This window comes from Enterobacter sp. B79-1 (assembly GCF_057444735.1).
In genome coordinates, this window is sequence record NZ_JBYAZJ010000002.1 from 401,788 (window position 1) to 458,445 (window position 56,658).

At 56.0% G+C, this 56,658-nt stretch carries 54 protein-coding genes (2 of these 54 cut by a window edge); 32 read left to right on the top strand and 22 right to left on the bottom strand.

Annotated features, from left to right (window positions below):
- From AC2T6E_RS09715 to cheZ, 7 genes are all read left to right on the top strand, one after another.
- Positions 1–430: the 3' portion of a Csu type fimbrial protein gene (locus AC2T6E_RS09715; RefSeq protein ID WP_312959592.1), read on the top strand. The gene continues 533 nt to the left of window position 1, outside the view; only the last 430 of its 963 coding nucleotides appear in the window; its start codon lies beyond the left edge, outside the window; it ends in the stop codon at positions 428–430.
- A gap of 84 nt (positions 431–514) precedes the next feature.
- Positions 515–2,182, top strand: coding sequence for a methyl-accepting chemotaxis protein II (tar, locus tag AC2T6E_RS09720; RefSeq protein ID WP_174339749.1), 1,668 nt, complete (start codon positions 515–517; stop codon positions 2,180–2,182).
- 44 nt (positions 2,183–2,226) lie between these two features.
- On the top strand, positions 2,227–3,828 hold the full coding sequence (tap, locus tag AC2T6E_RS09725) for a methyl-accepting chemotaxis protein IV (protein WP_126816302.1): 1,602 nt from the start codon (positions 2,227–2,229) through the stop codon (positions 3,826–3,828).
- Positions 3,829–3,847: 19 nt separating this feature from the next.
- A complete protein-coding gene (gene cheR, locus AC2T6E_RS09730) occupies positions 3,848–4,714 on the top strand; it encodes a protein-glutamate O-methyltransferase CheR (protein ID WP_100166014.1) in 867 nt (288 codons plus the stop codon).
- On the top strand, positions 4,711–5,760 hold the full coding sequence (locus AC2T6E_RS09735; RefSeq protein ID WP_120157981.1) for a protein-glutamate methylesterase/protein-glutamine glutaminase: 1,050 nt from the start codon (positions 4,711–4,713) through the stop codon (positions 5,758–5,760). Before cheR ends, AC2T6E_RS09735 begins: the two co-directional genes overlap by 4 nt.
- Before the next feature lie 16 nt (positions 5,761–5,776).
- The gene (gene cheY / locus AC2T6E_RS09740) at positions 5,777–6,166 is read left to right on the top strand and encodes a chemotaxis response regulator CheY (protein ID WP_010432528.1); all 390 of its coding nucleotides are present in this window, start codon (positions 5,777–5,779) and stop codon (positions 6,164–6,166) included.
- Positions 6,167–6,176: 10 nt separating this feature from the next.
- Entirely contained in the window at positions 6,177–6,821 is a 645-nt protein-coding gene (cheZ, locus tag AC2T6E_RS09745) for a protein phosphatase CheZ (protein ID WP_029485121.1), read from the top strand.
- 47 nt (positions 6,822–6,868) lie between these two features.
- On the opposite strand, the gene AC2T6E_RS09750 is transcribed toward cheZ, so the two are convergent.
- The 4 genes from AC2T6E_RS09750 to AC2T6E_RS09765 all read right to left on the bottom strand — a co-directional run bounded on the left by AC2T6E_RS09750 (position 6,869) and on the right by AC2T6E_RS09765 (position 11,994).
- A complete protein-coding gene (locus AC2T6E_RS09750) occupies positions 6,869–8,035 on the bottom strand; it encodes a fimbrial protein (protein WP_473208969.1) in 1,167 nt (388 codons plus the stop codon).
- Between the two features lie 2 nt (positions 8,036–8,037).
- Positions 8,038–10,494 (bottom strand): fimbria/pilus outer membrane usher protein, encoded by a 2,457-nt coding sequence (locus AC2T6E_RS09755; RefSeq protein ID WP_458667224.1) that lies wholly within the window; start codon positions 10,492–10,494, stop codon positions 8,038–8,040.
- Between the two features lie 93 nt (positions 10,495–10,587).
- Positions 10,588–11,280: a fimbrial biogenesis chaperone gene (locus AC2T6E_RS09760; RefSeq protein WP_427353154.1), complete on the bottom strand. Its 693-nt coding sequence runs from the start codon at positions 11,278–11,280 to the stop codon at positions 10,588–10,590.
- Between the two features lie 138 nt (positions 11,281–11,418).
- Positions 11,419–11,994 (bottom strand): fimbrial protein, encoded by a 576-nt coding sequence (locus tag AC2T6E_RS09765; RefSeq protein WP_108417576.1) that lies wholly within the window; start codon positions 11,992–11,994, stop codon positions 11,419–11,421.
- 506 nt (positions 11,995–12,500) lie between these two features.
- On the opposite strand from AC2T6E_RS09765, the gene flhB reads away from it, so the two are divergent.
- The 5 genes from flhB to bglB all read left to right on the top strand — a co-directional run bounded on the left by flhB (position 12,501) and on the right by bglB (position 19,101).
- Complete coding sequence (gene flhB, locus AC2T6E_RS09770; RefSeq protein WP_010432535.1) at positions 12,501–13,649, top strand: flagellar biosynthesis protein FlhB; 1,149 nt, start codon at positions 12,501–12,503, stop codon at positions 13,647–13,649.
- Entirely contained in the window at positions 13,642–15,720 is a 2,079-nt protein-coding gene (flhA, locus tag AC2T6E_RS09775) for a flagellar biosynthesis protein FlhA (protein ID WP_089598182.1), read from the top strand. Before flhB ends, flhA begins: the two co-directional genes overlap by 8 nt.
- Positions 15,720–16,112, top strand: a complete 393-nt coding sequence (gene flhE / locus AC2T6E_RS09780; RefSeq protein ID WP_390890104.1) for a flagellar protein FlhE — start codon at positions 15,720–15,722, stop codon at positions 16,110–16,112. Before flhA ends, flhE begins: the two co-directional genes overlap by 1 nt.
- Before the next feature lie 261 nt (positions 16,113–16,373).
- Positions 16,374–17,957, top strand: a complete 1,584-nt coding sequence (locus AC2T6E_RS09785) for an MFS transporter (RefSeq protein WP_278435799.1) — start codon at positions 16,374–16,376, stop codon at positions 17,955–17,957.
- A 4-nt stretch (positions 17,958–17,961) separates the two neighbouring features.
- On the top strand, positions 17,962–19,101 hold the full coding sequence (gene bglB / locus AC2T6E_RS09790) for a beta-galactosidase BglB (protein WP_126816354.1): 1,140 nt from the start codon (positions 17,962–17,964) through the stop codon (positions 19,099–19,101).
- 75 nt (positions 19,102–19,176) lie between these two features.
- Here the strand turns inward: bglB and argS are convergent, their stop codons facing one another.
- A complete protein-coding gene (argS, locus tag AC2T6E_RS09795) occupies positions 19,177–20,910 on the bottom strand; it encodes an arginine--tRNA ligase (protein WP_010432547.1) in 1,734 nt (577 codons plus the stop codon).
- 239 nt (positions 20,911–21,149) lie between these two features.
- Here argS and AC2T6E_RS09800 point away from each other — a divergent pair, with 239 nt between their 5' ends.
- Both AC2T6E_RS09800 and cutC read left to right on the top strand, forming a co-directional pair.
- The gene (locus AC2T6E_RS09800; RefSeq protein WP_108417578.1) at positions 21,150–21,710 is read left to right on the top strand and encodes a VOC family protein; all 561 of its coding nucleotides are present in this window, start codon (positions 21,150–21,152) and stop codon (positions 21,708–21,710) included.
- A gap of 78 nt (positions 21,711–21,788) precedes the next feature.
- Positions 21,789–22,532 carry a copper homeostasis protein CutC gene (gene cutC, locus AC2T6E_RS09805; protein ID WP_182400790.1) on the top strand — a complete coding sequence of 248 codons (744 nt, stop codon included), beginning with the start codon at positions 21,789–21,791 and terminating at the stop codon, positions 22,530–22,532.
- 175 nt (positions 22,533–22,707) lie between these two features.
- Here cutC and cmoB read toward each other — a convergent pair whose 3' ends face one another.
- The 5 genes from cmoB to AC2T6E_RS09830 are packed head-to-tail and all read right to left on the bottom strand — an operon-like array spanning position 22,708 to position 26,289.
- The gene (gene cmoB / locus AC2T6E_RS09810) at positions 22,708–23,679 is read right to left on the bottom strand and encodes a tRNA 5-methoxyuridine(34)/uridine 5-oxyacetic acid(34) synthase CmoB (RefSeq protein ID WP_108417580.1); all 972 of its coding nucleotides are present in this window, start codon (positions 23,677–23,679) and stop codon (positions 22,708–22,710) included.
- On the bottom strand, positions 23,676–24,419 hold the full coding sequence (gene cmoA / locus AC2T6E_RS09815) for a carboxy-S-adenosyl-L-methionine synthase CmoA (protein ID WP_010432559.1): 744 nt from the start codon (positions 24,417–24,419) through the stop codon (positions 23,676–23,678). Before cmoA ends, cmoB begins: the two co-directional genes overlap by 4 nt.
- A gap of 40 nt (positions 24,420–24,459) precedes the next feature.
- A complete protein-coding gene (locus AC2T6E_RS09820) occupies positions 24,460–24,855 on the bottom strand; it encodes an MAPEG family protein (RefSeq protein WP_010432562.1) in 396 nt (131 codons plus the stop codon).
- Between the two features lie 52 nt (positions 24,856–24,907).
- Positions 24,908–25,726 carry a DUF72 domain-containing protein gene (locus AC2T6E_RS09825; RefSeq protein ID WP_089598187.1) on the bottom strand — a complete coding sequence of 273 codons (819 nt, stop codon included), beginning with the start codon at positions 25,724–25,726 and terminating at the stop codon, positions 24,908–24,910.
- A complete protein-coding gene (locus AC2T6E_RS09830) occupies positions 25,723–26,289 on the bottom strand; it encodes a hydrolase (RefSeq protein ID WP_100166021.1) in 567 nt (188 codons plus the stop codon). Before AC2T6E_RS09830 ends, AC2T6E_RS09825 begins: the two co-directional genes overlap by 4 nt.
- 264 nt (positions 26,290–26,553) lie before the next feature.
- Between AC2T6E_RS09830 and aspS the strand changes: the two genes are divergently transcribed.
- The 6 genes from aspS (at position 26,554) to ruvB (ending at position 31,810) form a co-directional block, all read left to right on the top strand.
- Complete coding sequence (gene aspS / locus AC2T6E_RS09835) at positions 26,554–28,326, top strand: aspartate--tRNA ligase (RefSeq protein WP_010432570.1); 1,773 nt, start codon at positions 26,554–26,556, stop codon at positions 28,324–28,326.
- A 1-nt stretch (position 28,327) separates the two neighbouring features.
- A complete protein-coding gene (nudB, locus tag AC2T6E_RS09840; protein ID WP_120157991.1) occupies positions 28,328–28,771 on the top strand; it encodes a dihydroneopterin triphosphate diphosphatase in 444 nt (147 codons plus the stop codon).
- 27 nt (positions 28,772–28,798) lie between these two features.
- Complete coding sequence (locus tag AC2T6E_RS09845) at positions 28,799–29,539, top strand: YebC/PmpR family DNA-binding transcriptional regulator (RefSeq protein WP_010432574.1); 741 nt, start codon at positions 28,799–28,801, stop codon at positions 29,537–29,539.
- 34 nt (positions 29,540–29,573) lie between these two features.
- Complete coding sequence (ruvC, locus tag AC2T6E_RS09850; RefSeq protein ID WP_003859749.1) at positions 29,574–30,095, top strand: crossover junction endodeoxyribonuclease RuvC; 522 nt, start codon at positions 29,574–29,576, stop codon at positions 30,093–30,095.
- A gap of 81 nt (positions 30,096–30,176) precedes the next feature.
- On the top strand, positions 30,177–30,791 hold the full coding sequence (ruvA, locus tag AC2T6E_RS09855) for a Holliday junction branch migration protein RuvA (RefSeq protein ID WP_010432577.1): 615 nt from the start codon (positions 30,177–30,179) through the stop codon (positions 30,789–30,791).
- Between the two features lie 8 nt (positions 30,792–30,799).
- Positions 30,800–31,810 carry a Holliday junction branch migration DNA helicase RuvB gene (gene ruvB / locus AC2T6E_RS09860; RefSeq protein ID WP_010432579.1) on the top strand — a complete coding sequence of 337 codons (1,011 nt, stop codon included), beginning with the start codon at positions 30,800–30,802 and terminating at the stop codon, positions 31,808–31,810.
- Positions 31,811–31,894: 84 nt separating this feature from the next.
- Here the strand turns inward: ruvB and znuB are convergent, their stop codons facing one another.
- Positions 31,895–32,680 (bottom strand): zinc ABC transporter permease subunit ZnuB, encoded by a 786-nt coding sequence (znuB, locus tag AC2T6E_RS09865; protein ID WP_108417582.1) that lies wholly within the window; start codon positions 32,678–32,680, stop codon positions 31,895–31,897.
- On the bottom strand, positions 32,677–33,432 hold the full coding sequence (gene znuC / locus AC2T6E_RS09870) for a zinc ABC transporter ATP-binding protein ZnuC (protein WP_089598190.1): 756 nt from the start codon (positions 33,430–33,432) through the stop codon (positions 32,677–32,679). Before znuC ends, znuB begins: the two co-directional genes overlap by 4 nt.
- A gap of 77 nt (positions 33,433–33,509) precedes the next feature.
- Here znuC and znuA point away from each other — a divergent pair, with 77 nt between their 5' ends.
- From znuA to lpxM, 3 genes are all read left to right on the top strand, one after another.
- Positions 33,510–34,454, top strand: coding sequence for a zinc ABC transporter substrate-binding protein ZnuA (gene znuA / locus AC2T6E_RS09875; protein ID WP_348572897.1), 945 nt, complete (start codon positions 33,510–33,512; stop codon positions 34,452–34,454).
- A 15-nt stretch (positions 34,455–34,469) separates the two neighbouring features.
- Positions 34,470–35,789 (top strand): murein DD-endopeptidase MepM, encoded by a 1,320-nt coding sequence (mepM, locus tag AC2T6E_RS09880; protein WP_010432589.1) that lies wholly within the window; start codon positions 34,470–34,472, stop codon positions 35,787–35,789.
- 119 nt (positions 35,790–35,908) lie between these two features.
- A complete protein-coding gene (gene lpxM / locus AC2T6E_RS09885) occupies positions 35,909–36,880 on the top strand; it encodes a lauroyl-Kdo(2)-lipid IV(A) myristoyltransferase (protein WP_089598192.1) in 972 nt (323 codons plus the stop codon).
- Between the two features lie 53 nt (positions 36,881–36,933).
- On the opposite strand, the gene pyk is transcribed toward lpxM, so the two are convergent.
- Together pyk and AC2T6E_RS09895 are read right to left on the bottom strand one after the other, a co-directional pair.
- Positions 36,934–38,376, bottom strand: coding sequence for a pyruvate kinase (gene pyk / locus AC2T6E_RS09890; RefSeq protein WP_010432595.1), 1,443 nt, complete (start codon positions 38,374–38,376; stop codon positions 36,934–36,936).
- 114 nt (positions 38,377–38,490) lie between these two features.
- Entirely contained in the window at positions 38,491–39,360 is an 870-nt protein-coding gene (locus tag AC2T6E_RS09895) for a MurR/RpiR family transcriptional regulator (protein WP_010432597.1), read from the bottom strand.
- Between the two features lie 357 nt (positions 39,361–39,717).
- On the opposite strand from AC2T6E_RS09895, the gene zwf reads away from it, so the two are divergent.
- The 3 genes from zwf to kdgA all read left to right on the top strand — a co-directional run bounded on the left by zwf (position 39,718) and on the right by kdgA (position 43,920).
- Complete coding sequence (zwf, locus tag AC2T6E_RS09900) at positions 39,718–41,193, top strand: glucose-6-phosphate dehydrogenase (RefSeq protein WP_089598193.1); 1,476 nt, start codon at positions 39,718–39,720, stop codon at positions 41,191–41,193.
- Positions 41,194–41,427: 234 nt separating this feature from the next.
- Positions 41,428–43,239 (top strand): phosphogluconate dehydratase, encoded by a 1,812-nt coding sequence (gene edd, locus AC2T6E_RS09905; protein ID WP_089598194.1) that lies wholly within the window; start codon positions 41,428–41,430, stop codon positions 43,237–43,239.
- Positions 43,240–43,278: 39 nt separating this feature from the next.
- Positions 43,279–43,920 carry a bifunctional 4-hydroxy-2-oxoglutarate aldolase/2-dehydro-3-deoxy-phosphogluconate aldolase gene (kdgA, locus tag AC2T6E_RS09910; protein WP_006811025.1) on the top strand — a complete coding sequence of 214 codons (642 nt, stop codon included), beginning with the start codon at positions 43,279–43,281 and terminating at the stop codon, positions 43,918–43,920.
- A gap of 41 nt (positions 43,921–43,961) precedes the next feature.
- On the opposite strand, the gene purT is transcribed toward kdgA, so the two are convergent.
- Positions 43,962–45,140 (bottom strand): formate-dependent phosphoribosylglycinamide formyltransferase, encoded by a 1,179-nt coding sequence (gene purT, locus AC2T6E_RS09915; protein WP_486691514.1) that lies wholly within the window; start codon positions 45,138–45,140, stop codon positions 43,962–43,964.
- Positions 45,141–45,311: 171 nt separating this feature from the next.
- On the opposite strand from purT, the gene AC2T6E_RS09920 reads away from it, so the two are divergent.
- A complete protein-coding gene (locus AC2T6E_RS09920; protein ID WP_486691516.1) occupies positions 45,312–45,965 on the top strand; it encodes a tellurite resistance TerB family protein in 654 nt (217 codons plus the stop codon).
- Between the two features lie 83 nt (positions 45,966–46,048).
- A complete protein-coding gene (gene ptrB / locus AC2T6E_RS09925) occupies positions 46,049–48,109 on the top strand; it encodes an oligopeptidase B (protein ID WP_100166028.1) in 2,061 nt (686 codons plus the stop codon).
- On the opposite strand, the gene exoX is transcribed toward ptrB, so the two are convergent.
- The 3 genes from exoX to AC2T6E_RS09940 form a co-directional block, all read right to left on the bottom strand.
- Positions 48,106–48,768 carry an exodeoxyribonuclease X gene (exoX, locus tag AC2T6E_RS09930; protein WP_010432611.1) on the bottom strand — a complete coding sequence of 221 codons (663 nt, stop codon included), beginning with the start codon at positions 48,766–48,768 and terminating at the stop codon, positions 48,106–48,108. The two genes, ptrB and exoX, sit on opposite strands and share 4 nt — an antisense overlap.
- Before the next feature lie 24 nt (positions 48,769–48,792).
- Positions 48,793–49,443 carry a carbon-nitrogen hydrolase family protein gene (locus tag AC2T6E_RS09935; protein ID WP_010432614.1) on the bottom strand — a complete coding sequence of 217 codons (651 nt, stop codon included), beginning with the start codon at positions 49,441–49,443 and terminating at the stop codon, positions 48,793–48,795.
- 110 nt (positions 49,444–49,553) lie between these two features.
- On the bottom strand, positions 49,554–49,784 hold the full coding sequence (locus AC2T6E_RS09940) for a DNA polymerase III subunit theta (protein ID WP_010432616.1): 231 nt from the start codon (positions 49,782–49,784) through the stop codon (positions 49,554–49,556).
- Between the two features lie 137 nt (positions 49,785–49,921).
- Here AC2T6E_RS09940 and yobA point away from each other — a divergent pair, with 137 nt between their 5' ends.
- The 3 genes from yobA to AC2T6E_RS09955 are packed head-to-tail and all read left to right on the top strand — an operon-like array spanning position 49,922 to position 51,519.
- Positions 49,922–50,293: a CopC domain-containing protein YobA gene (yobA, locus tag AC2T6E_RS09945; RefSeq protein WP_010432619.1), complete on the top strand. Its 372-nt coding sequence runs from the start codon at positions 49,922–49,924 to the stop codon at positions 50,291–50,293.
- Between the two features lies 1 nt (position 50,294).
- Positions 50,295–51,164 carry a copper homeostasis membrane protein CopD gene (gene copD / locus AC2T6E_RS09950; RefSeq protein ID WP_447854163.1) on the top strand — a complete coding sequence of 290 codons (870 nt, stop codon included), beginning with the start codon at positions 50,295–50,297 and terminating at the stop codon, positions 51,162–51,164.
- Positions 51,165–51,180: 16 nt separating this feature from the next.
- Positions 51,181–51,519: a YebY family protein gene (locus tag AC2T6E_RS09955; protein WP_010432621.1), complete on the top strand. Its 339-nt coding sequence runs from the start codon at positions 51,181–51,183 to the stop codon at positions 51,517–51,519.
- 366 nt (positions 51,520–51,885) lie between these two features.
- On the opposite strand, the gene AC2T6E_RS09960 is transcribed toward AC2T6E_RS09955, so the two are convergent.
- Positions 51,886–52,866, bottom strand: a complete 981-nt coding sequence (locus AC2T6E_RS09960; protein WP_215229985.1) for a VirK/YbjX family protein — start codon at positions 52,864–52,866, stop codon at positions 51,886–51,888.
- A gap of 166 nt (positions 52,867–53,032) precedes the next feature.
- Between AC2T6E_RS09960 and pphA the strand changes: the two genes are divergently transcribed.
- Entirely contained in the window at positions 53,033–53,671 is a 639-nt protein-coding gene (gene pphA / locus AC2T6E_RS09965; RefSeq protein ID WP_262181770.1) for a protein-serine/threonine phosphatase, read from the top strand.
- A gap of 34 nt (positions 53,672–53,705) precedes the next feature.
- Here pphA and AC2T6E_RS09970 read toward each other — a convergent pair whose 3' ends face one another.
- The 3 genes from AC2T6E_RS09970 to AC2T6E_RS09980 form a co-directional block, all read right to left on the bottom strand.
- Positions 53,706–53,945, bottom strand: coding sequence for a YebV family protein (locus tag AC2T6E_RS09970; RefSeq protein WP_042717979.1), 240 nt, complete (start codon positions 53,943–53,945; stop codon positions 53,706–53,708).
- A gap of 104 nt (positions 53,946–54,049) precedes the next feature.
- A complete protein-coding gene (rsmF, locus tag AC2T6E_RS09975) occupies positions 54,050–55,513 on the bottom strand; it encodes a 16S rRNA (cytosine(1407)-C(5))-methyltransferase RsmF (protein ID WP_486691523.1) in 1,464 nt (487 codons plus the stop codon).
- Positions 55,514–55,569: 56 nt separating this feature from the next.
- Positions 55,570–56,658, bottom strand: partial view of a PqiB family protein gene (locus tag AC2T6E_RS09980; protein WP_159077893.1) — the final stretch only. 1,545 nt of this gene lie beyond the right edge of the window; 1,089 of the gene's 2,634 nt are visible here — the last part of the coding sequence; its start codon lies off the right edge, out of view; its stop codon occupies positions 55,570–55,572.

Genomic DNA, 56,658 nt, shown 5'->3' on the forward strand with positions numbered 1-56,658 from the left:
TACCACAACGACCAGCATTCTGCTTAACATGACCGTCACCAACGACTGCAGCGCCATGACCACGCCGGACGTGAACTTCAACAGCGCACCGCTGGTACAAAGTTTCCCTACCGTCTCGCAGGCCATTGCCGTCACCTGCACCAAAGGCAGCACCTACACTATCGGCATTAATAATGGTGCCAACGCCCTCAATAATGTCCGCCGGATGGTCAGCGGCAGTAACACCATGAGCTACGACATCTATAAGGAAGCCTCCGGAAACCGCTGGGGCAGCAGCGGCAGCGAGCGCTGGACCAGCGCGACATCGTCGCAGGTCAGCACCGACGGTTTACTGCGTACCTATAACTACACCGCAAAAGTCCTGACCAGCCAGGCCACGCCTCCCGCCGGAACCTACACCGACACGCTGATTGTCGACGTGGCGTTTTAACCCCGCGCTTTTCCCTTTCGCAAATGTAAAGTTCCTGTGGCCTGTGCCGATAACACCGTTAATAAATCTATGAGAAGGTGTTGTATGTTGAACCGTATCCGCGTTGTCACAATGCTCATGATGGTGCTGGTCATTTTCGCACTTCTTCAGCTTATTTCCGGTAGCCTCTTTTTTTCGTCGTTAAAACAGAACCAGGACAGCTTCGTGGCCTCGAACGATCTGCGGCTGCAGCAGAGTGAACTGACCACGACGTGGGATCTGATGCTGCAAACGCGTATCAACCTGAGCCGTTCGTCCGCGCGCATGATGATGGATCCCAACAATCAGCAGAGCAGCGCGAAAACGGACCTGTTGAAAAACGCGCGTGCGACGCTTGCCGACGCGGCAAAACATTACGACGCCTTCAAAAAGATTGCCCCGCAGCCTGCGATGGAGCAGGCGAGCGCCAATATTGATGAGAAATACAACGCCTACTTTGCCGGGCTGACGGAGCTGATCCAGTTCCTGGAGAGCGGCAACATGGATGCCTATTTCGCTCAGCCGACGCAGGGGATGCAAAACGCACTCGGTGCGGCGCTGGGTGAATATGCCAAAGCCAGCAGCGACTTGTACCACTCCGCATTTACTGAAAGCCAGAACGATTACCGTTTCGCTAAATGGCAGATGGCCGTGCTGGCGCTGGCGCTGGTCATCGTGCTGGTGGCCGTCTGGTACGGCATTCGTCACATCCTTCTCAACCCGCTGGGCCGCGTGATTGCGCATATCCGCGACATCGCCTCAGGCGATCTGACCAAAACGCTGACCGTGTCCGGGCGCAACGAGATCACCGAACTGGCAAACAGCGTTGACCATATGCAGCGCTCGCTGGTGGAGACCGTCACCAACGTGCGTAACGGATCCGAGGCAATCTATACCGGCACCAGCGAAATTGCGATGGGGAATAACGACCTTTCTTCCCGTACGGAACAGCAGGCGTCTGCGCTGGAAGAGACCGCAGCCAGCATGGAAGAACTGACGGCCACCGTGAAGCAGAACGCCGATAACGCCCGTCAGGCGTCTCAGCTGGCAGAAAGCGCCTCTGAGACGGCGCAGCGCGGCGGTCGCGTGGTGGATGGCGTGGTGAAAACCATGCACGAAATCGCCGACAGCTCGAAGAAAATCGCCGACATCATCAGCGTCATCGACGGCATTGCCTTCCAGACCAACATCCTGGCGCTGAACGCCGCCGTTGAGGCCGCTCGTGCCGGTGAACAGGGTCGCGGGTTTGCGGTGGTGGCCGGGGAAGTGCGTAACCTCGCCAGCCGCAGCGCCAATGCGGCGAAAGAGATCAAAGCCCTGATTGAAGATTCCGTCTCCCGCGTGGATACCGGCTCCGTGCTGGTAGAAAGCGCAGGGGAGACCATGAATGACATCGTGAATGCCGTTACCCGCGTAACGGACATCATGGGTGAAATCGCCTCTGCGTCTGATGAGCAGAGTCGTGGTATCGACCAGGTCGCCCTGGCGGTATCGGAAATGGATCGCGTGACACAACAAAACGCCGCGCTGGTGCAGGAGTCCGCTGCGGCGGCCGCTGCGCTGGAAGACCAGGCGAGCCGTCTGAAGATGGCCGTCTCGGCGTTTCGTCTCGCTTCACTCGCAGCAAAAACGGTCGATTCACATACGATGTATCGTGCGCCCGCCGCAGCAACGGCAGCAACACCTGCGCGTACCGCGACGACCGGACAAGAAGAAAACTGGGAAACATTTTGACTGACAATTAAACCGCGGCTGCTTGCCGCTTGATGGGAGCGTGGATGTTAAATCGTATTCGTATCTCGACCACACTGTTTTTGATTCTGATCCTTTGCGGTGTGTTGCAGGTTGGCAGTAACGGGTTGTCTTTTTGGGCGTTTCGCGATGGTTATCAGAATTTGCAGGAAGTCGAGACGAGTAATCAGCAGCGCTCCGCACTGGCACAAACCCGTGCCGTGCTGTTGCAGGCAAGCACTGCGCTGAACAAGGCGGGAACCTTGACCGCGCTGAGCTATCCGCCGGATGACATCAAGGCGCTGATGGCGACCGCGCGCGACAGCCTGAAGCAGGCTGACGCACAGTTTAAAGCCTTTACGGCGCAGGCCACCGACAGCGAGAAAGAGAAAGCGCTGAAAGCGGCCATGAAAAAGAATTTTGAACAGTGGTACAGCGATCTGGACCACCAGGCGACCTGGCTTGAAAACAACCAGCTTTCGGATTTCATGACCGCGCCGGTACAGGCGTCTCAGGCGGCGTTTGACGGTAGCTTTAACGCGTGGCAGCAGGATATTAACCAGTCTGTTCAGCGTGCCGGTGAAGCGAGCCGTACCAGCTATCACATGTCGGGCGTCATCTTTGCCGTGGTCGTGATTCTGGCGGGGTTGCTGACCGGCGGCGCGTTGTTCTGGGCGCGCAGGATGATTGTGCAACCGCTGGCGATTATCAGCAGCCACTTCGACAGCATTGCAAAAGGCAACCTTGCGCGTCCGGTGGCGGTGTACGGGAAGAACGAAATTTCGGCCATCTTTGCCAGCCTGAAGGCGATGCAGGGATCGCTGCGGGAAACGGTGAGCGACGTGCGGCAGGGCAGTTATGCCATGCACACCGGGATCTCAGAGATTGCAGCTGGCAATAACGATCTCTCATCCCGCACCGAACAGCAGGCGGCCTCGCTGGCGCAGACGGCGGCCAGTATGGAACAGCTGACCGCGACGGTAAGCCAGAACGCCGACAACGCGCGTCAGGCGTCGGATCTGTCAAAACAGGCGGCGATGACGGCGAAGCGAGGGGGCGACCAGGCCTCTCACGTGGCCAGCACCATGCAGGATATCGCCGCCAGTTCGCAGAAAATTGGCGACATCATCAGCGTGATTGACGGTATCGCGTTCCAGACCAATATTCTGGCGCTCAACGCCGCCGTTGAAGCGGCGCGTGCGGGCGAGCAGGGGCGCGGGTTTGCGGTCGTTGCGGGCGAAGTGCGCAACCTGGCGAGCCGCAGCGCCAACGCGGCGAAAGAGATTAAAGGGCTGATAGAAGAGTCGGTCTCCCGTGTGCAGCAGGGTTCTGCCCTGGTCGATACGGCGGCGAAAACCATGACCGAAATTGTCACTTCCGTCACCCGGGTTAACGACATTATGGGTGAAATCGCCTCGGCGTCGGATGAGCAACGCCGTGGGATCGAGCAGGTGGCCCAGGCCGTCAGCCAGATGGATCAGGTCACGCAGCAGAACGCGTCGTTAGTGGAAGAGGCGGCAGCCGCGACCGATCAGCTGGCAAACCAGGCCGACCATCTTACCGGGCTGGTCGCGGTGTTTAATGTCAAAGAGCACGTTGAAGCAGTAACAGAAGTCGGGCGGTCGCAGGCCGTGCCAGTTGTATCCTGAATGTGATTAAGAAGGCGCTATGACATCACCCACGCCCTCAGGGCAAACGTCATTATTGTTACAGATGACACAGCGCCTCGCGCTGTCCGACGCGCATTTTCGTCGGATATGTCAGTTAATCTACCAGCGTGCGGGGATCGTGCTTGCGGATCATAAGCGAGACATGGTCTACAACCGGCTGGTGCGGCGCTTGCGCACGCTTGGGCTGGATGATTTTGGTCGCTATTTGAGCATGCTTGAAGCGAACCAGAACAGCGCCGAATGGCAGGCTTTTATTAACTCATTAACCACCAACCTGACGGCGTTTTTCCGTGAAGCTCACCACTTCCCGGTGCTGGCGGACCACGCGCGTCGACGCAGCGGCGAGTATCGCGTCTGGAGTGCGGCCGCCTCGACGGGGGAAGAGCCGTACTCACTGGCGATCACCCTTGCAGACACGCTGGGCATGGCGCCCGGACGCTGGAAAGTCTACGCCAGCGATATCGACACCGAGGTGCTGGAGAAGGCGCGTAACGGTGTGTATCGCCAGGATGAACTGAAAACGCTGTCGCCTCAGCAGCTGCAGCGTTACTTCATGCGCGGCACTGGCCCGCATGAAGGCCTGGTACGCGTACGCCAGGAGCTGGCGAACTGCGTCGAATTCGCGCCCGTTAACCTGCTGGATAAGCAGTACAACGTGCCGGGTCCGTTCGACGCCATTTTTTGCCGTAACGTCATGATCTATTTTGATAAAACGACGCAGCAGGACATTTTGCGTCGCTTTGTTCCGTTGCTCAAGCCTGACGGTTTACTGTTTGCCGGGCACTCGGAAAACTTCAGCAACCTCGTGCGTGAGTTTAGCCTGCGTGGGCAAACGGTATATGCGCTGAGTAAGGAAAAAGCATGAGTAAAATCAGGGTATTGTCTGTCGATGATTCGGCGCTGATGCGCCAGATCATGACTGAAATCATCAATAGCCACAGCGATATGGAGATGGTGGCGACTGCCCCCGATCCTCTGGTAGCGCGGGATTTAATTAAAAAATATAACCCCGACGTACTGACGCTGGATGTCGAAATGCCGCGCATGGATGGCATCGATTTCCTTGAAAAATTAATGCGCCTGCGCCCGATGCCGGTGGTGATGGTCTCCTCCCTGACCGGGAAGGGTTCGGAAATCACCCTGCGCGCGCTCGAACTGGGGGCAGTGGACTTTGTCACCAAGCCTCAGCTCGGCATCCGCGAAGGGATGCTGGCCTACAGCGAGATGATTGCCGAGAAGATCCGCACTGCGTCCCGGGCGAAGCTTGCGGCGCACAAACCGCTGTCGGCACCGGCAACGCTGAAGGCCGGTCCGTTACTCAGCTCGGAAAAACTGCTGGTGATTGGGGCGTCAACCGGAGGAACAGAGGCAATTCGTCATGTACTCCAGCCATTGCCGCTATCAAGTCCGGGTATTCTCATTACGCAGCATATGCCGCCGGGATTTACCCGCTCGTTCGCTGAACGTCTGAACAAACTGTGTCAGATCAGCGTGAAAGAGGCGGAAGACGGCGAGCGCGTGCTTCCGGGACACGCGTACATCGCGCCGGGCGATAAGCATATGGAGCTGTCGCGCAGCGGCGCGAACTATCAAATCAAAATTCATGACGGACCGCCGGTTAACCGGCACCGTCCGTCGGTGGATGTGCTGTTTCATTCGGTGGCGAAACATGCGGGGCGCAACGCCGTGGGGGTGATCCTGACGGGGATGGGCAACGACGGTGCCGCCGGAATGCTTGCGATGCACCAGGCTGGCGCCTGGACTATTGCGCAGAATGAAGCAAGTTGTGTGGTGTTCGGCATGCCGCGCGAGGCCATCAATATGGGTGGCGTGAGCGAAGTGGTCGATCTTAGCCAGGTAAGCCAGCAGATGCTGGCGAAAATCAGTGCCGGACAGGCAATACGTATTTAAAGAGGAGTGTAGTTTTATGGCGGACAAAGAGCTCAGATTTTTGGTTGTGGATGACTTTTCCACCATGCGTCGCATCGTGCGTAACCTGCTGAAAGAGCTGGGCTTCAACAACGTTGAAGAAGCAGAAGACGGCGTTGATGCGCTGAACAAACTGCAGGCGGGTGGCTTTGGTTTTGTGATTTCCGACTGGAACATGCCGAACATGGATGGTCTGGAACTGTTGAAAACCATTCGTGCCGATGCCGGTATGGCGTCACTGCCGGTGCTGATGGTGACCGCAGAAGCGAAAAAAGAGAACATCATTGCAGCAGCCCAGGCGGGCGCAAGCGGCTATGTAGTGAAGCCATTCACTGCAGCAACCCTGGAAGAGAAGCTCGGCAAGATCTTCGAGAAACTCGGCATGTGAGGTGATGGATATGTTGCAACCTGCTATGAAACCCGTTGAAGAACATTCACCGAGCGACATTATCGCCCGCATTGGTAGCCTGACGCGCATGCTGCGCGACAGCCTGCGTGAACTGGGACTGGATCAGGCTATCGCCGAAGCAGCAGAAGCGATTCCTGATGCACGTGACCGTCTGGACTACGTTGTGCAGATGACCGCGCAGGCCGCTGAACGTGCGCTGAACAGCGTTGAAGCGTCACAGCCGCATCAGGACGCGATGGAGAAGGGCGCGAAAGCGCTCACCCAACGCTGGGACGAGTGGTTTGAAAACCCTATCGAGCTGGCTGACGCGCGCGAGCTGGTGACCGATACCCGCCAGTTCCTGGGCGATGTGCCGGGCCACACCAGTTTCACCAACGCACAGCTGCTGGACATCATGATGGCGCAGGATTTCCAGGACCTCACCGGTCAGGTTATCAAGCGCATGATGGATGTGATTCAGGAGATTGAACGTCAGCTGCTGATGGTGCTGCTGGAGAACATCCCGGAACCGGCTGCCCGTCCGAAACGCGAGAACGAAAGCCTGCTCAATGGCCCACAGCTCGACGCCACCAAAGCGGGCGTTGTGGCAAGCCAGGACCAGGTGGACGACCTGCTGGACAGCCTCGGCTTCTGATTGAACGGATAACCCTCAGGTGCTGTTTCAACCTGAGGGTTATTCTGCTAGCGAAGATCCATCTTCACCGTCACGTTACCCTCAAAGCGGCCCGGTTCAGGCTCGGCATTTGTGGTGCTCACTGGCGCCGCCTGAATGTTGACCACGCCGTTTCCCTGCTCGTCCATCGTCACCGGAAACTCATAGGTGCCATCCAGCGCGACGTTCTCGCTGTTTTCATCGTACACCCGCACGCCGAGATCGTCTCTTTCCAGAAGCTTCGCAATGTACGGCGTACTGCTATCTGCCACGCCCTGGTCTGCTGAGAGCGTGAGCTTTATCCGGTCCGTATTCCCGACGGCGTTATCGTCGCAGTGGTAAGCAATCTCGACATTTTTGAGGGCATAGCCTTTAGGAGGCTGCCCCTTACTGATGAATTGCTTGCTGACAATGCTGCCGAATTCAACCTTAATGGTGCTCCCCGCGTTGATGGTGCAGCTTAGCGGCGCCGATAGCGTGCCGCTAAACCAGATATCTGAGACATGTTCCGCCTCTGCGGGATCGCAGCTTGCCCCCGTGCCGAAATAAAGGCAGGCGTAGTTTTGCGCGACGATCGTTGGCGGGATCGCCTCTTGTCCCAGGATGGGTTTTTTTACGTGCAGCACGATCGCCACGACGTTCCATCGGAAATTGCGCTTTACCGCGGCAGCGCCGGTCGGCCGGGTGTCACTGCTGCAGACGCTGGCATCACCCTCGGTTTTGGATAGTGAGCTTTCGGTAACGCTATGCATGCTACCCCTGGGTGTCGGGTAATCATTGATAGTTAGCGGAGTCAAAAAACTGCCGTCTGGAGAGTTGATGGCGTCGGCGTAGCCGGTGATATCGGCATCAATTTTATCGGTCAAATAGCCATAGCCGTTTGTTCCCGGACTCAGCGGGCTGCCAGCCAGCGTTTTTTCATAGATTGTGCTGGAAGAAAAGAGATTTCCCGGGCAACTGCAGTTGGCCACACTGTCCGGGCCATTGCCGACCAGATGGTCGGGCACATCGTAATCATGATTGGCAATATTATCGCTGGACGAAAATTCATGGTCGAACGAGGTGGTGTAGGTTTGCGGCGCCCCGAAGCAGTTGTGGAGTAACGTCACCGCGCCCTGGCACGGGGTGGTCGCAGCCAGGCTTAATGCCGTAGTCAGTAAGGCCCGGACGGCCTGTTTCATGAAGATAGTTGCCATATTTATTCCTGCTGACAAAGTGCGCTAACCGAACGAATACCGTTAGGGCTTTCAGTTTGACTGGCTGACGATGGGGTAATGCTGGCGCGGCACTGCTGGCCTGCGGCATGACCCCATTTCACCGTGAGTTCTACAGCCTCCCCAATACCGGCCAGATAGACGGTGCCGGTATCATCGACAATGCCGCTCATCACTGGGGCGTTGCTGGTCGCGATGGCACCGAACGGGACGAGCACTCCGTTTGGACGCTTCAGGGTGATCAGCATCCGATAGCCTGTGTGAGCGTCGAATCTGGCCAGCACCGCTGCGTTGCGCGAGGGAATGACGGTGATGGCGGTATTGCTGCTGTCCACGTTTTCCGGCAGGCTCGAGGTATCAATACGAATATTGTTTTCCTGGTATGGGGTAAGCGACGGAATGACGGCGTTGCCCTGCCAGTCGGTCTGTATGCCTCGCTGGTTCTGGAAGCGGACGCCGGAAGCGTCGTTGGCGCTCACGATGGCAAACTGGCTGCCTAAAGGCTGAGCCAGCGTGACGCCCTGAGGATGGGCAACAATGCCGCCGCTAATGCCGTAGTTAAGCTGCTGAGAGGTATCACTGGAAGCGTAATAACCGGCGGTCAGGTTGGCGTATTGCGAGCGGTAGCTGCCGTATACACTGCTGGTATCTTCTCCGTCGTGGTTGGAGTGGCTCTGCTGCAGCGAGTAGCTCAGGCGCTCGTCATCCAGCAGCGTGCCGCTGAAGCCAAGGTTTTGCCGCGTATAGCCGTCTTTGGTGTTGCTGATGTTATAGCTGCTCCAGGCGCGGGGCAGCCATCTGGCGAGAGGAATGCTGAACCCGAAAGAGATCATTCTGTCGGACTCTTCGCCGTTGGTTTTGCTGTAGGTATAGGCCAGATGGTAACTCGTCCCGGCAATAACGGTATTCATGCCAACCGACAGACTGCGCTCCTTATTTGAGGTGCCCCAATAATCCTGCTGATAGCCGTTAAGATAAAGGCTGAGCCCTGCCAGGGTCTGGCTGACGCTGGCCTGAATGCGGTTGCGCTTATTGTAACGAAACAGCAGATCGTCTTCGTGGCCGTCAAGCTTTTGGTTAGCATCGGCAAAACTGTAGTATCCGCGGCTGGAGTAGCGATAGCTGCCCAGGCTGAAGTTGGTATTGGTCGAATCCAGTTTGCCGGTATAAAGCAGACGCCATGACTGGCCCGTATGCTGACTGTCATCGTCGAGCCGGGTATCGGCCACGGTGACGTCAGCCGACAGCGAGCCCAGTTGCCCAAGCGCCAGGCCGACGCCAGCATTGGCGGCGCTATAGTCTTGCGATAGCGTCAGCCCCCCAAACCCGGTGAGCAGGTTGTTTACACCGTAAATCATGCTTCCCTGGAGAAAGTCGGGCTCCTTTTGATCGCTCCCGCTGTCAGCGCGGTAACGGCCCGCCGTCAGTTCGTACTTCATACGTCCCGGGCGCAGCATGACCGCGATGCTGGAGTAGGGCTGCGTGAAGTGGTGCTCGGTGCCGTCGGCCTCTTTCACCGTAACGTCCAGATCGCCGCTGTTGGTGGTGGAATAGAGGTCATTGATCTCGAACGCCCCCGGCGCGACATTTTGCTGGTAGATAAGATAGCCATTCTGACGCACCGAGACTTCCGCGTTCGAGCTGGCGATGCCGCGTATGACAGGGGCGTACCCTCGCTGGCTGTAGGGCAGCATCTCTTCATCCGACGCAAGGTTGACGCCGCGGAACTGTAAGCTATCGAAAACCTCGCCCCGCGTGTTGCTCTCTCCGGCGGTGAACTGCGCCCTAAGGGCATCGACGTCATGCTGAAGGAAGGTATTGATGGTCTCCCACTGGTTTTCACTGTCCGAATGGCTCCACGTCGAATAGTTGCGCACTCGCCAGCCGCCCAGATTGGCGCCGGTGCGCAAATTCAGGTACTGATTGGTAATGCTGTTGTTCTCGCTGTCCTTATTTGTTGACCCTGAGAACGCATAGTCACTGAACATGACGGGCACCCCGTCGTCCCAGCGCGAGGGATCGATGTAATCACGGCCGGACCCGTTTAACGCGGCCTGAGGAATGCTCAGCGCTAATGTCATGGTCGAGAAATCAAGCTGCGCGGACGCCAGGGGTATGTAGCTGCCGAGCGTGTTGGGCAGGGGCTCACTGGCTGGCAGCGCCTGCAATTCGGGATAACGATCGACAGCGATCCCCCAGGCGCGCAGCATATCTGGCGTGAGCTGTGGTATCAGTGCCCCTTGCGGAGAGCTGACGTAGGTGACAGTGGCGTCCATCAGTCGCCGGTCATTCACCTCAATTCTTGAAGACCATGTGCCGGGAAGCTGAGCGTTCGACTTTGAAAAAAGTGACAGGTCGATATCCTGTTGGGACAGCATATCCCCTTCGAGCGATGAAGGAGAGAAGCGATACTCACGGGCCTGCGACGAGCAGCTCGCCATAAGCAAGACGCCGCCAAGGCAGCGCAAAAGCGGATTCAGTCTAAAGCTCCGCCCGTGTGACAAATAATTACGTCCTGTAATCATTGCGGTCTTTTAATCCTGCGCCAGGGGGGAAGTGTATTTTTCGGAAGCGTTGCCGTAATCGGTGATGCAGCGCCAGGTGACGCTCGTACCCTGCGCGCCGTTTGGAAGCGGAATGGCAACGCTGGATTTAGGGCCAACCATGTCGGCTTTCTCGACTTTTTGCGCGCCGAGCGCAAGTGAATCAAAGACGCTATAGAACGCCCCGTCGTTGATGGCAGTGAGCTGCTGTCCGCGACGAACAAAACGCAGGTTTTTACAGGATTCGGAGGGGGTGCCGCTCAGCCCGACCGGACGCCAGAACAGTTTCAGGCGCGTTTTATAAATGAGACGCAGGACGTTTTTGTCTTCCTCATCCGCCGCCGTGGCGGGGACGGTTCGCACGTTCAGATAGAACAGCGACTCTTTATCGCCCGGTAAGGACATGCCGTTCCAGGTAATGCGCAGGCTTTGCTCTTTTTGCGGATCGAGGCGAAAGAGGGGCGGTGTTACAATAAAAGGCCCGTGCGTTTTTCCATCACCTGTATCCGTCCAGGACTGTATAAGCCAGGGCAGTTCGCGATCGTTATTTTGTAAAGGCAGGGCAACTTCCTTTTTTGCGGCATCGTAAATTATGCGTGTGCGACCTATCTGAACGCCTGTTGCGTGGCAAAGGGTACTCGCAATAACAGGAATGCATAATAAGAGCTTGAGGGGAATGCGCATGGTGAAACCTTTAATAAAGGAGGTTGAGAAAAATGATAATAGTCCGAATCCGGACCCGGACTATTATCAGAGCATGACTCCTTAAACGTCATGACGCTGAGAAATATATATATCCTCTGAATGTCAAAAAGACGATTATTAGCGGTAAAGAATATTTACCGTCATATCCGCGTCTGCCGGACCGGCGGTGACCTCGGCAGCAAAGGATTTATAACGGGCATTAAAATCCGCCTGAATAGTGTCTGACGATTTTGTTGCCAGTTCGATATAGACCTGGCCTTCCGCACCGTCCATGGTAATCAGTTGATCATCTTTACCCGCCGGGCTAACGGCAACGCCGATCCCGGTTGCTGCGGTGTCGCCCGTGGTGGTGATTTTACTGACGTCGAGCAGCGTATTGGTCCCGGTCAGCGTCGTTGGGCCGTTGAAGGTTAGCTGCACTGCCGGGAGGCCGTCGCTTTTTAACGGACAGTTTGCCAGCGTAATGGTGAACGGCATATACGTGGTTTCTTTCCCAACCTCGGTAAACACTGATTTGGGATAGGTGCCCAGGGGAATAGTGCTGTCCGTGCCATTGTCACCCTCGATCGTACAGCTTGGTTCAATAATCTCACCCGTGAAGTGAATGGTGCCCGCATTCATTTCTGCGGCGAAACTATTCATCGATACGGCGGCGAGCGCTATGCCCGCAAAAATATTATTTTTTAAGTCCATCTAACATTTTCCTTAAAGTGAACGCTATATTTGGCATGCCCTTTACGTCTTCGCGACGTCAAATCATGCCGCGCGAAATTATAGCGTTTAATTTTCCTCAGGTAAGGGTGTTTCAGGATTAATATTATATAGTCTAATGCAGTGTGGGTGGTTTGTAGAATAATAACAGGTAGGGGTTCAATTACTATTCATTATCGAATTCACATATTTATATCATTCATGCAAAATCAAACGGTGAGAATGGCGGTATATGTTAATTTTCCTCTCGATATTTTTTTGTCATCGACGTTCATTAAAGCTGTGCTTAATTCATTTTGTAATATAAAACACATCAAAAAAAACTGGACTTTGTTTGTTCGTTTATTATTTGCACTATCCACGCTCGGGTGAAGGGCAGGGCGTGAGCGTAAACTGGATAAAAAGACCCGGTTATAGGGTTTTTTCAGCCCATTGATGAAAGGCGGTGCTGGCATGATACCCGTGACGTAATGGGCTGAGCATGCACTGTGGCAGAAGAGAACGACGACAAAACGGAAGCCCCCACACCCCACCGACTTGAAAAAGCGCGTGAGGAAGGGCAGATCCCCCGATCCCGAGAACTGACATCCCTGCTGATCCTTATCGTAGGCGTGTGCATTATCTGGCTGGGTGGGGAGTCGCTCGCCCGTAAACTGGCGGGGATGCTCTCTTCTGGGTTACGTTTTGACCACAGCATGGTCAACGATCCCAATCTCATTCTGGGTCAAATCATTATTCTGATTAAAGGCGCAATGATCGCCTTACTGCCGCTGATTACCGGCGTGGTGCTGGTGGCGATAGTGTCGCCGATCATGCTGGGTGGTCTGGTGTTCAGTGGCAAATCACTGCAGCCCAAGTTTTCTAAACTCAACCCGTTTCCCGGTATAGCACGTATGTTTTCGGCCCAGACCGGGGCTGAGCTGGTTAAAGCCATCCTCAAATCGACCCTGATGGGCAGCGCTGCCGGGTTTTATCTGTGGCATAACTGGCCTGACATGATGCGCCTGATCAGCGAATCGCCGCTCAGCGCCATGCGCAACGCCATGAACCTCATCGGGCTTTGCTCGCTGCTGGTGGTGCTGAGCATCATCCCGATGGTGGGCTTCGACGTCATCTTCCAGCTCTATAGCCACTTCAAGAAGCTGCGCATGTCGCGTCAGGATATTCGTGACGAATATAAGCAGATGGAAGGTGACCCGCACGTGAAAGGGCGTATCCGCCAGATGCAGCGTGCGGCTGCTCGTCGACGCATGATGGAAGACGTGCCTAAAGCCGATGTGATCGTCACCAACCCGACCCACTATTCCGTTGCGCTGCAGTATGACGAAAACAAAATGAGTGCGCCAAAAGTGGTGGCAAAGGGGGCTGGGCTTATCGCGCTGCGTATCCGTGAAATCGCGACGGAGAACCGCGTCCCCATTCTTGAAGCGCCACCGCTGGCGCGTGCCTTATATCGCCATGCGGAAATTGGGCAGCAGATCCCAGGTCAACTTTATGCCGCCGTGGCGGAAGTGCTGGCCTGGGTATGGCAATTAAAACGCTGGCGTCTGGCTGGCGGTCAACGACCTGTGAAACCTGAAAACCTTCCGGTGCCTGACGCGCTGGATTTTTTGAACGAGAAGGACACTGATGGCTAATCTGGTGGCAATGTTGCGCCTGCCCGGCAACCTGAAATCGACCCAATGGCAGATCCTTGCCGGGCCGATTCTCATCCTGCTAATTCTGTCGATGATGGTACTGCCGCTCCCGGCATTCATTCTCGATCTGCTTTTCACATTCAACATTGCGTTGTCCATCATGGTGCTGCTGGTGGCAATGTTCACCCAGCGCACCCTGGAATTTGCGGCGTTCCCGACCATTCTGCTGTTTACCACGCTCCTGCGACTGGCGCTGAACGTGGCGTCTACCCGTATCATTCTGATGGAAGGCCATACCGGCGCGGCGGCGGCGGGTAAAGTGGTTGAGGCGTTTGGCCACTTCCTCGTGGGCGGTAACTTTGCCATCGGTATCGTGGTGTTTGTCATCCTCGTGATCATCAACTTTATGGTTATCACCAAAGGTGCGGGGCGTATCGCGGAAGTCGGCGCGCGCTTCGTGCTGGACGGGATGCCGGGCAAGCAGATGGCGATCGACGCCGACCTGAACGCCGGGCTTATCGCAGAAGATGAAGCGAAAAAGCGCCGCGCGGAGGTGACGCAGGAAGCGGACTTCTACGGTTCGATGGACGGTGCGAGTAAGTTTGTGCGCGGTGATGCCATCGCGGGCATCCTGATCATGGTCATCAACGTGGTCGGGGGGCTGCTGGTCGGCGTTCTTCAGCACGGGATGGACATGGGGCATGCAGCGGAAAGCTATACGCTGCTGACCATCGGTGACGGTCTGGTCGCCCAGATCCCGGCGCTGGTTATCTCTACCGCAGCAGGCGTTATCGTCACCCGCGTGAGTACCGATCAGGACGTGGGTGAGCAGATGGTGGGGCAGCTGTTCAGCAACCCCCGCGTGATGCTGCTGTCGGCGGCGGTGCTGGGCCTGCTCGGCATGGTGCCGGGGATGCCAAATCTGGTGTTCCTGCTGTTCACCGCGGGTCTGCTGGGCCTGGCCTGGTGGATGCGCGGACGTGAAATGAAACCGGCGGCAGAGCCCGCGCCGGTGAAAATGCCGGAAAATACCCAGGCCGTGGAGGCCACCTGGAACGACGTGCAGCTGGAAGATTCACTGGGGATGGAAGTGGGCTATCGCCTGATCCCGATGGTGGACTTCCAGCAGGATGGCGAACTGCTGGGGCGTATCCGCAGCATCCGTAAAAAATTCGCCCAGGATATGGGTTTCCTGCCGCCGGTTGTTCACATTCGCGACAATATGGATCTGCCGCCCGCGCGCTACCGCATTCTGATGAAAGGTGTCGAAATTGGCAGCGGTGATGCCTATCCGGGCCGCTGGCTGGCGATTAACCCCGGCACTGCCGCGGGCACGCTGCCGGGCGAGCAAACCATCGATCCGGCCTTTGGCCTGGCGGCTATCTGGATTGAGAGCGCCCTGAAAGAGCAGGCGCAGATTCAGGGCTATACCGTTGTTGAAGCCAGTACCGTGGTAGCGACCCACCTCAACCACCTGATTGGGCAGTTCTCCGCCGAGCTGTTTGGCCGTCAGGAAGCGCAGCAGCTGCTTGACCGCGTGACGCAGGAGATGCCGAAGCTGACGGAAGATCTGGTTCCGGGCGTGCTGACGTTGACCACGCTGCATAAGGTGCTGCAAAACCTGCTTGATGAGAAGGTGCCGATCCGCGATATGCGCACCATCCTGGAAACACTGGCCGAGCACGCGCCGCTGCAAAGCGATCCGCACGAGCTGACGGCGGTGGTACGCGTGGCGCTGGGCCGTGCGATCACCCAGCAGTGGTTCCCTGGCACCGGAGAAGTGCAGGTGATTGGACTCGATACGCCGCTTGAGCGTCTGCTGCTGCAGGCATTGCAGGGTGGTGGTGGCCTTGAGCCAGGTCTGGCCGACCGCTTGCTGGCGCAGACGCAGGAGGCGCTGGCGCGTCAGGAGATGCTGGGTGCGCCGCCGGTTCTGCTGGTGAATCATGCACTGAGGCCGCTGCTTTCACGCTTCCTGCGCCGTAGCCTGAACCAGCTGGTGGTGCTGTCGAATATGGAGCTGTCGGACAATCGCCACATTCGTATGACGGCGACCATTGGAGGAAAATAATGCGGAAGTGGCTATGGGTACTCTTTTTCCCGCTGGTGGTGCAGGCCGCAGGTGAGGGAACGTGGCAGGCCAGCAGCATGGGCGTCACGCTAAGCAATCGCGGGGTGGCAATGTCTTCGCGTCCGCTGTCGCCGCCGGAACCGGCTTCTGGCCTCATGACGCTGGTGGTCTGGAACTATACGCTGATTGGTCCAACGCCCGCCGGGCTGCGGGTGCGTCTCTGCTCTCAGACGCGCTGTACCGAAATAGACGGTGAAAGCGGAACGACCCAGGCGTTCAACGGTGTGCCCGCCGTCGAGCCTTTACGCTTTATCTGGGAGGTGCCGGGTGGCGGTCGCCTGATCCCGGCGCTGAAGGTTCAGCGCAATTCCGTCATCGTCAACTACCGTTAACTGCCTGCCTTTTCGCCAGCCTTCAGGCAAATCTGATGGCTGGCTCGCAAAATTGACCTCGCCTTTTGATGCAATAGAAACGCTGTTTTATAAATCAGTGACACGCGTGACGACACTCTTTGCATTTTTGCCATTCACCCCTGTGCGATGGCAGAAACAGAAAGGTATCAACAAGTCGATACTTTTACTGTAGCCGTGTAAAAACTCCCGGACGAGGTTTGCTTACAGGGAGTCTCCCAAAACTGATTAGGGTTGACGGCAATGAAAACACGTAAAATTGGACTCGCAAATTATCTTGCTTACGGGTCAGGCGATTTCCTCGGCGCGGGTACCACCGCGCTGACGGCGGCCTGGCTTTTGTATTTTTATACCACCTTCTGTGGACTCACACCGATTGAAGCAACGTTCATCTTTGCCGCCGCAAGGGTGCTGGATGCCGTTGTCAGCCCGCTGATGGGCTTTTTGACCGATAACTTTGGTACAACCTGGCTCGGTAAGCGCTTTGGTCGCCGTAAGTTCTTTATCCTGCTGGGTATTCCGTGCGTGTTCAGCTACTCGCTGATGTGGGTAGGGGACATGAGCTTCTGGTACTACCTGCTGACCTATCTGGTGTTTGATATTGTCTACACCATGATTCTGGTGCCGTACGAAACGCTGGTACCGGAAATGACCGATGACTTTAAACAGAAAACCAAGTTCTCCGGGGCGCGTATCTCTATGGCGCAGATGTCCGCCATTCTGGCCTCCTTCCTGCCGGGGATCCTGCTGACCCACTTCGGGAAAGACAATGCGGTTTCCTTCTTCTACGCAAGCCTGGTTTTCTCCGTGCTTTGCGCGCTGATGCTGACCTTCGTTTGGTTCTTTACCTGGGAGCGCCCGCGTGAGGAGTGGTCTGAAGCGGCGCTGCGTGCCGAAGAGGAGAAGAAGAAGCTGACGCTGGGGCAGAGCCTGAACCGTCTGTTCGTGGAGTTAAGCTCGACGCTGCGTATCAAGATTTTCCGCCAGCATCTGGGTATGTACCTCGGTGGGTACATCGCGCAGGACGTCTTTAACGCGGTGTTCACCTACTACGTGGTGTTCGTACTGATGCAGGAAGCCTCTATGGCGTCCAACCTGCTGGGCACGATGGCCATCTTCCAGTTCCTGGCCGTAATCGGGATGATCCCGCTGTGCATTCGCTTCGGGCCTGCGCCGTCTTACCGCATGGTGGTGGTGCTGTTTGGTCTGGCATCCATTTCTTACGCCGTGCTCTACTACGCGGGTCTGAGCGACATTTACTCTCTGCTGTTGCTGATCTCTGCGGTGGCGGGCCTCGGTCGCGGCGGTATCAACTACGTACCGTGGAACACCTACACCTACATTGCCGACGTGGATGAAGTGATCACCGGCCAGCGCCGCGAGGGGATCTTCGCGGGCATCATGACCCTGACCCGTAAGGCGTCACAGGCCGGTGCGGTGATGCTGGTGGGCATCGTGATGCAGATGTCCGGCTTTGTCAGCGGTCAGAAAGTGCAGCCTGCGGAAGTGAGCCACACCATCCTGATGATCCTGAGCGTGGGCACCATTCTGGTGCTGTTCTGCGGCTTCCTCGTTTCCCTGCGCTTCAAGCTCAATTTGCAGACCCACAGCACGCTGCGCGAAGAGACCGCCAAAATGCGCGAGTCCGGCCGGGCGATGCCAGAAGCCGCTACGCCGCAGGCCCGCGAGACAGTGGAAATGCTGGCCGGCATACCTTACGAGTCACTGTGGGGCAATAACAACATTGGTTATCTGAATCGTAATAAACCGGCGGCACCTTCGCTGAAGGATCGCGCGGTACTGAATTCGACATACAACAGAGGTTAAGATGATGAAAGTTTGGCCTGTCAAACATAGCCCGTTACTGCGTCAACCCGAGCGCTTTATCGCCCGGGACGAGCTGAAGTCGCTGATTCAAAAGGTGACGCATAACTTGGTCAATATCCACGACAAAACGGGGCAATTTTTGCTGCGGCTGGACGACGGGCGCGTAATCGACACCAAAGGCTGGGCCGGATGGGAATGGACGCACGGCGTCGGCCTGTATGGGATCTGGCAGTACTACTGCCAGACCGGCGATGAAGGTATGCGTGAGATTATCGACGGCTGGTTTGCCGACCGTTTTGCGGAAGGCGCAACCACCAAAAACGTCAATACCATGTCGCCGTTCCTGACGCTGGCCTATCGCTACGAAGAGACGAAAAACCCGGCCTGGCTGCCGTGGCTGGAAAGCTGGGCGGAATGGGCGATGAATGAGATGCCGCGCACCGAACACGGTGGCATGCAGCACATCACCCTCGCGGAAGAGAACCATCAGCAGATGTGGGACGACACGCTGATGATGACGGTCCTGCCGCTGGCGAAAATCGGCAAGCTGCTCAATAAGCCGGAGTACGTTGAAGAGGCGGTCTATCAGTTCCTGCTGCACGTGCAAAACCTGATGGATCGGGAGACCGGCCTGTGGTTCCACGGCTGGAGCTACGACGGCAACCATAACTTCGCCAATGCCCGCTGGGCACGCGGCAACAGCTGGCTCACTATCGTGATCCCGGACTTCCTCGAGCTGGTGGATCTGCCGGAAAACAACGCCGTGCGCCGCTATCTGGTGCAGGTGCTGAACGCGCAGGTTGCGGCGCTGGCGAAATGTCAGGATGAGAGTGGGCTGTGGCATACGCTGCTCGACGATCCGAATTCGTATCTTGAAGCATCGGCTACCGCCGGGTTTGCTTACGGCATTCTGAAGGCGGTGCGCAAGCGTTACGTTGGCGCGGAGTATGCCGAAGTGGCAGAAAAAGCGATTCGCGGTATCGTGAAAAATATCTCGCCGGAAGGGGAACTGCTGCAAACGTCATTCGGTACGGGGATGGGAAGCGATCTGGAGTTTTATCGCCAGATCCCGCTGACGTCGATGCCGTACGGACAGGCGATGGCGATACTGTGTCTGACGGAGTATTTGCGGAAATACTTCTGAACCTGTGGATATCCCCGGTGGCGCTGCGCTTACCGGGGCTACAAAACAAAACCCGGCTTGCGCCGGGTTTTGTTTTTACATACGTTCTACGGTTTCGATACCCAGGGTATCCAGACCCAGCTTCAGGGTCTTCGCCGTCAGCTGCGCCAGCTTCAGGCGGCTGTTGCGAACCGCTTCGCTTTCTGCCGACAGGATAGGGCAGTGCTCGTAGAAGCCGGAGAACAGACCCGCCAGATCGTACAGGTAAGCACACATCACGTGCGGCGTACCGTCACGCGCCACAACCGTCAACGTCTCTTCAAACTGCAGCAGACGCGCTGCCAGCTGCGCTTCGCGATCTTCGGTAATATTCACCGTGGCGTTCGCCAGCACGCTTTCGTCGATATTGGCTTTACGGAACACGGAGAGCACGCGGGTGTAGGCATACTGCATGTACGGTGCCGTGTTGCCCTCAAATGCCAGCATGTTATCCCAGTCGAAGATATAGTCGGTGGTACGGTTCTTGGACAGATCCGCGTATTTCACCGCGCCGATACCGACAGCGTTAGCCAGTTTTTCCAGCTCGTCGGCAGGCATGTCCGGGTTTTTCTCCGCGACCAGGCGACGGGCGCGTTCCAGCGCTTCGTCCAGCAGGTCGGAGAGCTTAACGGTGCCGCCCGCGCGGGTTTTGAACGGCTTACCGTCTTTACCCAGCATCATGCCGAACATGTGGTGTTCCAGCGGTACTGAATCCGGCACGTAACCGGCTTTACGCACGATGGTCCATGCCTGCATCAGGTGCTGGTGCTGGCGGGAGTCGATGTAATACAGCACGCGGTCAGCATGCAGGGTTTCGTAACGGTATTTCGCACAGGCGATATCGGTGGTGGTGTAAAGATAGCCGCCATCCTTTTTCTGGATGATGACGCCCATCGGTTCGCCTTCCTTGTTTTTGTACTCATCAAGGAATACCACCGTTGCACCTTCGCTCTCTACCGCCAGACCTTTGGCTTTCAGGTCTGCCACAATGCCAGGCAGCATTGGGTTGTAGAGGCTTTCACCCATCACGTCGTCGCGGGTCAGGGTGACGTTCAGGCGGTTATAGGTCAGCTGGTTCTGGGACATGGTGATGTCAACCAGCTTGCGCCACATCTCGAGGAAGTATGTGTCGCCGCCCTGCAGTTTTACTACGTAGCTGCGCGCGCGCTCGGCAAAGGCTTCGTCTTCGTCGTAGTGTTTTTTGGCTTCACGGTAGAACCCTTCCAGGTCCGCCAGTGCCATCTCGCCTGCGTTTTCCTGCTGCTGTTTTTCCAGGTAAGCAATCAGCATACCGAACTGGGTTCCCCAGTCGCCCACGTGGTTCGCGCGGATCACTTTATGGCCGAGGAATTCATTGGTACGCACAGAGGCGTCGCCGATAATGGTGGAGCGCAAGTGGCCGACGTGCATCTCTTTCGCCACGTTTGGCGCGGAGTAGTCGATCACGATGGTCTGCGCCTTCGGCTGGGAAACGCCCAGACGGTCTGATTTCAGCGCCGCGTCAACGTGGCTTGCCAGGAAAGCGGGCTCGAGGAAGATGTTGATAAAGCCCGGACCGGCGATTTCAGTCTTGCTGGCAATCCCGGTGAGATCCAGATGCGTCAGTACCTGCTCAGCGAGCTGTCGCGGCGGCATGCCCAGTTTTTTAGCCACTGCCATCACGCCGTTAGCCTGATAGTCGCCAAACTGTACTTTTGCTGACTGACGAACCTGCGGTTCGCAATCCGCAGGCGCACCTGCGGCAATCAGTGCCTGACTGACTTTTTCTGAGAGAAGAGCCTGAATATTCACCTGGATACCTTACGTTTTTGGTGCGGGGGAACAACGACCCGCGCCCGTTAAAGAATTTAGGGCGGGAGTATACTGCAAATGCCCTCTGGCGTCAGCATTGCGGGGGCTGAAGATAGTACAGAATCCAGGCTAAGAAGGTGTGCATAATCATGCAGTCGTAAAAACCCCTATTCTGCGGTTGGTCGAAAGGGGGGAACAGAGTAAATTAGCGGCTTTGCGACATGATAAGAGACTGACGTATGGCGAACTGGCAAACCATTGACGAACTGCATGATATTTCCGCAGATTTACCGCGCTTCACTCAGGCGTTCACAGAACTTGCCACCCGCCTGGGTCTGGATATCGCACCGCTTGAGGCCGATCACATCTCTCTGCGCTGTCATCAGAATGCGACAGCCGAGCGCTGGCGTCGCGGTTTCGAGGAGTGCGGTGAACTGCTTTCTGAGAATATCATTAACGGTCGCCCAATCTGCCTGTTCAAATTGCATGAACCGGTGCGTGTCGCGCACTGGCAATTCACCGTTATCGAACTGCCGTGGCCGGGCGAAAAACGCTATCCGCATGAAGGCTGGGAGCACATCGAAATTGTCCTGCCGGGTGAGCCGGAAACGCTGAACGCCCGCGCGCTGGCGCTGTTATCCGACGAGGGCTTAAGCCAGCCGGGTATCTATGTGAAAACGAGTTCACCAAAAGGTGAGCGCGAGCGTTTACCCAATCCCACGCTTGCCGTTACTGACGGACAGGTCACGGTGAAGTTTCATCCGTGGACGATCGAACAGATCGTTGCCAGTGAAGCCTAAGAGTTGTGAGTTCAGGCCGGGACCGAAAAGGGATGGCGTGGCATGATGGTTCGTTGAGTGGAAATTAAGGAGGATTAAATGGCGCTGCTGGAGATTTGTTGTTACAGCGTGGAGTGTGCCGTGACCGCGCAGGAGCAGGGTGCGGATCGCATTGAACTGTGCGCGGCACCGAAAGAGGGCGGGCTGACGCCCTCCTGCGGCGTGTTGAAGTCTGCCCGTCAGGCCGTCACGATTCCCGTACACCCGATTATTCGTCCGCGCGGCGGTGATTTTTGTTACACGGCGGGCGAGTTCAGTGCCATGCTTGATGATATCGCGCTCGTTCGGGAACTGGGGTTCCCGGGGCTGGTTACCGGTCTGCTGGATGAAGACGGCAATATTGATATACCGCGCATGCGTCAGGTCATGAGCGCCGCGCAGGGGCTGGCCGTCACTTTTCATCGTGCATTTGATATGTGTAAATATCCGCTTCAGGCCTTTGAAACGCTTGGAGAACTTGGCGTGGCGCGCATTCTGACATCGGGTCAGCAGTCGTCAGCTGAAAAAGGACTGCAATTAATTACGGAACTAAAAGCACATTCCGGTGTTCCAATAATCATGGCGGGCGCAGGAGTACGCGCCAGCAATCTGAAACTGTTTTTAGACGCAGGGGTAGAAGAGCTTCACAGCTCGGCAGGTCAATGGATACCGTCACCCATGCGTTATCGCAATACAGGGTTGTCTATGTCGACGGATGCTGAAGCGGATGAGTACTCACGCTACGGTGTAGATGGAGAGTCGGTTGCGGTAATGAAATCGTTGATTGAACGTCATCACGTGTAGCAACGTACCGATTTTTACCGCGCATCATGTCGCCCAATATGATGCTTGCTTGTACCAGGCCCCTGCAATTTCAACAGGGGCCTTTTTTTCTCCTGCGCCCGGTGGCGCTTCGCTTACCGGGCCTACAAAATCGGGAGTAGGCCGGGTAAGGCGTAGCCGCCACCCGGCTAAAGGGTTACGGCTTGGTCGCAATCAACACTGCACGCATCGGGGCCGGGTAGCCTTCAATGGTTTTGCTGTGGTCGGCCGGGTCGAGGAACTGCTCCAGCGATTCGGTGATCATCCAGTCGGTGCGGCGCTGTTCTTCGAGAGAGGTCACGCTGACATCCGCAATCCGCACATCCACAAACCCGCATTTTTCCAGCCAGTTCTTCAGCGCCAGCGCGGAAGGGATGAAATAGACGTTGCGCATCTGGGCGTAGCGATCGCCCGGCACCAGAACGGCATGTTCATCGCCTTCAATCACCAGCGTTTCCAGCACCAGTTCGCCGCCGCTGACCAGCTGATCTTTCAGTTGCCAGAGATGTTCAAGCGGGGAACGACGGTGGTACAGCACGCCCATGGAGAAGACGGTATCAAAGGCTTTCAGGGCAGGGAGTTGCTCAATGCCCAGCGGCAGCAGGTGCGCGCGCTGGTCGTTGCCCAGCAGTTTACGCACCGCTTCAAACTGGCACAGGAACAGCTGCATCGGGTCGATACCGACGGCCAGATGGGCACCTGCGCCAATCATGCGCCACATGTGGTAACCGCTGCCGCAGCCCACGTCCAGAATGGTGCGCCCGCTCAGGTCTGAAAGATGTGGCAGAACGCGATCCCATTTCCAGTCTGAGCGCCATTCGGTATTAATGTCCACACCGTACAGCGAGAACGGCCCTTTGCGCCACGGCATCAGGTTACGCATCAGGGTCTCGATGCGGTTTATCTGCCCGGCAGGGAGCGGCTCTTTACTTTCCGCCGTCACGCTGTGCAGCAGATCCAGACGGTGCGGCGTCAGTTCCGGCAGAAATTCCACCGCGTTGGACCACTGCTTAAGCAGCCCATGCTGCTGGTCGCGCTGCCAGGTGGCGATCTGCGCAGGCAGGGTTTCCAGCCAGTGGGAGAGGTGATTTTTTGCAATCAGCTGATAGAAGTTGCCGAACTCAATCATGCTGCATCCTCAGCTTTCAGCGCCACCAGAGAGCCAAAGTTAAAGCACTGGAACCACAGTTCACTGTGCTCAAATCCCGCTTTGCGCAGGCGCGCCTTGTGGGTTTCAACGGAGTCCGTCAGCATCACGTTTTCGAGCATGCTGCGCTTCTGGCTGATCTCCAGCTCGCTGTAGCCGTTCGCACGCTTGAAATCGTGGTGCATGTTGAACAGCAGTTCGCCTACGTTAGCGTCTTCAAAGCTAAACTTCTCTGAGAGCACCAGCGCGCCGCCGGGATTCAGACCTTTATAAATTTTGTCCAGCAGCAGCTGGCGGTCTTCAGGCACCAGGAACTGCAGGGTAAAATTCAGTACCACCATCGACGCGTTTTTGATCTCGATATCACGAATATCGCCTTCCACCACCTCGACAGGGGTGGGTGCTTTATAGGCGTCAATGTGGCGTCGACAGCGTTCGACCATGGCCGGAGAGTTATCGACGGCAATGATTTTGCAGTCATCCTGACGTACGTTACGACGGATCGACAGCGTTGCCGCGCCGAGCGAACAGCCCAGATCATAGACCTGCGTGCCGGGTTGAACGAAACGTTCAGCCAGCATGCCGATCATAGAAATAATATTGGAGTAACCGGGAACAGAGCGCTGGATCATATCCGGGAAGACTTCGGCTACCCGTTCATCAAAGGTCCAGTCGCCCAGGCTGGCGATAGGCGCGGAAAAAAGCGTGTCGCGATCTGACATAACGTAAAAATCCGGGAAAAATAAAGGGGCGTATTGTGCGCTAACGGAAGGAGAAAACCAACTCCCACGGCATATACCAAAGGTTAGCCAGCACCATCAGCACAAGCGAACACCAGGTCGCGCTCATGCCGGAACGACGCCAGCGAAATACGCGGTGGTGGTAGCCATAATAATGCATTAACCGACCCGCAATCAGGAGCAGGCCGCAGACGTGCACCATCCAGGTTTCTGCCCCGTTCATTTCCATAAACAGCAGCAGGATCAGTGCGACGGGAATGTATTCAACCGCGTTACCGTGAATGCGAATGGCGCTCTGCAGTTCGGAAAAACCACCGTCACCGTAGGAGACGCGGTATTGCATTCTCAGGCGCACAACATCAAATGAAAACTTAATCAGCAGTAATGCACCTAACACCGCATACAGCGCGCTGACCATACAAACTCCCTGTTATTTGGCAGATGGCACCTCTCTATGATAAGTGCCTTCCTCAAAAAAGAGAAGATTGTTGTGGAATAGAAGGGGCGCTGCCGACGGACGGAACCGCGGCCTGCAAGGCCTGCCAGAGAGCATCGACCAGTTCGGGAGCCTGGGCAATGTCGGGAGTGTGCAGGAAAAGATAGGGCGTGGTCGTTTGCTCCCATTTCGCTAACGTTTGCAGCCAGACGGCGAACATATCCTGATTTTGCTGCATGTTATCGCTGCCGATGAACCTGACCATTGGATTTTGCGCGGTCACGATGGCATGCACCGGAACTTTTGGCTTCTTGCGCTGGGCATCCACAATAGCCTCATTATGAGGAATTGCGCTGTGTACCGGGCGGCTATCGAGGATCACCCGGTTAATGGAACGTTCAAGAAGACCGCGATTGAGCGCGCGTTCGGCCTCACCTTTCGCAAAGAAGTCCTGGTGTCGGACTTCTACGCCGTAGGTGAATTCGCGGGGCAGAACATCCAGGAACTGCCACAGCGCGGGCAAATCGCGTGGGCCAAAGGTTGCGGGAAGCTGGAGCCAGTATTGGCCGATTCGGTTGGCCAGCGGGGACATGCGCGTAAAGAACTCTTCGGTTAAGTCACCGCAGTTACGCAGCGCGGCGTTGTGGGAGATAGTCGCCGGAAATTTAAAGCAGAAGCGAAACGCGTCCGTGGTTTGTTCCCGCCAGCGCTCAACAATCTCTGCTTTGGGGAGCGCGTACAGCGTGGTATTACCCTCGACACAGTTGAAGTGGCGGGCATACTCTTCAAGACTGGTGATGCCCAGACGCACCCATTTCGGGTGCGACCACTGGGGCAGGCCCACGTATATCATAAGGCGCTTAAAATCTCGCTTGTGCTGCGTACGCGACCGATGCGCGGGAAGATGTGGGTCATGCTGCCCTGATGCTGCTCCGCAGATGCCGCGCTGCAGGCATCTTCGGCGATCACCAGATTAAAGCCCAGCTCCCAGGCATTGCGGGCCGTTGATTCCACGCCGATGTTGGTGGAGATCCCGCACAGGATGATGGTGTCGATCCCGCGACGGCGCAGCTGCAGCTCCAGATCGGTGCCGTAGAACGCGCCCCACTGGCGTTTGGTGACTTCGATATCGCTGTCGCGTTTGCCGAGCGAGAGAGGATATGTCCACCAGTTGTCCGGCAATGCGTGCGCGGCAGCCTGTGCATCGACCGGCTGTTTCAACGCTTCGGCGAAATCCGCTGACCAGCCGACGCGCACCATGATAACAGGCGCACCGCTGGCGCGGCATTTTTCCGCGAGACGGGCCGCACGGCTGACCACATCGTCAGCGGTATGTGGGCCACCGGCAAAGGGGAGGATCCCTTCCTGTAAATCAATCACCACAAGTGCAGTTTTGGTGGCATCAAGTGTCAACATAGTAACTCCAGTTAAATGAATAGCTTCGGCTACACCTTACGACGTGATTGCCTGTTATCGGTCGGATAATTTTGTTAATTTTTGTGAGAATACGCAATAAGAGTGCAGCAAACGAGCGTCAGGCCGCGCTTCTCTCTTATCGTCCGGCGGAATTTCCAGTATAATAGCCGCCTTTTTTCATCCAGTTGTGACATACAGAAAGCTGCGACATCGTGGCCTGCAAGACAGGCGACAATCAGCCTGCGGCTAATTAAGGGATATCTCATGCGTACAGAATATTGCGGGCAGCTGCGTCAGTCCCACGTCGGGCAGCAGGTTACCCTGTGTGGTTGGGTCAACCGTCGTCGTGATCTTGGTAGCCTTATCTTCATCGATATGCGCGACCGCGAAGGTATCGTTCAGGTGTTCTTCGATCCGGATCGTGCAGAGGCGTTGAAGCTGGCTTCTGAACTGCGTAATGAGTTCTGCATTCAGGTCACCGGCACCGTGCGTGCGCGTGACGAGAAAAACGTTAACGCAGACATGGCGACCGGTGCGATTGAAGTCCTGGCGTCTGACCTCGTTATCATCAACCGTGCTGAAGCGCTGCCGCTGGATTCAAACCACGTCAACACTGAAGAAGCGCGTCTTAAGTATCGTTACCTGGATCTGCGTCGCCCGGAGATGGCTCAGCGCCTGAAAACCCGTGCGAAAATCACCAGCCTGGTGCGTCGTTTTATGGATGACCACGGTTTCCTCGATATCGAAACCCCGATGCTGACCAAAGCCACGCCGGAAGGCGCGCGCGATTATCTGGTTCCGTCCCGCGTTCATAAAGGCAAATTCTACGCGCTGCCACAGTCTCCTCAGCTGTTCAAACAGCTGCTGATGATGTCCGGTTTCGACCGTTACTACCAGATCGTAAAATGCTTCCGCGACGAAGACCTGCGCGCTGACCGCCAGCCAGAATTTACCCAGATCGACGTCGAAACGTCCTTCATGACCGCTGAGCAGGTGCGTGAAGTGATGGAAGCGCTGGTGCGCGGCCTGTGGAACGACGTGAAAGGCGTTGAGCTGGGTGACTTCCCAATCATGACCTTCGCCGAAGCCGAGCGCCGTTACGGTTCTGATAAACCAGACCTGCGTAACCCGATGGAGCTGGTGGACGTGGCAGACCTGGTGAAAGCCGTTGAGTTTGCGGTATTTGCTGGCCCGGCTAACGATCCGAAAGGTCGCGTCGCGGCCCTGCGCGTTCCGGGCGGTGCGGCCCTGAGCCGTAAGCAGATCGACGACTACGGTAACTTCATTAAGATCTACGGTGCGAAAGGTCTGGCCTATATTAAAGTGACCGAACGTGCAAAAGGTCTGGAAGGTATCACCAGCCCGGTAGCGAAATTCCTGAACGCAGACATCGTGGAAGCGATCCTTGAGCGCACAGGCGCGCAGGACGGTGACATGATCTTCTTCGGCGCAGACAATAAGAAAGTCGTGGCGGATGCGATGGGCGCGCTGCGTCTGAAGCTCGGCAAAGACCTGAGCCTGACCGACGAAAACAAATGGGCGCCGCTGTGGGTTATCGACTTCCCAATGTTTGAAGACGACGGTGAAGGCGGTCTGACCGCAATGCACCACCCGTTCACCTCGCCAAAAGACATGAGTGCGGCAGAGCTGAAAGCGGCGCCGGAAGACGCGGTCGCGAACGCTTACGATATGGTTATCAACGGCTACGAAGTAGGCGGCGGTTCCGTGCGTATTCACAGCGGTGAAATGCAGCAGACCGTGTTTGGCATTCTCGGCATTAACGAGCAAGAGCAGCGCGAGAAATTCGGCTTCCTGCTGGACGCCCTGAAATACGGCACGCCTCCACACGCGGGTCTGGCATTTGGTCTTGACCGTCTGACCATGCTGCTGACCGGCACCGATAACATCCGTGATGTTATTGCCTTCCCGAAAACCACTGCTGCCGCGTGTCTGATGACCGAAGCGCCAAGCTTTGCCAACCCGGCCTCTCTGGCTGAGCTGGGCATTGAAGTGGTGAAGAAGGAAGAGAAAAACTGATATGGCATATAAGCTTCCCGTTTCTGTCCTGGTGGTCATTTATGCAGAAGACACGAAGCGGGTGCTGATGTTGCAGCGGCGCGACGATCCTGATTTCTGGCAGTCGGTTACCGGCAGTCTGGAAGAGGGGGAGACCGCGCAGCAGGCCGCCGCGCGTGAAGTAAAGGAAGAGGTCGCCATTGATGTTGCTCGCGAGCAACTGACCCTGAAGGACTGTCAGCGCACGGTGGAGTTTGAAATTTTTAGCCATTTACGTCATCGCTATGCGCCGGGTATCGAACGCAATACGGAATCGTGGTTCTGTCTTGCGCTTCCCCACGAACGGGAGATCGTGTTCACTGAACACCTGACCTACCGCTGGGTGAATGCGGCGGATGCCGCCGCACTCACCAAGTCGTGGAGCAACCGGCAGGCGATTGAAGAATTTGTAATTAACGCAGCCTGAGAAGGCGCGATTTTTGGAGAACTTTTTATGGCAGGTCATAGTAAGTGGGCCAACACCAAACACCGCAAAGCGGCACAGGATGCCAAGCGCGGTAAGATCTTTACCAAAATCATTCGCGAGCTGGTGACTGCAGCGCGTCTGGGCGGCGGCGATGCGGGTTCTAACCCACGTCTGCGCGCGGCTATCGATAAAGCGCTGTCGAACAACATGACGCGTGACACCCTGAACCGTGCTATCGCACGTGGCGTGGGCGGTGATGAAGACGCGAACATGGAAACCATCATTTATGAAGGTTACGGTCCTGGCGGTACAGCGGTAATGGTTGAATGTCTGTCTGACAACCGTAACCGTACCGTTGCGGAAGTGCGCCATGCGTTCACCAAAACCGGTGGTAACCTGGGCACTGACGGTTCCGTGGCTTACCTGTTCAGCAAAAAAGGCGTCATCTCCTTCGAGAAAGGCGACGAAGATGCGATCATGGAAGCGGCGCTGGAAGCCGGTGCGGAAGACGTTGTGACTTTCGATGATGGTGCTATCGACGTTTACACCGCGTGGGAAGAGATGGGTGCGGTGCGCGACGCGCTGGAAGCGGCTGGCCTGAAAGCGGACAACGCTGAAGTCTCCATGATCCCGTCCACCAAAGCGGATATGGATGCAGAGACTGCGCCAAAACTGCTGCGTCTTATCGACATGCTCGAAGACTGCGACGACGTGCAGGAAGTGTATCACAACGGTGAAATCTCTGATGAGGTTGCAGCGACTCTCTAATGAGAGCGTATAAATCCGTTACAGGAGACGCGTGATGTCGATTATTCTCGGGATTGACCCAGGCTCACGCGTCACCGGTTATGGCGTTATCCGTCAGGTTGGACGCCAGCTAACCTACCTGGGCAGTGGCTGTATTCGCACCAAAGTTGACGACCTGCCGTCGCGTCTGAAGCTCATTTATGCGGGCGTGTCGGAGATCATCACCCAGTTTCAGCCGGACTATTTCGCCATTGAGCAGGTCTTTATGGCGAAAAACGCTGATTCGGCGCTAAAGCTCGGTCAGGCGCGCGGCGTTGCCATCGTCGCTGCCGTGAACCAGGATTTGCCGGTATTCGAATACGCGGCAAGACAGGTTAAGCAGACGGTGGTGGGCATCGGTAGCGCGGAGAAAAGCCAGGTGCAGCATATGGTGCGTACCTTGCTGAAGCTTCCCGCGAACCCGCAGGCCGACGCCGCCGATGCGCTGGCGATTGCGATTACCCACTGTCACGTCAGCCAGAACGCGATGCAGATGAGCGAGTCGCGGCTTAATCTGGCACGAGGCAGGTTACGATAATAAGAAATCAGGCTGGATAAACATCCAGCCTTTTTTTATTATGTCGCCAGTCAACATTTTTCCAGAACGCAGGAGCGTCACGTGATAGGCAGACTCAGAGGCATCATCATTGAAAAACAACCCCCGTTAGTGCTGCTGGAAGTGGGTGGCGTGGGCTATGAAGTCCATATGCCGATGACCTGCTTCTACGAGCTGCCGGACGCGGGCAAAGAAGCGATTGTCTTTACCCAGTTCGTGGTGCGTGAAGATGCCCAGCTGCTGTACGGCTTCAATAACAAGCAGGAACGCACTTTGTTCCGCGAGCTGATTAAAACCAACGGCGTCGGGCCGAAGCTGGCGCTGGCGATTTTATCCGGCATGTCCGCTCCACAGTTTGTGAATGCCGTTGAGCGCGAAGATCCTGCTGCGTTGATTAAACTGCCGGGTATCGGCAAGAAAACCGCCGAGCGTCTGATTGTCGAAATGAAAGACCGCTTTAAAGGTCTGCACGGCGATCTGTTTACCCCGGCGGCTGACCTGGTGCTGACGTCCCCGGGCGCGCCTGCGTCGGATGACGATGCGGAACAGGAAGCGGTTGCTGCGCTGGTGGCGCTGGGCTATAAACCTCAGGAGGCCAGCCGTATGGTGAGTAAAATTGCCAAACCGGATGCCAGCAGTGAAACCCTGATTCGTGAAGCGCTGCGCGCTGCATTGTGAGGTAAAGGATGATTGAAGCAGACCGCCTGGTATCGGCAGGCACAATTCAGGCAGATGACGTGGTGGATCGCGCGATCCGCCCAAAGCTGCTTGATGAGTATATCGGCCAGCCGCAGGTTCGTTCCCAGATGGAGATCTTCATCCAGGCGGCAAAACTTCGCGGCGATGCGCTCGATCACCTGCTGATTTTTGGCCCCCCGGGTTTGGGGAAAACGACCCTGGCGAATATCGTCGCCAATGAAATGGGCGTGAATCTGCGCACCACCTCCGGTCCGGTGCTGGAGAAAGCGGGCGATCTGGCGGCAATGCTCACCAACCTTGAGCCGCACGACGTGCTGTTTATCGATGAAATCCACCGTCTGTCGCCGGTGGTGGAGGAAGTGCTCTATCCGGCGATGGAAGATTACCAGCTGGATATCATGATCGGTGAAGGCCCGGCCGCGCGCTCCATTAAAATCGATCTGCCGCCGTTTACCCTGATTGGCGCCACGACGCGCGCCGGGTCGTTAACTTCTCCGTTGCGCGACCGTTTCGGCATCGTGCAGCGCCTGGAGTTTTACCAGGTGCCCGATCTCCAGCATATTGTTGGCCGTAGCGCTCGCTATATGGGTCTGGAGATGAGCGAAGAGGGCGCGTTTGAAGTGGCGAAGCGTTCCCGCGGTACGCCGCGTATCGCAAACCGCCTGCTGCGCCGCGTGCGTGACTTTGCCGAAGTGAAGCATGATGGCACGATTTCGGCAGAGATCGCCGCCCAGGCGCTGGATATGCTGAACGTCGATGCGGAAGGCTTCGATTACATGGACCGTAAGCTACTGCTGGCGGTACTGGATAAGTTCTTTGGCGGCCCGGTCGGGCTGGATAACCTGGCGGCGGCAATCGGAGAAGAGCGAGAGACGATTGAGGATGTGCTGGAGCCGTATCTGATCCAGCAGGGCTTCCTGCAGCGTACGCCGCGTGGACGTATGGCAACGGTGCGGGCGTGGAATCATTTTGGAATCACTCCGCCCGCAATGCCATAAAAAATGCCGGGTGGCGGCTACGCCTTACCCGGCCTACGGAGCGGTTTTGTAGGCCCGGTAAGCGAAGCGCCACCGGGCAAAATATCAAACCGCGGCTTTCTTCATCATACTGAAAATAAACAGCGCCGCCGCACACAGCACCACTGACGGCCCCGCTGGCGTGTCATAGAACGCCGAGAAGGTTAGCCCACCCGTTACCGCAATCATCCCGATGATGACGGCCACACCGGCCATCTGCTCAGGCGTACGGGCGAAACGACGCGCGGTTGCCGCAGGGATGATCAGCAGTGACGTGATAATCAGCGCACCGACGAACTTCATCGCCACGCCGATGGTTAATGCCGTCACCAGCATCAGCAGCAGCTTCACGCGCTGCAGCTTCACACCGTCGACAAACGCCAGGTCCGGGCTGACGGTCATCGCCAGCAAATTCCGCCACTGCCAGAGCAGAATAGCGAGCACCACCACCACGCCGATGGCGATAGAGATGAGGTCTTCCGGCGTCACGGCCAGCAGGTCGCCAAACAGGTATGCCATCAGGTCAACGCGGATATTCGACATCAGACTGACGACGACCAGGCCGAGAGAGAGGGCGCTATGCGCCATAATGCCAAGCAACGTGTCTATCGCAAGATGAGGGCGTTTCTCCAGCCAGACCAGACCGGCCGCCAGCAGCAGCGTCACCACAATCACCGCGTAGAAGGGATTCACGTCCAGTAGCAGGCCAAAAGCCACCCCTAACAGAGAAGCATGGGCCAGCGTATCGCCGAAATAGGACATTCTGCGCCACACCACAAACGAGCCCAGCGGGCCCGCGGCACAGGCAAGCATAATCCCGGCCAGCCAGCCGGGCAGTAACAGTTCAATCATGAGTGTCCGTTTCCCCGGCGCAGGACAATTCGTCCCTGTAAATCATGGCGGTGGTTATGATGATGGCGGTAAATTCCCAGCTGTTCTGCACCACGCGGGCCGAACATTGAGATGAACTCCGGGTGCATCGAGACCACTTCCGGCGTGCCGGAGCAGCAGATGTGATGATTCAGACACAGCACTTCGTCAGTTTTCGCCATCACCAGATGCAGATCGTGAGAAACCATCAACACCGCGCAATCAAGCTCACGACGTAGCTGGTCGATCAAATCATAAAGCGCAACCTGACCGTTTACGTCCACGCCCTGGGTGGGTTCATCCAGCACCAGCAGCTGCGGGCTGCTCAGCAGTGCACGGGCAAGCAACACGCGCTGGGTTTCACCGCCAGAAAGCTTTTGTAACGGGGCGTCGACAAGATGACCTGCCTGCACGCGTTTCAGTGCGGGGAGGATATCGGCCTTGCGGGTACCCGGGCGCAGACGCAGAAAGCGACTGACCGTCAGCGGCAGCGTGGCGTCCAGGTGTAATTTTTGCGGTACATAGCCGATACGCAGTTTATCTTCACGTTTGATAACACCTTCATCGGGGGCTACCAAACCCAGTACCACGCGCACGAGCGTAGATTTGCCTGCGCCATTAGGGCCAAGCAGCGTCAGAATTTTGCCGGGTTTTAGATCCAGTGACACGTCAGAAAGGACGCGGCGCTGACCGAATGATACCGACACATTTTCAAGAGAAACCAAAGTCGTCATGTCAATTTAAGCTTGCAGAAGTCAACGAATGTTATAATATCACATTCCACGCATTCATTACGATGATTAGTCGCATTATGTTACATAAAAATACGCTTCTTTTCGCAGCATTATCCGCTGCGCTTTGGGGGACAACAGCACAAGATGTTAACGCCGCCGTTGTCGCTTCGCTTAAACCGCTTGGATTCATTGCCGCCGCCATTGCTGATGGGGTGACTGAGACCGAGGTTCTGCTCCCGGATGGTGCATCCGAGCATGATTATGCTCTGCGTCCGTCTGATGTAAAGCGCTTACAAAACGCGGACTTAGTTGTCTGGATTGGACCAGACATGGAAGCGTTCATGCAGAAGTCGGCGAAACAGGTACCCGATGCAAAACAGGTCACTATTGCTGAACTTTCTGGCGTAACGCCGTTGCTCATGAAAGGGGCAGATGACGACGGTGACGAACACGACCACGATCATGCTCACGACGAAAAAGGTGACGAGCATCACCATCACGGCGAGTACAATATGCATCTCTGGCTCTCCCCAGAGATAGCGCGGCTCTCGGCGGTTGCAATCCATGACAAATTAGTGGAACTTATGCCGCAAAGTCGAGTCAAACTCGACGCCAACCTGAAAGCGTTTGAAGCTCAATTAGCTGCAACCGACAAGCAGGTGGGTACCGAGCTCGCACCGCTAAAAGGAAAAGGGTATTTCGTTTTTCATGACGCCTATGGCTATTACGAAAAACACTACGGCCTGACCCCACTGGGGCACTTTACCGTTAACCCTGAAATTCAGCCTGGTGCGCAGCGTTTACATGAGATCAGAACACAGTTGGTTGAGCAAAAAGCGACGTGCGTTTTTGCTGAGCCACAGTTCAGGCCAGCGGTCGTAGAAGCCGTGGCCAGGGGAACATCCGTGCGCATGGGAACCCTTGACCCGCTAGGTACGAACATCCAGTTGAGCAAAGCGAGCTATTCGCAGTTCCTCAGCCAACTGGGGAATCAGTATGCGAGCTGCCTGAAAGGAGATTAACGAGGAAGTGAATACGTGCAACAGATAGCCCGCTCTGTCGCCCTGGCATTTAACAATCTGCCTCGACCCCACCGCGTTATGCTGGGGTCGCTTACAGTTCTCACCTTAGCGGTCGCCGTCTGGCGGCCCTATGTTTACCACCCGAGTTCTGCCCCTATCATTAAAACCATCGAGCTTGAGAAAAGTGAGATCCGTTCGCTGTTGCCTGAGGCCAGTGAACCTATCGACCAGGCTGCTCAGGAAGATGAAGCTATCCCGCAGGATGAACTGGACGATAAAATCTCCAATGAAGCGGGGATCCATGAATATGTCGTGTCAACCGGTGATACGCTAAGCAGCGTGCTGAACCAGTACGGTATCGACATGGGGAATATCAGCCAGCTCGCGGCCTCAGACAAAGATCTCCGTAATCTGAAAATTGGTCAACAGCTCTCCTGGACCTTAACCGCAGATGGCGATTTACAACGTCTGACCTGGGAGATGTCCCGCCGCGAAACCCGCACCTACGATCGCACTGCAAACGGTTTCAAAATGACCAGCGAAATGCAGCAGGGCGACTGGGTTAACAGCGTGATGAACGGTACCGTCGGGGCGAGCTTTGTTTCCAGCGCGCGCGATGCCGGGCTGACCAGCGCTGAAATCAGTTCGGTGATCAAAGCCATGCAGTGGCAGATGGATTTCCGCAAGCTGAAAAAAGGCGACGAATTCTCCGTGCTGATGTCCCGCGAAATGCTGGACGGCAAGCGTGAGCAGAGCCAGCTGGTGGGCGTTCGTTTACGTTCTGATGGCAAAGATTATTACGCGATCCGTGCCGAAGACGGTAAGTTCTACGACCGTAGCGGTACGGGGCTTGCGAAGGGCTTCCTGCGCTTCCCAACGGCTAAACAGTTCCGTGTTTCCTCTAACTTCAACCCGCGCCGTCTTAACCCTGTCACCGGACGCGTTGCGCCGCACCGTGGTGTAGACTTCGCGATGCCACAAGGTACGCCAGTGCTGTCGGTTGGCGATGGCGAAGTGGTCATGGCAAAACGCAGCGGCGCGGCAGGGTATTACGTGGCTATCCGTCACGGTCGTACTTATACCACTCGCTATATGCACCTGCGTAAGCTGCTGGTTAAACCTGGCCAGAAAGTGAAGCGTGGCGACCGCATTGCGCTCTCGGGTAACACCGGACGTTCAACCGGCCCGCATCTCCACTATGAAGTGTGGATCAACCAGCAGGCCGTGAATCCGCTGACGGCGAAATTGCCGCGTACCGAAGGTCTGACGGGTAAAGATCGTACCGATTACCTGGCACAGGTCAAAGAGGTGATGCCACAGCTGCGCTTTGATTAAGCCCTCTGTTTGTTAATGAAGCCGGCGTATGTATGCGCCGGCTTTTTCTTTTGTACGCAAGCGACTGCCTCGCTACACTATCTGAATATATTTTTGCGTCACCAGACCCTGGAACCAGCATGGAAACCAAAAAAAACAATATTGAATACATTCCTGAGTTTGAAAAATCTTTTCGCCATCCGCGCAACTGGGGCGCCTGGCTTGGGGTTTATGCCTTTGCTGGCATAGCGATGCTGCCTGCTTCGGTGCGCGATCCCGTTCTGGGTAAAATTGGCCGTCTGGCCGGACGTTTAGGCAAGAGCGCCCGCCGCCGCGCGCAGATCAATCTTTACTACTGTTTTCCTGAAAAAAGCGAGGCCGAGCGCGAAGCTATCATCGATGAGATGTACACCACCGCGCCGCAGGCAATGGCGATGATGGCCGAACTGGCGCTGAAAGGGCCGGAGAAGATCGTCGACCGCGTTGACTGGAAAGGGCTGGAAATCATCGACGAAATGCGTCGCAACGACGAAAAGGTTATTTTCCTCGTGCCTCACGGCTGGGGCGTTGATATTCCGGCGATGCTGATGGCTTCTCAGGGTCAGAAAATGGCGGCGATGTTCCATAACCAGGGTAACAAGATCTATGATTTTGTCTGGAACACAGTGCGTCGTCGCTTTGGTGGACGTTTGCATGCGCGAAACGATGGCATCAAGCCGTTTATTCAGTCTGTTCGTCAGGGCTACTGGGGATACTATCTGCCGGATCAGGACCACGGCCCGGAGCACAGCGAATTTGTCGATTTCTTTGCGACGTACAAAGCCACGCTGCCTGCGATTGGTCGCCTGATGAAGGTTTGCCGAGCTCGCGTGATCCCCCTGTTCCCGGTCTATGATGGTAAAACGCATCGCCTGAGCATTGAGGTGCGGCCGCCGATGGATGACCTGTTGACCGCAGACGATCGCACTATCGCGCGGCGTATGAATGAAGAGGTGGAAATTCTGGTGGGGCCGCATGCCGAACAGTACACGTGGATACTGAAGCTGCTGAAGACGCGTAAGCCGGGTGAAACAGAGCCGTACAAGCGCAAAGAGCTTTTCCCGAGGAAATAAAAAACCTTCCCCATCTCCTATCCCTCTCCCCTTAGGGGAGAGGGGAGCGGATCTTACTCTACGGTCAGTACGCGAGTGGTATTGGTTGAGCCGATGGTGCTCATCACATCACCCTGCGTCACGATGACGATATCACCGGACACCAGGTAGCCTTTGTCGCGCAGCAGGTTCACGGCATCGTGCGCGGCGGCGACGCCGTCATTGGTGCTGTCGAAGTGAACCGGGGTCACGCCGCGGTACAGCGCCGTCAGGTTCAGCGTACGTTCGTGACGGGACATGGCGAAGATCGGCAGGCCGGAGCTGATACGCGAGGTCATCAGCGCGGTGCGGCCAGATTCGGTCATGGTGATGATGGCAGTCACCCCTTTCAGGTGGTTGGCTGCGTACATCGCAGACATCGCAATCGCTTCTTCCACGTTGTCGAACTGAATGTCCAGACGGTGTTTAGAGACGTTAATGCTTGGGATCTTCTCTGCACCCAGGCACACGCGCGCCATGGCGGCCACGGTTTCTGCCGGATACTGGCCCGCAGCGGTTTCCGCAGACAGCATTACCGCATCGGTACCGTCCAGCACGGCGTTAGCCACGTCCATCACTTCCGCACGGGTTGGCATTGGGTTAGTGATCATGGATTCCATCATCTGGGTGGCGGTGATCACCGCGCGGTTCAGCTGGCGCGCGCGACGGATCAGTGCTTTCTGGATGCCGACCAGTTCCGGGTCGCCAATTTCTACACCCAGATCGCCACGGGCAACCATCACCACGTCAGATGCCAGAATCACGTCGTCCATCGCGTCCTGATCGCACACGGCTTCAGCACGCTCCACTTTGGCAACGATCTTCGCGTCGCATCCTGCATCACGCGCCAGACGACGGGCATAGTTCAGGTCTTCGCCGCAGCGTGGGAAGGAGACGGCAAGGTAATCGACGCCAATTTGCGCCGCAGTTACGATATCCGCTTTGTCTTTGTCGGTCAGCGCTTCTGCAGACAGGCCGCCGCCTAGTTTGTTGATACCTTTATTGTTCGAGAGCGGGCCACCGACGGTCACTTCGGTGAACACTTTCATGCCCTGAACTTCGAGGACTTTCAGCTGTACGCGTCCATCATCGAGCAGCAGGATGTCGCCAGGCACAACGTCAGCAGGCAGACCCTTATAGTCGATACCCACTTTCTCTTTGTCGCCTTCGCCTTTGCTCAGGTTAGCATCCAGCAGGAATTTATCGCCGATATTGAGGAAGACTTTGCCTTCTTTAAAGGTCGATACGCGGATTTTTGGACCCTGAAGGTCACCGAGAATGGCAACATGGCGGCCCAGTTTAGCCGCGATTTCACGTACTTTATCGGCACGTAATTTATGGTCTTCTGGCGTACCGTGAGAGAAGTTCATACGCACCACGTTGGCACCCGCGGCGATAATCTTTTCAAGATTATTATCGCGATCGGTAGCCGGGCCTAATGTAGTTACGATCTTGGTTCTGCGAAGCCTTCTGGACATGTAATACTCCGTTGACTGAAACAACTTTGGTGTTGCGTGAACATTAAATCGGCCTTCATCTGCCGCAAGGCAGCAAAGAGGGGACCGAATGCCGTAAGTCGTACATCTTAGTTATTAGGGAACATCGCTCTTTATAAGCAATTCTTTATCAAAACGCGATTCCTTGAGCGCTTCCTTGACACGCTTCAAGTTATCTCTGAATTTTGCACCCCTGCGCAAGGTAAAACCGGTCGCCAGCACGTCAATCACCGTTAGCTGCGCCAGACGTGACACCATAGGCATATACATGTCGGTGTCTTCCGGCACGTCCAGAGTGATGGCGAGCGTTGCTTCCCGCGCCAGCGGCGTGCCTGCGGTCGTCAGGGCAATCACCATGGCATCGTTTTCACGTGCCAGTTGAGCCAGCTCAACCTGGCTCTTGGTGCGCCCGGTGTGCGAGATAAGTACCACGACATCATCTTCGCTACAATTCATACAGCTCATGCGTTGCAGCACAATGTCATCGGTATAAATTACCGGTACGTTAAAGCGGAAGAACTTGTTCATGGCATCATGCGCCACGGCAGCCGACGAGCCAAGACCGAAGAAGGCAATGCGTTTGGCCTGCGTCAGTAAATCGACCGCGCGATTGACCGAGCCCATGTCCAGCGACTGACGTACGTGGTCCAGCGTCGCCATGGCGGATTCAAATATTTTCGCTGTGTATGCATCAACGCTGTCGTCTTCATCCACATTGCGATTAACATACGGGGTGCCGTTTGCCAGACTTTGCGCAAGATGCAGTTTAAAATCAGGAAAGCCGCGCGTTTCCAGACTGCGGCAGAATCGATTAACCGTCGGTTCGCTGACGCCCGACTCCTGCGCCAGAGCGGCGATGCTTGAATGAATCGCCTGAGCCGGAGAGGCAAGAATAACTTCGGCCACTTTTCGCTCGGATTTGCTAAGGTGTTCCAGTTGAAACTGGATTTTTTCCAGCATGTTCATTGTTAACAGGGCGCTCGTGGGGGTGGAAACGATTTCATTAATAGATGAAATCGAGATTCGATTTAGCCGATATTACCCCTGTGTTTTACTAAAGGGTAACAGTCGACAAGAAATGTTGTTGTTTTTTTTCATTACTTGATCGATGTCGGATTTTGCTGGGACCCTGTTGCGCAAAGAATCGACGTTTGTTGCGTCATTGCGCCATCGCTAACGTCTGAAGGGCGGAAAATCGCGGTATCGCACGCGACGTTAAGCGCTAATGGTTTCAGGAATGACGTAAAAGCAGTACAGTGCATTGTAATAAAATTACAACGATACCTGGCAGAAGCACCAGGTGATCTAACTGAGGAGAATGACATGGCGGTAACGCAAACAGCCCAGGCATGTGACCTGGTCATTTTCGGCGCGAAAGGCGATTTAGCACGCCGAAAATTGCTGCCTTCCCTGTATCAACTGGAGAAAGCGGGTCAAATTCATCCGGATACCCGTATCCTGGGTGTTGGGCGCGCCGACTGGGACAAGGACGCTTATACAAAAGTGGTGCGCGAAGCGCTCGAAACTTTCATGAAAGAGAAAATTGATGAAAGTTTGTGGGACACGCTGAGCGGACGCCTTGATTTCTGCAATCTGGACGTCAACGACGTAAGCGCCTTTACCCGTCTGGGCGAGATGCTGGATCAAAAAAATCGCGTCACCATTAACTATTTTGCGATGCCGCCAAGCACCTTCGGCGCGATCTGCAAAGGTCTGGGCGAAGCGAAGCTGAACGCTAAACCGGCACGTGTCGTGATGGAAAAACCGCTGGGTACCTCGCTGGCAACGTCGCGGGAAATCAACGACCAGGTGGGCGAGTTCTTTGAAGAGTGCCAGGTCTACCGTATCGACCACTATCTCGGAAAAGAGACGGTACTGAACCTGCTGGCGCTGCGTTTTGCGAACTCCCTGTTTGTGAATAACTGGGACAACCGCACCATCGACCACGTGGAAATCACCGTGGCGGAAGAGGTGGGGATTGAAGGTCGCTGGGGTTACTTTGACCAGGCTGGTCAGATGCGCGACATGATCCAGAACCACCTGCTGCAAATTCTGTGCATGATTGCCATGTCTCCACCGTCTGACCTGACGGCCGACAGCATTCGTGACGCCAAAGTGAAAGTGCTGAAATCACTGCGCCGCATCGACCGCTCCAACGTGCGTGAGAAGACCGTCCGCGGCCAGTACACCGCCGGGTTTGCTCAGGGTAAAAAAGTGCCTGGCTATCTGGAAGAAGAGGGCGCGAACAAGTCCAGCAACACCGAGACCTTCGTGGCGATCCGCGTGGATATCGACGACTGGCGCTGGGCGGGGGTTCCGTTCTACCTGCGTACCGGGAAACGTCTGCCTGCTAAATGTTCCGAAGTGGTGGTTTACTTTAAAAACCCAGAGCTGAACCTGTTCAAAGAGTCCTGGCAGGAGCTGCCGCAGAACAAACTGACCATCCGTCTGCAGCCGGACGAGGGTGTGGATATCCAGATCCTGAACAAAGTGCCGGGTCTGGATCACAAACATAACCTGCAGACCACCAAGCTGGATCTGAGCTACTCCGAAACCTTCAACCAGACGCACCTGGCTGATGCTTACGAGCGTCTGCTGCTGGAAACCATGCGCGGTATCCAGGCGTTGTTCGTGCGTCGCGACGAAGTGGAAGAGGCGTGGAAATGGGTCGACTCCATTACCGAAGCCTGGGCAGCCGATCAGGATGCGCCAAAACCGTATCAGGCAGGAACATGGGGACCGGTCGCATCGGTTGCGATGATCACCCGTGACGGTCGCTCCTGGAACGAGTTTGAGTAACGGTCACCTCTAGCCCAAAGGTGTTATTTTACCGGTAACATGATCTAACACAGCTAGTGGCACATTTTTTAAACTTTTAAGCTCCGCGTGGATTCACCCGCGGAGCTTTTTTTATTACACTGCCGGAAGCGATTTTGCCCTTGAGCTCCGGACAGCAGGCGTTTCAGCGTTGTTAACAACTGCCAGCGACTTTGTACACTCCCGAGCCCAGACAAATAAATTAGAGGAGCTTTTATGAATCCGACATTGTTACGCGTAACACAACGCATCATTGAACGCTCGAAAGAGACCCGTTCCGCCTACCTCGCCCGTATTGAACAAGCAAAGAGTGAGACCGTCCACCGTTCGCAGTTGGCCTGCGGTAACCTCGCGCATGGTTTCGCCGCCTGCCAGCCGGGTGATAAAGATTCGCTGAAAAGCATGCTGCGTAACAATATCGCCATCATCACCTCCTACAACGATATGCTCTCCGCACACCAGCCGTATGAGGTCTATCCCACTATCATTCGTAACGCGCTGCACAGCGTCAATGCCGTGGGTCAGGTGGCAGGCGGTGTGCCCGCTATGTGCGACGGCGTGACGCAGGGACAGGACGGGATGGAGCTGTCGCTGCTGAGCCGCGAAGTGATTGCGATGTCTGCGGCGGTGGGCCTGTCTCACAATATGTTCGATGGCGCGCTCTATCTCGGCGTATGCGACAAAATCGTCCCTGGCCTGGTGATGGCAGCGCTGTCATTTGGTCATCTGCCCGCGATTTTCGTGCCGTCCGGCCCGATGGCGAGCGGTCTGCCAAATAAAGAAAAAGTGCGTATCCGCCAGCTCTACGCGGAAGGCAAAGCCGATCGTCAGGCGCTGCTGGAAGCGGAAGCCGCCTCCTACCATGCGCCAGGAACCTGTACCTTCTACGGTACGGCCAACACCAACCAGATGGTGGTGGAGTTCATGGGGATGCAGCTTCCTGGCTCGTCCTTTATCCAGCCGGATGCGCCGCTGCGAAAGGCGCTGACTGAAGCCGCGGCGCGTCAGGTGACGCGTCTGACCGGGAACGGCAACGACTGGATGCCGATGGGCAAAATGGTTGATGAGAAAGTCATCGTCAACGGGATTGTTGCACTGCTGGCAACCGGTGGTTCAACCAACCACACCATGCACCTGGTCGCGATGGCGCGCGCGGCGGGCATCCTGATCAACTGGGATGACTTCTCCGACATCTCCTCCGTGGTGCCGCTGATGGCGCGCCTGTACCCGAATGGTCCGGCAGACATCAACCACTTCCAGGCGGCGGGCGGCGTTCCTGTCCTGATGCGCGAGCTGCTGAAAGGCGGTCTGCTGCATGAAGACGTGAACACGGTGGCGGGCTTTGGCCTGCAGCGTTATACCCTCGAGCCTTGGCTGAACAACGGCGAGCTGGACTGGCGCGAAGGGGCGAGCGACTCTCTCGATCCTCAGGTAATCGCGACCTTCGAACAGCCGTTCTCGCGTCACGGTGGCACCAAAGTGCTGAGCGGTAACCTCGGTCGTGCAGTCATGAAGACCTCCGCCGTCCCGGAAGAGAACCAGATTATCGAAGCGCCTGCGGTGGTATTCGAAAGCCAGCACGACGTGCTGCCTGCCTTTGACGCGGGCCTGCTTGATAAAGACTGCGTGGTGGTGGTGCGTCATCAGGGGCCAAAAGCCAACGGGATGCCAGAATTACATAAACTTATGCCACCACTTGGTGTATTATTGGACCGCCGTTTCAAAATCGCGCTGGTGACCGATGGACGCCTTTCTGGCGCATCGGGTAAAGTGCCTTCTGCCATCCATGTGACCCCGGAAGCCTACGACGGTGGTTTGCTGGCGAAAGTGCGTGACGGTGACATGATCCGCGTGAACGGCCAGACAGGTGAGTTAACCCTGCTGGTCGATGATGCAGAGCTGGCAGCACGTCAGCCTCATATTCCTGACCTGAGCGCATCGCGCGTGGGTACCGGACGCGAAATGTTTGGCGCGCTGCGCGAGAAGCTGTCCGGCGCAGAGCAGGGCGCAACCTGTATTACGTTTTAAGACGACGTGTTTTTAACGATCTGGCGAGAGAAAACTCTGATGAAAAACTGGAAAACAAGTGCAGAAGCAATCCTGACCACTGGCCCTGTCGTGCCGGTCATCGTGGTGAACAAACTGGAGCACGCTGTCCCAATGGCGAAAGCGCTGGTTGCGGGCGGCGTTCGCGTCCTGGAAGTGACCCTGCGCACCGCGTGTGCGATGGACGCTATCCGCGCTATCGCCAAAGAAGTGCCGGATGCCATCATCGGTGCGGGTACCGTTCTGAATGCGCAGCAGCTGGCTGAAGTGACCGAAGCCGGTGCTCAGTTCGCGATCAGCCCGGGACTGACTGAGCCTCTGCTGAAAGCGGCAACCGAAGGTTCTATTCCTCTGATCCCTGGTATCAGCACCGTGTCTGAACTGATGCTGGGCATGGATTACGGTCTGAAAGAGTTTAAATTCTTCCCGGCTGAAGCCAACGGCGGCACCAAAGCGCTGCAGGCGATTGCGGGTCCATTCTCTCAGGTGCGTTTCTGCCCGACCGGCGGTATCTCTCCTGCCAACTACCGTGACTACCTGGCGCTGAAAAGCGTACTGTGTATCGGCGGTTCATGGCTGGTGCCAGCGGATGCGCTGGAAGCCGGTGACTGGGATCGCATCACCAAACTGGCTCGCGAAGCGGTTGAAGGTGCGAAACAGTAAGTTAATCGCAGCATGAAAAACGGGCCTTTCGGCCCGTTTTTTTATCCCTCTACCTTGACGTTCGCAGCGGCCGCTTTCGCTCTCGCCACGGCGTCGTCAACGTTATCCCCGGTGGCTAACGCTACGCCCAAACGACGGGTTCCGTCGATTTCCGGCTTACCGAACAAACGGATCTGCAATCCTGCACCTACCGCTCCGTCGACGTTATCAAACGTCACGTTCCGGCTGGTCAACTCGGGCAGGATCACTGCCGATGCCGCAGGACCGTACTGGCGAATGCCGCCAACAGGCAGGGCGAGGAAAGCGCGCACGTGCAGAGCGAACTCGGAGAGATCCTGCGAAATCAGCGTCACCATGCCGGTATCATGCGGGCGAGGGGAGACTTCGCTGAAAATCACCTCGTCGCCGCAAACAAACAGCTCTACGCCGAAGAGACCATAGCCGCCGAGCGCCAGGACGGCCCTGCGGGCGATCTCCTGCGCGCGCTCCAGCGCCAGAGCGCTCATCTGCTGCGGCTGCCAGGATTCACGGTAATCGCCGTCTTCCTGACGGTGGCCAATCGGGTCGCAGAAATGGACGCCATCAACGGCGCTAACGGTGAGCAGAGTGATTTCGAAATCAAACTTCACGACGCCCTCAACGATCACGCGACCGGCTCCGGCACGACCGCCCTGCTGGGCGTAATCCCACGCGTTATCCAGCGTGCTGCTGTCCCGAATAAAGCTCTGTCCTTTACCGGAGGAGCTCATCACCGGCTTAATGATGCACGGGTAGCCAATCTCCTCTACGGCCTGCAGGAATGCGGCTTTATCGCCAGCAAAACGGTAGCTTGACGTGGGCAACTCCAGCTCTTCTGCGGCCAGGCGGCGAATGCCCTCGCGGTTCATGGTGAGCTTCGCGGCGTTGGCGCAGGGCACCACGCGCTGGCCTTCCTGCTCAAGAGCAATGAGCGTGTCGGTGGCAATGGCTTCAATTTCCGGCACGACGAAATCGGGTTTCTCGCGCGTAATCAGCTCGCGAAGGGCATCGCCATCCAGCATGTTAATGACATAAGAACGATGGGCAACGTGCATCGCGGGGGCGTCGGCGTAACGGTCTACGGCAATGACTTCAATGCCCAAACGCTGGCATTCAATAGCGACCTCTTTACCCAGTTCACCCGAGCCCAAAAGCATCACACGTGTCGCCGCAGGTCGCAGCGCGGTTCCTAAACGAGTCATAAAAATCCCCCTGAAAAAGTTGCGGGCAGTATAAACGAAAACGTTTGCGTCTGTCTTGCGCGCGGGGTCTTTCATCGCACAACAATTTGCGCTTCTTTAGCGCAGGCAGACATTTCCTGACACCCACTCGCTTAGGCTGAGAGCAATATGCACGGTTAAGTGAGGGAAATCATGTCAGGCTGGTTAAATCAATTGCAATCCATGTTGGGTCAGAAAGGCATGTCGTCGGGTGAGCAAGGGCTCAGCAAGCTTCTGGTACCGGGCGCGCTGGGAGGGCTGGCGGGGCTGCTGGTCGCCAATAAGTCATCGCGTAAGCTGCTGGCAAAATATGGCACTGGCGCGCTCCTGGCGGGGGGCGGAGCCATCGCGGGTACCGTCCTGTGGAACAAATACAAGGACAAAGTGCGCACCGCGCATCAGGGTGAACCGCACTACGGCGAGCACGTCTCCCCGCTGGACATCCGAACGGAGCGGCTCATTCTGGCACTGGTGTTTGCGGCCAAAAGCGACGGGCATATTGATAGCATAGAGCGTGCGGCGATAGAGCAGCAGATGCGTGAGGCCGGTGTGGAAGAGCAGGGGAGAGCGCTGGTTGCACAGGCCATCGAACAGCCTCTCGATCCCCAGCGTCTGGCGCAAAGCGTGAAGAACGAAGAAGAGGCGCTGGAACTCTATTTTCTGAGCTGCGCGGCTATCGATGTCGATCACTTTATGGAGCGCAGCTACCTGAATGCGCTCGGCGATGCGCTGAAGATCCCTCAGGATGTTCGTGAGGGTATTGAGCAGGATATTCAGCAGCAAAAACAGACGTTACAGGCCGGGTAATCATCTGATGTGGTCATGTTTCGCTTGCATCATGCGCGTGTTTTGCCAACCTTATAGGGTGTAAAACTCAAAAGAATCATGACATGCCACCGAAAGCCCGACGTACTCCTTATGCGATCACCACGCATGGTGATACGCGCATAGACCACTATTACTGGCTGCGGGATGACTCGCGTTCCCAGCCAGACGTGCTCGACTATCTGCACCAGGAAAACGACTATGGCCGCAAGGTCATGTCCAGCCAGCAGGCGCTGCAGGATCAGCTGCTGAATGAAATGGTGCAGCGTATCCCCCAGCGCGATGTGTCTGCCCCCTGGACCAAAAACGGTTATCGCTACCGTCATATCTATGAGCCCGGCAATGAATACCCCATCTATCAGCGCCAGTCGGTGCTATGTGCCGAATGGGACGAATGGGAAATCCTGCTGGACGCCAACCAGCGTGCCGCTCACAGTGAATTCTATACGCTGGGCGGTATGTCGGTGTCGCCAGATAACGCCATTATGGCGCTCGCAGAAGACTATCTTTCTCGCCGACAGTACGGACTGCGCTTCCGCAATCTCGAGTCGGGGAACTGGTATCCGGAAATGCTGGAGAATATCTCCCCGGATTTTGTCTGGGCGAATGATTCTGAAACGGTCTACTACGTCAAAAAGCATGCGTCCACGCTGCTGCCTTATCAGGTCTGGCGGCACACCGTAGGGACGGATTCTGCCGATGATGAACTGGTGTACGAAGAGAAAGACGAAACGTTTTACGTCAGCCTGCACAAAACCTCATCGCGTCACTATGTGATTATTTACCTGGCCAGCGCCACCACCTCGGAAGTCCTGCTGCTGGATGCCGAACTGCCTGATGCGCAGCCGCTCTGTTTCCTGCCGCGCCGAAAAGATCATGAGTACAGTCTTGACCATTTTCAGCACAGTTTTTACCTGCGATCGAATCGCGAGGGTAAAAACTTCGGCCTCTACAAAACCAAAGTGCGTGATGAGCGCAAGTGGGAGGTGTTGATCCCCGCGCGGGAGCAGGTGATGCTGGAAGGCTTTACGCTCTTTACCGACTGGCTGGTGGTGGAAGAACGTCAGCGGGGGTTGACCAGTATCCGCCAAATCAACAGGAAAACGCGGGAGGTTGTGGGAATTGCCTTCGACGATCCGGCCTATGTCACGTGGATTGGCTTCAACCCTGAACCGGAATCGTCGCGCCTGCGTTATGGCTACTCTTCAATGACGACGCCGGACACCCTATTTGAACTGGATATGGACACCGGGCAGCGCCAGGTGATTAAACAGGCTGAAGTAAAAGGATTTGAGTCGGATAACTACCGCAGCGAACACCTGTGGGTGACCGCCCGCGATGGCGTTGAGGTGCCAGTCTCCCTGGTGTATCACAAGGCGCATTTTAACAAGGGCAAAAACCCTCTTCTGGTTTACGGCTACGGCTCCTACGGCTCCAGTATGGATGCGGATTTCAGCGGCAGCCGTTTGAGCCTACTCGACCGCGGCTTTGTCTATGCTATTGCCCACGTGCGCGGTGGCGGTGAACTGGGCCAGCACTGGTATGAAGAGGGGAAATTCCTGAAGAAGAAAAACACTTTCAACGACTATCTCGACGTCTGTGATGCCCTCATCGAACAAGGCTATGGCGACCCGACGCTCTGCTTTGGGATGGGAGGAAGCGCGGGCGGCATGCTGATGGGGGCCGTGATTAATCAACGCCCTGAGCGCTTTAAGGGCATCATCGCGCAGGTTCCGTTTGTCGATGTGGTGACCACCATGCTGGATGAGTCCATCCCGTTAACCACGGGAGAATTTGAAGAGTGGGGGAACCCTCAGGACGAAATCTATTATCGCTACATGAAAGAGTACAGCCCCTACGATAACGTGGAGGCGAAAGCGTATCCGCATCTGCTGGTCACCACCGGCCTGCATGATTCACAGGTGCAATACTGGGAACCTGCAAAATGGGTGGCGAAACTGCGTGAACTGAAAACCGACGATAATCTGCTGCTGCTCTGTACCGACATGGACTCCGGGCACGGGGGGAAATCAGGGCGATTTAAATCCTATGAAGGCGTCGCGCTGGAGTACGCGTTCCTGATTGGCCTGGCGCAGGATACGCTGCCAGGCCGCGCAGAACGTTAGGCGTCGCCCAGATAGTGCTTCAGCGTCAGGCGAAGCTCCGGGCTCATTCTGTCGAGGTTGTTATACAGCCAGCGCAGATAACCCGGATCTTTATCCGCCACTTCCGACACCGGTTTGCCGCGATATTTCCCAAAGGTAAAGGTGGTCAGTAACGCAGGGCGTCCGGTGATGGTTGCCATATCATCCGGCGTCCAGCCAGAGATATTCATAATATCAATCAGCAACGCGGCGGTGATATAGCAGTCATAGAGGGCGCGGTGATGGTGCAGCCCCTCGGGCGTCCTGACGCTGAGCTTGCGGGATTTATACAGCGCCATATTGCTGTATTTAATCCCCGGCCACAGTCGACGAGCCAGCTTCATGGTGCAAATCCATTCGCCCGGCATTTCCGGAAGAACACGACGATCAAAGCTGGCGTTATGTGCGACATACCACGGGCTGCCGTAATAATGCGGTATGATCTCTTCAATCCATGGCTTGTCCGCCACCATCGACTCCGTAATGCGATGGATTGCCATCGCCTGCGGACTTATCGGACGGTCGGGACGCACCAGGTGGCTCATCGGGTTGACTATCTTTCCGTCAACCACATCGACTGAAGCCACTTCTACTATTCCGCCCTGCAGATCGCAGGTTTCGGTATCGATGACGCGCAGCATTGATCGCTCCTGACCCTAAAACGCTTAGCCTAAAGGAATGATATCGCCTTGCCAACCCTGTCTGCCAAGAGATCCGGTTAAGAGCAGTTCGCCTTTGTCGGCGCGAACGATCAACTGACCTTTTTCATCCCATAATGCACTGCCGCTGCGGGCGTTGGCCATCAATACCGCAATAGCATACTTATGCGCGAAGCGCTGCAATGTGCTGATGGACTGCCGCCAGCGGTTATCGCCCACCGCCTGGCAGCTGGTAAATAACGTGGCTTGCGGATCGAGGTTAGGGGTGTCTGACTGGGTATCGATAATGGTGAGCTGTTTATCCCCCGGGATCAGACTTGCCCCGCTTCCCTGAGGATAACGGAGGACAGTATCGAGATGGGGCGTAAAGAGGGCGAGCCCTTTCTGACGCTGGCCCTGATGAACGAGCGTCAGCCCTGCAATAACCGTTATATTGTGTGACTGCGCGGCGTGAAGGAGTGGGGCGAGCTGCAGATCGTCGGGCGGCGCGGGCAGGTCAGCCTCGCCGGGGCCTGTTAATGAGAGTTCAGGAAACACCAGCAGCTGACACTGCTGTCGCGCCGCTTCGTCAATGAAACGGAGGTGGTGTTTTACATGGCTATCCACACTGGGGTGCTGTGCGGCATATTGAGCTGCTGCAATATTCCATCGAGACATCGTGACTTCCTTATACACTGAGTCGCCGGGATTTAAGAATACACCTAATTTTATAAGGGTTTTCTTATCCTGCCATAATCCGCGTAAGGAAGTGTAATGCGTCGTTAAGCTTATTTAACTTTAGGTTCGTACGGCAGTCGCGAGAGATTAACCGAGGCCAGGCGATGCGCAATCAGGCGTTCTCGAAACCAGTCGCGCAAGTGCGCGGGTTGTTCACGCTCGACAACTTCAGCCACGATGGGCATGTTGTAGCGTTCTTTAAATGCCACGCCAGCGGCAGCGAGATCGACATTGACTTTGTCCATCTCGTCCTGAGGAAGGGCAGCCAGATTAATGTTCATTACCTTCTCCTTTTTATGCGGCGGCAACGTTACCGCGATTGGATGACGATGACAAGCGAAGGGAGGATGATCCTCGACTCGTTTATTATACAGCGTTATTCTTTACCTTACAGGCATAACAAAAAGGAATGATTGTGATGGATTTCTCCTCTTCCCGCGCGGTGCGCGCGCTCACTTTATTGATCGCGTCGGCAGTGACGCCCGCCGTTCTGGCACACGCGCATCTCAAACAGCAATCCCCGGCGGCCAATACTCAGGTAGCGGCCCCGCAGACCCTTACGCTGAACTTCTCCGAAGGTATTGAACCGGCATTTAGCGGCGTTGTGGTGACCGACGCGCAACAGCAGGTGATGAAAACCGGTACCGCTAAGCGGGATGAAAAAGACAACGCCCGGCTGGTTGTGCCACTGGAACAACCGCTGGCGGCGGGCACCTATCAGGTGGACTGGCATGTGGTCTCAGTTGATGGCCACAAAACCAAAGGCAGCTATCACTTTAGCGTGAAGTAATATGCTGGCGCTGGTCTATGTGGCGTTACGCTTCATCCATTTCGGCGCGTTGATGCTGATTTTTGGCAATGCGCTCTACAGCGTCTGGTTTGCGCCGTCGTCACTGCAACGCCTGATGCTGAGACGCTTTCAGGCGCAGCAGAAAATGGCCGCGTTAATCAGCCTGGTGACCGCACTCCTGATGTTTGCGGTGCAGGGCGGAATGATGGGCAACGGCTGGCCCGATGTGCTGAGTACGGATATCTGGCGGAGCGTGCTGGGGACGCAGTTTGGCGGCGTCTGGCTGTGGCAAATCATTCTGGCCATCATCACCGCCGGTGCCGCGTGGCTGGCACCCCAAAAAGGTTCGCGTCTGTTGCTGCTTGCGATGGGGCAGTTTGTCCTGCTGGCGGGCGTCGGGCATGCGGCAATGGATGACGGAGCGCCTGGAGCACTGCACCGCCTTAATCATGCGATCCATCTCCTCTGCGCGGCAACCTGGCTTGGAGGATTGTTACCGCTGCTGTTTTGCATGCATCTCTCGAGCGGACGCTGGCAGACGGCGGCGGTCTATACCATGATGCGTTTTTCCCGCGTGGGGCACTATGCCGTGGCTGGCGTGATATTCACGGGTATCATTAACGCGCTGTTTATTACCGGCATCAATGTGCCCTGGCAGGCGGGCTACGTAAAAATGTTGTTGTTCAAATGTGCGCTGGTGGCGTTGATGGTGGTAATTGCGCTGGCGAATCGGTATTTTCTGGTGCCACGCTTTCGTCCGGATGCCGGATGGGAGCAAACCCTTTTTATCAGGATGACACAGGCAGAAGTGGTGCTGGGCGCGTTGGTACTGGCCACGGTCAGTCTGTTTGCGACCTGGGAACCCTTTTGACAAGGTTTAAAGACATATGAAAAAGACACTACTTTCTCTTTTACTGTTGGCCTGCACCGGCAGTGCGCTGGCAGCGCCGCAGGTGATCACCGTCAGCCGTTTTGAGGTGGGTAAGGAAAAATGGGCCTTCAATCGTGAAGAGGTGATGCTGACCTGCCGTCCTGGCCACGCCCTGTACGCGATCAACCCAAGCACGCTGGTGCAATACCCGCTAAACGATACCGCAGAGCAGCAGGTTGCCAGCGGTAAGAGTAACGGACAACCGATTAGCATTATCCAGATCGACGATCCCGCTAAACCTGGCCAGAAGATGAGCCTGGCACCGTTTATCGAGCGCGCTGATAAACTTTGCTAACGCCAATGTTTCCAATAAAAAACCGCAGATGCTAGCGAAAGCACTGCGGTTTTTTACGTTTAATGATGATTCGACGCTTTTTTTCAGGCCACTTTAGCTGTGGACTGGAAAACCTGGCGTCGTCATCTATTCTTAAAAGGCAAGGCGACTTAGCCTGCATTAATGCCAACTTTTAGCGCACGGCTCTCTCCCAAGAGCCATTTCCCTGGACCGAATACAGGAATCGTATTCGGTCTCTTTTTATCTGCATGAAAGTAAACGATAAAATCCGATTATCGACCTCTGCAGCGAGCACATTTCCTGTGCGCCTGGTTCAAACATACCACAACACGGCAGGCCAAAGTCCAGCCCTTTTTGACTGTTTTGTTAAATTCTTGTGCGTAGTTGGCGAAAGCCCTCAGTAGTCTGGAAGCGAGAACTCATCGATCCCGCGATATCATCCAGCAGCTCGAAGCGGCGACGATATTCAGCCCGCTTTTTACTGGCAATCTCTTCCAGAGATTTTCGTTCCACCTGTAGAGGGAGTTGCCAGCAGAAAGGTGAAAGCTTACGGCCGTTAAGCGTTTCCCAGAATTCATCATAGCTGGCGTGGAAATGTCGACCTTTGCTCAGGCGATAGCGCAACGCGCGGAACACGTGTCCCTCATCGCTGACGGCGAAAATGGCGTGAATATTCGCCTGTGCGGCCAGCTGGAAAATCACTTCCATCAGGACGCGCTTAGGGAACAGGCCGTGGCAGGCTCGGGTGGCCTGCTTGATCGCTTCCCGCGATACGTTGCGGCGCGGTCCCTGAAGTCCGCCAATGACCAGCACTGGCCGACCGTGGCTGCGCGCGACGCAAAACGTCAGGCTGGCGAGCAAGGTATTATCGCTGTCATGGAGCCACAGCGTACTCTCGCCTTCACGCTCGGCTTTGCCGGCGGAGGAAGCATTGACGGTATAGGTCACGTCGTTTTTTGCCTGAAATTGCACAATGCACTGCTCGTGCGGGCTCGTCAGGGCGTGGCCAAGATCGCTGTTCTTCAGGCTATCGATCCAGTGATAGTGACTGACAACAGCGTCGGCGCGATCGCCAGGACGCAGGCCGCGCATCAGGTACTGGCGGTGGGTTTTACTCGGTAACGTGATTTGCGATGCCAGCAGCCTGTCAAAATCATCGCGTCCTGATAGCGTGTCCAGCATGCGATGGGTGGAAGCGCGGAATAACAGTGAGCGCAGAAGAAATTTCAGCCGGTAGTCGCGCTTCTGCCAGATTGGCCCCGGAACGCGTTTTCCTTTCACCAACTCGGAGATGATATTTGTGCGACAGGGATACAGCACATCGTTTTGCAGGTGTATGTTAGACACGTTAAGACCTCTCATTCTATTTCGCTCTATTTTAGAGGGGCGGGAATAAGGGATTAATAGCCCGACGATCTTTATTTCCGTTTGGTTGAAGGTTTGTTTGGGTTGGTAAAAACGATGTCGGGACAGGATATTTTCTGCTGCAGCTATACTCTTTAAAGGAGGCGTTATGTATCAGAAAATTGAGGGTAAAAACTGGCGTCACGTCTGGGTTGTTAGCGATATTCATGGCTGCTATCAATGGCTTATGGACGCACTGAAGCGTCGACATTTCAATCCTTACGAGGATCTTTTGATTTCCGTTGGTGATATTATCGATCGCGGCCCCGATTGCGTGAAATGTTTACAGCTTATGGACGAAAAATGGTTTCGGGCGGTGCGAGGCAATCATGAACAAATGGCGCTGGATGCAATAGAAAATAATGATTTTGCGCTTTGGATGTCAAATGGCGGCATATGGTTTTCAGCGCTCGAAGACAAACGGAACGCTCTGAGGCTACTCAACGCGTGTCGGGACTTACCGCATATTATTGAAATCACCTGCGCAAACGGTCTGAATGTTATTGCTCATGCGGATTATCCGGCAGCGGAGTATGTCTGGAATAAACCGGTCAGCGCGCAGCGGGTGCTGTGGGATCGTGACCGTTTAATGGGGTTTATGGTGGGTAAAGGGCAGGGGATCAAGGGGGCGGATCATTTCTGGTTCGGTCATACGCCGCTGGATAAACGCTATGACTTTAACAATCTGCACTATATCGACACCGGTGCGGTGTTCGATGGCTTCCTTACGCTGGTTCAGCTGCAGTAATAAATAACCCGCCTTCGGGCGGGTTCACTTTAGGTCAGGCAAGACGCAAGACCCAGGCATCGGTGTTACGGTCGTAATGCTCGCGGTAAAGGACTGAATGTTCTCCGTCAAGGATCGCCGGGACGCTGGTATCGGCATCCCAGGCATCCAGTTGCATGCACAAATCCGGGTCGGATTTGCAGGGAATACTTAACGTTCGATCGCCTTGTGCTTCGCCGCGCAATTCTGCGTCGTCGATTTCAAAAGCGCCAATACGCACGCTGGTTTTCGTCATAGTGCTCTCCGGGTTCGTTGCAAAAATCTGGTATGACCAGTACGGGCATCCATTTTTTAGCCTAGACAAGGAGAGCAAAATCGCCAGTAAAAAAATGCGCTTTTTTAGTCGGTGCGAGTGTTACCCGTAAACAAGCGACCATCGCGAACCAGCTCGCGCGGATAATTATTTTTCAGCCGTGACCCGATCTTTTTCGCCTGCCCCAGCGGGAACCCCTGATAGGTGACAATGACCTCATCCTGGGACGGGGGGCTTTCAGGATAAACATCACGGCCGCGATACCACTCTTCGGCTTCCTGATGCGTCAACTCAAAGGTGTTGTCGCTACCCGCCAGCGCAATAACCGCCTCGTGCTGCCAGCGGTACCCTTTGTTGTGTACTTCCGCCAGGCGGATACCGATACGGGAAAAGCGGACTTTACCGATAAGCGGCTCAATGTGTGCCGGGAACAGCCATATCTCTTTATCACGTATCCAGAGATGCAAACTCTCGTCCCAGACCAGCCCAACCCTGTTGGCGGCGGCTTCAAGCTGCGCGGCATCGCGACCTTTAAGCGGCGCAAACGGGAAATTACCGACTTTGAATTTTGGTATTGGCAGGGGAGCCACCGCCTGCGTTTTACGCAGACGTGCGACAAAGAACCCTTCACAGTCGTAAATTTGTGGGAATACGTGGAGGAAACCATCGGGCGTGGCCGCCTCATGTGCCGTGGGGAATAAGTCATTAAGGGGCAAGAACTCGACCGCATCAGGGTATTGTGCTTTCAACCACAGACAGACCTCTTCGTTCTCATCGCGGTTTAAGGTGCACGTTGAGTAGACCAGCGTGCCGCCGGGACGCAACGCGTGAAACGCACTCTCAATCAGCTCGCGCTGCGTGGCAGCGATATCCAGGTTGCTTTCCACCGACCAGTTTTTGAGTGCATCAGGATCTTTGCGCACCACGCCCTCGCCGGAGCAGGGAGCATCCAACAGAATGGCATCGAATGCCTCCGGCAAGGCGGCACCGAATACGCGGCCGTCAAAATGCGTCAGGGCCACGTTATGGATACCGCAGCGGCTGATATTGGCGTGGAGCACCTTCACACGGCTGGCGGAAAACTCGTTGGCGAGAATCGCCCCGCGGTTGCCCATGCGTGCGGCAATCTGCGTGGTTTTTGAGCCGGGTGCGGCGGCGACATCCATCACGCGTTCGGGCGCATTACCCTCAGCGAACAGGGCGGCAACCGGCAGCATCGAACTCGCTTCCTGAATATAAAACAGTCCGCTCAGATGTTCAGCGGTGCTGCCCAGCGGTAAAGCGTCCTCGTCGTCGCGCTCGATCCAGAAACCTTCTTCACACCATGGCACCGGCGTAAGTTGCCAGCCATACGGCGACACCAGCGTCAGAAAATCGGTCACGCTGATTTTGAGCGTATTGATGCGGATGCTACGACGCAACGGGCGCTGGCACGCGGCGATAAAATCATCGAAGGAAAGATGAGAAGGAAGCGCCTCGCGCATCTGCGCCAGGAATTGTTCAGGAAGAAATACGGAGTTTTGAGCCACGGGCACACCACAGGGAAACATTCAGGCGCGCAGTGTAACATAAAGGCTCCGGCGCGTTGACACCGGAGCCTTTCAGATTAACGCGGCAGGGCGGTTCCCCATTCGCGCCACTCTTTGGGTTCACTTTCAAGTAGCAGGAAGTGTTTACCCGGCTGGGCTTTCGGTGCCAGCGGTGTACCCGGTGGCGTTGCGAAGGCGATACCGCCGCGTATGAACTGGTTAAAGGTACCGGTTTTCACCACGCCACCCGTCAGGCCAAAGTCCAGTGAATATCCGGAGGCCAGCCAGAATACGGAGTTGTTGCGTACAAGGTGCTGGTAACGATCGCTAATGCGCAGCGCGACCATCACGCGGTCCGAAAGGGTACCCAGCGTCAGGCCCGTCACGGTGCCGACTTCAATACCGCGGAACAGCACCGGTGTACCGATGGACAGTCCACCGGCTTCCGGGACTTCGACCACAATGCTCAGGCCATCAAGGTAGCGCGAGTCGGTAATCGTCGCTTCCTGCAGTTCAAAGTCACGACGGGCTTTCCCTCGACCGGCTTCAACGTTGATGTAGGGCTGCAAAATCGTGTCGAGATGCTCAACGCCTGCGGCAGATATCTGCGGCGTGACCACGGAGAAACGTGAGCCCGCGCGGGCGAAGGTCTGCACATACTCCGGATAGAGCACGGCGGTGGCCTGCACTTCATTGCGCGATGTGATCAGCGTTAGCTTCTGGATCTGCCCGATATCAATGCCCAGATAGCGAATAGGCATTCCCTCAGCCAGTTTCCCCGCATCGAAGGCATGGAGGGTAATCTGTCCGCCTACGGCACGCGCCGCGGTCTCAGACGGGAAGAGGATACGCTTATCCCCCTTGCGCATATCGCCGCCCGCACCGGGCAGATTATCGAAGCTAATCGCACCGCGCAGTGCGCGGGAAAGAGGAGAGGCCTGCACGGTTAATCCGCTGCCGTTAAGCTGGACCTTCGCACCGCCTTCCGCCCAGAACACGCTATTTGCGGTGAGAAGCTTGCGGTATTCCGGCTTGATATGCAGTTCGATATCAAAGGCGTCCGCGCGCGGACGTACGGTGATCACTTCCCCGACCTCAAACTTGCGATACAGCACAACCGAACCGGCCTGCACGTCTGGCAGCGTCTCGGCGCTCAGCGTCAGCGT

What these genes read in the sequence shown, in the direction of transcription:
- tar (WP_174339749.1), top strand. Translation starts at nt 515, where the DNA reads ATGTTGAACCGTATCCGCGTTGTCACAATGCTCATGATGGTGCTGGTC.
- tap (WP_126816302.1), top strand. Translation starts at nt 2,227, where the DNA reads ATGTTAAATCGTATTCGTATCTCGACCACACTGTTTTTGATTCTGATC.
- cheR (WP_100166014.1), top strand. Translation starts at nt 3,848, where the DNA reads ATGACATCACCCACGCCCTCAGGGCAAACGTCATTATTGTTACAGATG.
- AC2T6E_RS09735 (WP_120157981.1), top strand. Translation starts at nt 4,711, where the DNA reads ATGAGTAAAATCAGGGTATTGTCTGTCGATGATTCGGCGCTGATGCGC.
- cheY (WP_010432528.1), top strand. Translation starts at nt 5,777, where the DNA reads ATGGCGGACAAAGAGCTCAGATTTTTGGTTGTGGATGACTTTTCCACC.
- cheZ (WP_029485121.1), top strand. Translation starts at nt 6,177, where the DNA reads ATGTTGCAACCTGCTATGAAACCCGTTGAAGAACATTCACCGAGCGAC.
- AC2T6E_RS09750 (WP_473208969.1), bottom strand. Translation starts at nt 8,035, where the DNA reads ATGGCAACTATCTTCATGAAACAGGCCGTCCGGGCCTTACTGACTACG.
- AC2T6E_RS09755 (WP_458667224.1), bottom strand. Translation starts at nt 10,494, where the DNA reads ATGGCGAGCTGCTCGTCGCAGGCCCGTGAGTATCGCTTCTCTCCTTCA.
- AC2T6E_RS09760 (WP_427353154.1), bottom strand. Translation starts at nt 11,280, where the DNA reads ATGCGCATTCCCCTCAAGCTCTTATTATGCATTCCTGTTATTGCGAGT.
- AC2T6E_RS09765 (WP_108417576.1), bottom strand. Translation starts at nt 11,994, where the DNA reads ATGGACTTAAAAAATAATATTTTTGCGGGCATAGCGCTCGCCGCCGTA.
- flhA (WP_089598182.1), top strand. Translation starts at nt 13,642, where the DNA reads ATGGCTAATCTGGTGGCAATGTTGCGCCTGCCCGGCAACCTGAAATCG.
- flhE (WP_390890104.1), top strand. Translation starts at nt 15,720, where the DNA reads ATGCGGAAGTGGCTATGGGTACTCTTTTTCCCGCTGGTGGTGCAGGCC.
- AC2T6E_RS09785 (WP_278435799.1), top strand. Translation starts at nt 16,374, where the DNA reads ATGAAAACACGTAAAATTGGACTCGCAAATTATCTTGCTTACGGGTCA.
- bglB (WP_126816354.1), top strand. Translation starts at nt 17,962, where the DNA reads ATGAAAGTTTGGCCTGTCAAACATAGCCCGTTACTGCGTCAACCCGAG.
- AC2T6E_RS09800 (WP_108417578.1), top strand. Translation starts at nt 21,150, where the DNA reads ATGGCGAACTGGCAAACCATTGACGAACTGCATGATATTTCCGCAGAT.
- cutC (WP_182400790.1), top strand. Translation starts at nt 21,789, where the DNA reads ATGGCGCTGCTGGAGATTTGTTGTTACAGCGTGGAGTGTGCCGTGACC.
- cmoB (WP_108417580.1), bottom strand. Translation starts at nt 23,679, where the DNA reads ATGATTGAGTTCGGCAACTTCTATCAGCTGATTGCAAAAAATCACCTC.
- cmoA (WP_010432559.1), bottom strand. Translation starts at nt 24,419, where the DNA reads ATGTCAGATCGCGACACGCTTTTTTCCGCGCCTATCGCCAGCCTGGGC.
- AC2T6E_RS09820 (WP_010432562.1), bottom strand. Translation starts at nt 24,855, where the DNA reads ATGGTCAGCGCGCTGTATGCGGTGTTAGGTGCATTACTGCTGATTAAG.
- AC2T6E_RS09825 (WP_089598187.1), bottom strand. Translation starts at nt 25,726, where the DNA reads ATGATATACGTGGGCCTGCCCCAGTGGTCGCACCCGAAATGGGTGCGT.
- AC2T6E_RS09830 (WP_100166021.1), bottom strand. Translation starts at nt 26,289, where the DNA reads ATGTTGACACTTGATGCCACCAAAACTGCACTTGTGGTGATTGATTTA.
- aspS (WP_010432570.1), top strand. Translation starts at nt 26,554, where the DNA reads ATGCGTACAGAATATTGCGGGCAGCTGCGTCAGTCCCACGTCGGGCAG.
- nudB (WP_120157991.1), top strand. Translation starts at nt 28,328, where the DNA reads ATGGCATATAAGCTTCCCGTTTCTGTCCTGGTGGTCATTTATGCAGAA.
- AC2T6E_RS09845 (WP_010432574.1), top strand. Translation starts at nt 28,799, where the DNA reads ATGGCAGGTCATAGTAAGTGGGCCAACACCAAACACCGCAAAGCGGCA.
- ruvC (WP_003859749.1), top strand. Translation starts at nt 29,574, where the DNA reads ATGTCGATTATTCTCGGGATTGACCCAGGCTCACGCGTCACCGGTTAT.
- ruvB (WP_010432579.1), top strand. Translation starts at nt 30,800, where the DNA reads ATGATTGAAGCAGACCGCCTGGTATCGGCAGGCACAATTCAGGCAGAT.
- znuB (WP_108417582.1), bottom strand. Translation starts at nt 32,680, where the DNA reads ATGATTGAACTGTTACTGCCCGGCTGGCTGGCCGGGATTATGCTTGCC.
- znuC (WP_089598190.1), bottom strand. Translation starts at nt 33,432, where the DNA reads ATGACGACTTTGGTTTCTCTTGAAAATGTGTCGGTATCATTCGGTCAG.
- znuA (WP_348572897.1), top strand. Translation starts at nt 33,510, where the DNA reads ATGTTACATAAAAATACGCTTCTTTTCGCAGCATTATCCGCTGCGCTT.
- lpxM (WP_089598192.1), top strand. Translation starts at nt 35,909, where the DNA reads ATGGAAACCAAAAAAAACAATATTGAATACATTCCTGAGTTTGAAAAA.
- pyk (WP_010432595.1), bottom strand. Translation starts at nt 38,376, where the DNA reads ATGTCCAGAAGGCTTCGCAGAACCAAGATCGTAACTACATTAGGCCCG.
- AC2T6E_RS09895 (WP_010432597.1), bottom strand. Translation starts at nt 39,360, where the DNA reads ATGAACATGCTGGAAAAAATCCAGTTTCAACTGGAACACCTTAGCAAA.
- zwf (WP_089598193.1), top strand. Translation starts at nt 39,718, where the DNA reads ATGGCGGTAACGCAAACAGCCCAGGCATGTGACCTGGTCATTTTCGGC.
- edd (WP_089598194.1), top strand. Translation starts at nt 41,428, where the DNA reads ATGAATCCGACATTGTTACGCGTAACACAACGCATCATTGAACGCTCG.
- kdgA (WP_006811025.1), top strand. Translation starts at nt 43,279, where the DNA reads ATGAAAAACTGGAAAACAAGTGCAGAAGCAATCCTGACCACTGGCCCT.
- purT (WP_486691514.1), bottom strand. Translation starts at nt 45,140, where the DNA reads ATGACTCGTTTAGGAACCGCGCTGCGACCTGCGGCGACACGTGTGATG.
- AC2T6E_RS09920 (WP_486691516.1), top strand. Translation starts at nt 45,312, where the DNA reads ATGTCAGGCTGGTTAAATCAATTGCAATCCATGTTGGGTCAGAAAGGC.
- ptrB (WP_100166028.1), top strand. Translation starts at nt 46,049, where the DNA reads ATGCCACCGAAAGCCCGACGTACTCCTTATGCGATCACCACGCATGGT.
- exoX (WP_010432611.1), bottom strand. Translation starts at nt 48,768, where the DNA reads ATGCTGCGCGTCATCGATACCGAAACCTGCGATCTGCAGGGCGGAATA.
- AC2T6E_RS09935 (WP_010432614.1), bottom strand. Translation starts at nt 49,443, where the DNA reads ATGTCTCGATGGAATATTGCAGCAGCTCAATATGCCGCACAGCACCCC.
- AC2T6E_RS09940 (WP_010432616.1), bottom strand. Translation starts at nt 49,784, where the DNA reads ATGAACATTAATCTGGCTGCCCTTCCTCAGGACGAGATGGACAAAGTC.
- yobA (WP_010432619.1), top strand. Translation starts at nt 49,922, where the DNA reads ATGGATTTCTCCTCTTCCCGCGCGGTGCGCGCGCTCACTTTATTGATC.
- copD (WP_447854163.1), top strand. Translation starts at nt 50,295, where the DNA reads ATGCTGGCGCTGGTCTATGTGGCGTTACGCTTCATCCATTTCGGCGCG.
- AC2T6E_RS09955 (WP_010432621.1), top strand. Translation starts at nt 51,181, where the DNA reads ATGAAAAAGACACTACTTTCTCTTTTACTGTTGGCCTGCACCGGCAGT.
- pphA (WP_262181770.1), top strand. Translation starts at nt 53,033, where the DNA reads ATGTATCAGAAAATTGAGGGTAAAAACTGGCGTCACGTCTGGGTTGTT.
- AC2T6E_RS09970 (WP_042717979.1), bottom strand. Translation starts at nt 53,945, where the DNA reads ATGACGAAAACCAGCGTGCGTATTGGCGCTTTTGAAATCGACGACGCA.
- rsmF (WP_486691523.1), bottom strand. Translation starts at nt 55,513, where the DNA reads ATGTTTCCCTGTGGTGTGCCCGTGGCTCAAAACTCCGTATTTCTTCCT.